This window comes from Kiritimatiella glycovorans, assembly GCF_001017655.1.
Classification (GTDB): Bacteria; Verrucomicrobiota; Kiritimatiellia; order Kiritimatiellales; family Kiritimatiellaceae; genus Kiritimatiella; species Kiritimatiella glycovorans.
In genome coordinates this window covers 573,890-631,560 of the sequence record NZ_CP010904.1, presented here as the reverse complement: position 1 = coordinate 631,560, position 57,671 = coordinate 573,890, and the positions used below count along the sequence as shown (strand labels likewise).

The window sequence follows — 57,671 nt, the reverse complement described above, 5'->3', positions numbered from 1 at the left end:
ACCTTTTTCCTGAATTTCCGGAAAAGGCACGAGAGTTGGAACGCGATCTGAAGCGAGTACGCGCTTTGGAGTAACGGTGTTTTTGAGGTTATTGGGTTATTTTTCCGCCGGGACACCCGGATTCAAAACTCACTTCAATGTTCACCGGGGGGGGTCGAGCGCGTTTTCGGGCAATGTTGAAGTCAGGTCTATCGCCTCCTTCGCAAAACGCCGACCGAGTTCTTCGTACCCCTTTACGGTCAGATGAAGATCGTCGAACACCTCTTCGCCCTTCCGGTTCATCCCGCTGTTGAGATCGTCCGTATTCACCCATGCCGCCCGCAAGTCGGATTCCGCCACCGCAACCTGGGCGGACCGCACAAGGGTCCAATGGGGATAGCGATGATTCTCAAGGTCAAAATCATTAATACGTCCGATTACCGCGTTCATGTCTTCTCTCCCCAAATCGTCGCGGAACTGCTCGATCAGACCGCGCAGACTCGCCTCGTATACATCCCCGTACGCCTCTCGCGCATCCCGTTCGCCCTGCATCCAGACCAGGGTTACCGAAATGATCTCCTCTCCGGCGATTGCCCGCCTGACCTTCGACATCAGGCGGTCGTAGAGGTCGCCGTTTTCTTCCGGAGAATCCCCGTCGGCAGACGCCCAATCCCGGTACCATCGACGGACGGGCTGCCCTCCCATGGCATCCTTGATCACGATCACGCGATCTGCCCCGAACGCTGCCTCCACGGTGGGCGTAAAGGATTTTGCGGGATCAAGTCTCGCCATGTTTGACTGACCCGAGAGGATGAAAAGATGTTTGCCCGCCGGCCCCGGCCCACTCGCCGACACCGCCGAAACCACCATCATGCACGTGATCATACAGAGCCGTTTCATCAGTCAATCCCTCCCTCTTTTGAAGCCGGACCCGGCTGTTTCCTTGCGTTCCGGGTGGAAGAAGCGGAACGCCTGCCTGTCTGGTTGAATAAGCGCCGTCAAGTCGGCGCACTTGACCGTGCGATTCTCGCCCAGGAAACATGGGCGCGGTGCGCAGTTTTCCGAAACGTATCGCACGGAGATCATGCCCCGGGCAGACTTGCGCTGATGCGGTAGCGCCCGGAGCCGACCTCCAGTCTCTGCCGCCCGTTCGCGGGTTTTTCGCGATCGAGAATTCCCGCTTCGCCCTCGGCGACCTTCACGCCGTCCCGGCCGCAGGGCGCGTAGAGGGTGGCCGTAGCATTGGCGGGTACCTCGACGGTCCACTCAAACACCCCTTTGCTGCAGGACCACTCGCTGACGATCCGTCCGCGCGGGGACTCATACGAGCCCCGGGCGGATTCGAGCTGGCGGACCATGTAGGGTTTGAGCGTGAAATGACCGTAGCCGGGTTGCTCCGGATCCGGCCTGATGCCGAGCACGTATTCGTAGAACCACGTGTCGACGGCGGTCCACTGGCAGTGTTCCTGCGGACGATTGGCGCGGATGATATGCTCTGAACCTTCAGGGGTCGCGTTCAAAACCGCCTCGCCCCATGTCTCCCAGGTCGTCTCCGATCCGAACGAGAGCATGTAGCGAAAACCCGGAAAGCCTTCGGCGGTCAGCATTTTCATCGCGGTCTCCTCGTGGCCTCCGACGGTGAGCGCCTTCAGCACGCGATCGGTACCGAGCTGGCCGCTGGTGAAGTGACCGTCGTATTCCGCGATATGTTCCAGGAACCTCCGCATGGTCTGTTCGCGTTTTTCCTTAGGGACCAGGTCATGGTAAAGCGCGTAGCCGTACATGGTCTGGGACTCGTAGGTGTTGCCTTCGGGCGTAGTATACGAGTAGCGGCCGGTCTGCGGGTCAAGGTACGCCCGGTTGAAGGCCGCCTTGAGATCTTCCGCGAGTGCGTCGTATTTTTCCGCATCCTCCGCTTTACCCAGCTCCTCCGCCGTATCACTCAGGGCGCGGGCGGCTAGGTAGAGGTGGACCGTACCGCAGATGCGTCCGGGGGTGTGAACCGGGTACCCGCCGCCGATCCGGCCGAACGTGTCGTCGCGCTCCAGGCCTCGCTCACGGCGCAGACCGATGTTGAGATCCTCCTTCACCGCATCGTGCCAGTCGCCGACCGCGGAGAAAACCAGCCCCTCGATACGGGTTTCAGCGAGCAGATCGACCGTCCCCTTCGCGATCTCGTAATGGTCGCGGATCAGGTTACGGTCGCCGTAGCGCACATAAGTCTCCCACGGGTACATGGCATTGCTGATGCGCTGTTCGGGGATATTGGAGGATCGGCGGCCGGGGGCCATGCCGGGGCCGACGTTCTCCATGATCTCGCCCTTTCGACCCGAATCAAAACGGATCTGGTCCCGGTCGCTGCCCCAGGCGCTCGCATGGCCGCCGATCGGCGCGCGACCGGCGCTGGTGCGCCAGTCGGCGATATACTTATCCCAGTAGGAGTAGGAGTTGAAATTGTCCATAATCGCCCGCGCATTCGGCCAGGTCATCCAGCCGGTCCGTTCGCGCGTGGGGGTGTCGGAGTACATGTGGCGCGTATTGCCCTGCACGGTACGCACCAGCGCATGATGCAACTCGTTGAGCAACGGCTCGGAACACTGGAACCGCCCCGCCTCCGGCATGTCCGTCGAGGTGAATAGTCCGCTGATAGTTTCCAGGTGCGGTTCGCCGATGAGTCCCTCGATCTGCACATAGCGGAAGGCGTTGAAGGTGAAGCGCGGCGTCCAAGTCTCCTCCGCATCCCCGCGGCAGACATACAGGTCCGCGTTGTTCGCCGTAACGGACATATGTCCCGTTCCGTAGACCGTGCCGTCGCGGTCGAGCGACTGGCCGTAGGTCAGCAGGATCGGCGTTCCTGCGGGCTGGTTCTCCACCCTAAGACGCACTACCCCGGTCAGGATGCGGCCGAGATCGACGACCCACACGTCGGGTTTCGGGTGCATGATCGATTTCGTTTCCGTGGTTTCAACCACACGGATCGGCTCGACGTTCTGTGCCTCCAGGCGCGGCGAGAGCGGTTCAACCGTCTTCGCGGCCGTCCAGGCCTCGCCGCCCTCGAAACCCGGCTCGCTCCAGCCGGCCATTTCGCGCCGCGCGTCATGCACTTCGCCGCACCAGATGCCGTTCTTGACCACCGGCCCTTCGAGCGTACAAGTCCACGAATCATCCGTGACCACCCGCTCGCGCGTGCCGTCCTCGTAGATCAGCTCGAGCTGCGCGATCAGGCCCGGATCGCCGTAGCGCGGGGTCTCTTTGAGTGTGGCGTAGGCCAGCGACTGGCCGTACCAGCCCTCGCCGAGGATCGCGCCGATCGCGTTCACGCCCGGAAGGAGCTCGTCGGTGACGTCGTAACTCAGGTAGAGGGCACGCTCGTCGTAATCGGTAAACGCCGGGTCAAACGTAGTGTTCCCGATTTTCGAGCCGTTCACGTAGAACTCGGCCAACCCCAGCCCGCAGTAGTGGAGCACAGCGCGGCGTATTCTTTTGTGAATGCGGAATTCCCTGCGGAACATCGGCGCAGGCTGGATTTCATAGAGCCGGTCGCGCTGGAAATCGGCCTGTTTCTCTTTGGGGATGCGGTGCGAATGGAGTGTGGCCTTTTCGACCCAGGTCTCGATCCAGGGGGCATCGGGAACCCAGGCATGAGCCTTGATCTCCGGTGTATCGAGCAGGCGGTCATACGGGCGGAATCCGGAACGCCCGGCCCATCGATCGTAGGGAGCCCGAATCCAGGACGCTTCCCAGCCTCCGTCAGAGAGCAGGGCCGTGTCGAACGATGCCCAGCCGCTCCAGCCGGACTTCCCGTCGCCGGTCCACGTCCGCACCCGCCAGCGATAGGCCGAAGAGGGTTTGAGAGGCTGGCCCGCGTACTCGATCCAGAGCTGCTCACCGCTCTCGACGCGACCCGAATCCCAGACCGTCCTCCCGTCGTCGTCCGCCTCCACTTGAATGCGATAAGCCGTCTGGCGCACCCCGTAGCCTTCCTCGTCCAGCCGCCATGAAAACCGCGGCTGCGGCGTATCGACACAAACCGCACCCGTCCTGCCCTCCACGCTCATACCGCACGGCGCGGCTGCCGCCGTCATGGAAACGAGCAACGCACACGCCGCTATACAAAACCCGTCTGCAAACTTGTGCTTCATTTCAACCTCCGGGGATCGCAACCGTAACTTATAGAAATATAATGTGAAAACCACCCCTTGTCGAATTCGTTCAGCAGTTCTCATTATGGCCGCATTCCGACCGCGGACGGCGTGGCAGCCGTCCCTCCCGAGTCGATATCCGACGCCTTTTCGGGCATTGGGAGGGTCGGGTGCCACCCCGACCGAAAAGGGTGAAGCCATAATGAGAATCGCTGGAATTCGTTTTTTCTTGTGGCGAGGGCGGGTTACCCGGAATCCGGCGCGCCGAGGACTTTGCGGATTTTGTGGGCGAGGTCGGCCAGGACGAAGGGTTTCTGGATGAGATCGTTTTCGTCGTGAATCATGCCCTGATCCTTGACGTGAAATTCGGAATAGCCCGAGGCGAAGAGGACTCTGATATCGGGGTAACGTTCGCTGACCTTACCCGCGAGTTCGGTGCCGTCCATGCCCGGCATGACGACGTCGGCGAAGAGGAGGTCGACGTGGCCCTTGTAGCGGTCGAGCACCTCGAGCGCCTCTTCCCCGCTGCGGGCCTCGAGTACTTCATAGCCGAGCAGACGGAGCATACGGGTGGCCAGATGGAGCACGGCGGGCTCGTCCTCCGCAATAAGAATCGTCTCCCCGCCGCCGGGAAGATCTCCGGACTGTTCCTGCCGCCCGGCGGTCTCCGTCTTCTCGCGCACCTCGGGCAGGTAGACCTTGAACGTCGTCCCGCTGCCGGGTTCGCTGTAGACTGAAATATGCCCGCCGTGCTGCTTGATAATCCCGTAGGCGGTGGACAGTCCGAGGCCGGTGCCTTTGCCCACCCCTTTCGTGGTGAAGAACGGCTCGAAGATGTGGTGCATGGTGTCGCGGTCCATGCCCACTCCGCTGTCGCTGATCATCAGCAGAACGTAACGCCCCGTGCATTCCTCCTCCCACTCGATGAATTCCTCCGCGTCCTGGCGCGAGAGCTGGGCGTGCCGGGTCTCGATGATCAGCGTCCCGCCGCCGGGCATGGCGTCGCGGGCATTGACCGCCATGTTCACGATCACCTGTTCGATCTGGCCGTGGTCGACACGGCAGAGGCAGGGGTCCTCGGCGACGTTGTAGCGGATGCGGATATTCTCGGGAATGACGCGCTGGAGCATGTTTTCGAGTCCGAGCACGACTTCGTTGAGGTCGAGCTGGCGCGGGGAGAGCACCTGTTTGCGCGAGAAGGCCAGGAGCTGCCGGGTGAGGGTGGCCGCCTGCTTGGCGGCGTCGATCACCGCCGTCAGATCTTCTTCGACTTCCTCCGGGGACTCCTTGCCTTCGAGGGCGAACTGCGCGCTGTTGCGAATGACCATCAGCAGGTTGTTGAAGTCGTGCGCCACGCCGCCGGCGAGCTGACCCACCGCGTTCATCTTCTGGGCCTGACGGAGCTGGGCCTCGAGGTGGAGTTCCTGGGTGACGTCCTTCATGATGCTGGCGTAATTGGTGATCTCCCCTTCCCGGTTCCGGATGGGGAAGATCACCGACTCCGCCTCGAAAAAATGGCCGTTCTTGCCGCGGTTCGTGAACCGTCCGTTCCAGATCTCGCCCTTTTCGAGCGCGGTCCAGATCTTGCGGTAATACGCGTCTTCGTGAGTCCCGCTCTTGAGGATATTCGGCGTGCAGCCCACGGCGTCCTCCGTCGCATATCCCGTGAGCTGCTGGAAGGCGGGATTCACGTACTGAATATTCCCGTCGAGGTCCGTGATCATGATCGCCTCGGCGGCCTGCTCGACCACGGCCGCGAGGCGGCGGTGTTCGCGGTCGATGCGGTGGCGTTCCGTGATGTCGCGGCTCACTTCGATCCAGCCGATCATCTCCTCGTGCGGCCCGTGAAACGGGGTCGTCACACAATCCATCAGACGCGATTCGCCGTCGGGATACGTCACCCACTTGGAGTACCGGCTGGGGGCTTCATCGCGCTCGATTCGTTCGCGCAGTTCCCGGTACTCCTCGGCGCGTGCCCGGTCGAAAAAGTCCGGCGGCCGGGAACCCACGATCTCCGTACGATTCCGCCCGACGTAGCGCGCGAAGGCCCGGTTGCAGCCGAGGCATCGTCCCGACCCGTCGGAGAAATAGATCAGATCGGGGATCGAATCGATCAGCGAACTCAGCAGCGACTGCTGTTCGATGATGCGCTGCCCCACCTGGAGCCGCGCCGCCAGCTCGTCCTGGTCGAAAGGTTTCGAGATAAAGTCGTCGGCGCCCGCCTCGAAGGCCTGGAGCAGGTCCTCCTTTTCGCGGCGGGCGGTAAGCACGATCACGTAGACGGGGTTCATGCTGCCGAGATTCTTGACGCGGCGGCAGACGTCGAGCCCGTCCAGTTCCGGCATCATCCAGTCCATAATCGCCAGCCGCGCCGCATCGGGTGCGGTCAGCCGCTCGAGCGCCTCCGCGCCGTCGCAGGTGATCTCAACCTCGTGACCCAGCCGCTCGAGGACGCGGCGCAACACGGTCCTCGAAACAGGGTCGTCTTCTGCAATAAGAACCTTCATAATAATCCGTTCTGGCGCAGGGCTCCGGAAACTCCTAGAAAACACGACTCCGGCGGGGTTTGCAATGGAATAAGAGGATCACGTATGGTGGGTTTTGAATGGGGGAACGAACGCCGGGTAAAGGTTTGACCGCGCCGGGAGGACGGATGTGAATACGCTGAGGCTGGCCGGTTTCGGCATGCGCGGCTACGTGGGCGGATCGCTCACGCCGAATCTTGCGGCCGATTTCGTCTCGGCCTTCGCCACGCTCACGGAGGGCGGCCGCATCGTCCTCGCACGCGACACCCGCTACTCGAGTCCCATGTTCCACGCCACCGCCGTCTCCGCCCTGACCTGCGCCGGCTGCGAGGTGATCGATCTCGGGGTCGCCCCCACCCCGGCCGTCCAGTTCGCGGTAAAGGAATGCGGCGCGGCGGGGGGGCTGTCGATCTCGGGCGGGCACAACCGCCAGGGGTGGAACACGATCACGCTCATCGGCGCCGACGGCGCCTTCCTGGACCCCTCGGGCGGCGAGGCCGTGCTGGACATCTTCCACGCCTCCGAGTTCCGCAAGGCGGACTGGTGCCGTCTCGGCGCCATCTCGGACCGCCCGGAGGGGATGGACCGCTACATGGACCACCTCGCGGCGCAGGTGGACGCCGAACGCATACGCCGGCGCCGTTTTCGCGTGGTCATCGATCCGGTCGGCGGCGCCGCCTGCCCGCTCCTCCCCCGTTTCAGGGAACTGTTCGGACTCGACCTGATCCCGATCAACGGCCGGCCTTCGGGCTACCTTGCACGCGAACCCGAACCCAGGCCCCGCAGCGCCCTGCCGATGGCGGAAATCATCGGCGCGCTGGGCGCCGATGCCGGATTCGTGCTCAGCAGCGACGCCAAGCGGCTCTCGGTGGTCTCGGAAACGGGGGAGCCGGCGAGCGAGGAGTACACCTTCGCGCTGGTCGCCCAGCACGTACTGGAACAGACGCCCGGACCGGTGGTGACCAATTCGTGCACCACGCGCACGGTGGACGACCTGTGTGCGCGGGCGGGGGCGCCGCTGCTGAAGAGCCGCGTGGGCGAGGCCTGGGTGATCTCGTCCATGCAGGACGAGGAGGCCGTGCTCAGCGGCGAGGGCAGCGGCGGGGCCGCCCGGGCCTCGAACGGAGCGTATTTCGACGGCATCCTCTCCACCCTGCTCATTCTCGAATCGATGGCCGTCCGCGACTGCACCCTGAGCGGACTGCTCGCCGGCATTCCGCGCTACGGAATCGATAAGCGCCGCGTGCGCTGCACGTATTCCCGCGGCACCCAGGCACTCGACGCGCTGCAGCGCCGCTGGAGAGGGGCCGGCGCGGGGACGCTCGACACCACCGACGGCATCCGCCTGGACCTCGAGGACGGGTGGGTCCATGCGCGGCTCTCGCGCACCGAGAACATTATCCGGGTCATTTCCGAGGCCCTCGACCGCGAGACGGCCGAACGCCGGGCCGCCGAAACCGTGAGGGTCCTGCATGAAGAACTCTGATCCCGAACGATTCACGCTCAAGGTGGGCATCTCCGGCGTACGGGGCATCGTCGGCCGCACCATCACGCCCCAGCTCGCCGTCTCGTTCGCCCAGGCCTTCGGCGTATTCGCCGGAGCGGGACCGGTCGTGGTCGCCCGCGATACCCGGACTTCGGGCCGCATGCTCGAGGAGGCCGTGTTCGCGGGCCTGCAGAGCGTCGGCTGCCGCCCCCTGCTGTGCGGGGTCATCCCCACACCCTCCGCCCTTTTTCTCGTCCGGCGCCTCGGGGCCCGCGGCGGCATCGTGATTACCGCCAGCCACAACCCCGCCGAATGGAACGCCCTCAAATTCGTGGACCGCAACGGCTTCTTCCTCAACCGCTCGCGCTCCGGGGAGCTGTTCGACCTGTACCACCAGCGCGATTTTCCGATGGTGAGCGAGGCCGAACTTCCCGCCGCGCGCAAAATCGATCACGCAGCCGCGGCCCATCTCGACGCCGTGGCCGCCTACGTGGACACCGGCCTCATTCGCTCCGCGGGATTCAAGATCGCCGTCGATCCCTGCAACGGAACCGGCGCTCTGTACACCCGGCCCTTTCTCGAGCGACTCGGGTGCGAGGTCGTGGAACTCCACGCGGAGCCGAACGGGGTCTTCGGACGCGACCCGGAACCGGCGCCCGCACATGTGCGGGCGCTCTGCGACCTGGTCCGGAAGGAGCGCTGCGACGCGGGATTCGCCCAGGACCCCGACGGAGACCGTCTGAGCATCGTCGACGAGCACGGGTCGCCCGCGGGCGAAAACCTGAGCGTCGCCTTCGCCGTGCGCCGGGTGCTCGAAGCCCACGCCTCCGGACCGGTGGTCGTCAACCTCTCCACCAGCCGCTGCATCGACGATCTGGCCCGCGAATACGGCGTCGCCGTACACCGCAGCCGGATCGGGGAGATCAACGTGGTCGAAGCGATGCTCCGCCACGGTGCGGCGGTGGGCGGCGAGCATAACGGCGGAGTGATCGTTCCCGCCGTCCACCCCTGCCGGGACAGCTTCATCGGCATGGCCCTGGCGCTGGAGCTGATGGCGGCGGAACAGAAGTCCGTCTCGAAACTGAAGGCGGAGATCCCGGCCTACCACACGGCGACCGCGAAACTGGAGACGCCGGCCGGATCGACGCCCTCCCTGCTGCGGGCGCTCCGGCGGCATTACGCGGACCATCCGGTCGACACCTCGGACGGCGTCTTCGTCTCGCTGCCCCGCGGCTGGCTGCACGTCCGCCGGTCGAACACCGAACCCGTGATCCGCTTCACCGCCGAGGCGGGATCGGCGGACGAGGCCCGGAACCTGGTCGACACCGCACTCAACCTGACCCGCGCCCATCTTCAGGGATAAGCAGGACCCGCGTTCATCCGGCTCCCCATAAAACCTTGAGACGCCGGAGGGAAGTGCAGTATACACGGCTGTTCGCACCCGAAGACTCAACCGGACGGCGGGAGACCCCATGAGAGTTCCGATCTGCTGGCTGAAAGATTACGTGGATTTCGATGATACGCCGGAGCGACTGGCCGAAAAGCTGACGTTCGCGGGGCTGGAAGTCGAGGCGATCGAGCGGATCGGCAGTCCGGTTGAAGGCGTCGTCGCCGGGAAGGTCGTCGAGGTGCGCCCGCATCCGAAGGCGGACCGGCTCGTGCTCTGTAGCGTGGAATACGGAAAGGACGACCCCGCCCCGGTGGTCTGCGGCGCCCCCAACGTGCGGACCGGCGGCGTGTATCCCTTTGCACCCGTGGGCGTCACCCTTCCCGGCGGGATGAAGATCAAAAAGGCGAAACTGCGCGGCGAGACGTCGCTGGGCATGCTCTGCGCCGAGGATGAACTCGGACTCTCCGACCGCCACGAGGGTCTCATGGAGCTGGACGGGACGTGCGAGCCCGGCGCACCGATGCACGAGTGGATGGGGCCGGAGGAGGTGGTCTTTGAACTCGAGATCACGCCCAATCGTCCCGACTGCCTGAGCATCATGGGCCTCGCGCGCGAAGTGGCGGCGCTGTACGGAACCTCGCTCAGGCGCCCGGAGACCGATTGCGGCGAAGCGGGATCGGCCGTGGACGAGCGGGCCGCCGTCGAGGTCGCGGACCCCGGGGGGTGCCCGCGGTACACCGCCCGCGTACTGAGCGGGATAGGGATCGGCCCCTCCCCGGACTGGATGCAGAAGCGGCTCCGGCTGGCCGGGCTCCGGCCCATCAATAATGTGGTCGACATCACGAACTTTGTGCTCTTCGAGAGCGGCCAGCCGCTGCACGCCTTCGACCTCGACCGCCTGGAGGGCGGCCGGGTCGTGGTCCGCCGCGCCGCCCCCGGGGAGACGCTGACGACCCTTGACGGCGTCGAACGCACGCTGGACGAAGACACGCTCGTGATCGCCGACGGTGCGCGTCCGCTGGCGCTTGCGGGCATCATGGGGGGTGCCGACAGCGAGATCGGCGGGGACACGGAAAACGTGCTGCTGGAGTCGGCGGCCTTCGACCCGCCGACCGTCCGGGCCTGCACCAGGCGCCTCGGGCTCCACACCGATTCTTCCTACCGTTTCCAGCGCGGCGTGGATATCGAGGGCGTGGAGTGGGCCAGCCGCCGCGCGGCAGCGCTGCTGTCCTCCATCGCGGGCGGCACGCCCGCACGCGGAGCGATCGATGTACGCGCCCGCGACACCGAATCGCGCACCGTGCGCTGCCGGCCGGAAGCCATCACCCGCCTCACGGGCATTGAAGCCGGGCCGGACGAAGTCCGCTCCGCGCTCGAATCGCTTGAACTCGTCGTACGTCCGGCGGACGACGATCCTGCGGTGTTCGAGGTGGACGTGCCGTCGTTCCGTCTGGACCTGCATCGCGAAGTCGACCTCGCCGAGGAATTTGCGCGGATCCACGGTCTGGACCGCATACCGGAGGCGACCCCGCGCGCCTCGATCGTGGAGGACGCGGATCACGGGCGCGTGCGGGCACTGGACCGCTGCCGTCACGCCCTGACCGGCCTCGGCGCGCGGGAGATCATGAATTATACGCTGGTTTCGAAGGAGCTTCTCGACCGCTTCGCGGAGCCGGAGGACCTGCGAGAGGTGCTCCCCCACCCGATCAGCTCCGATCAGTCGATCCTGCGCACCTCGCTTATCCCCCAGATGGTCGAAACGCTCGGCCGTAACATGGCGCGCCAGGAACACGAGGCCGTGTTTTTCGAGACCGGGAAAGTATTCCGCTGCACCGGGGGCGAACTCGCAGAGTGTGAGCGTATCGCGCTGGGCATGATGGGGCCGGTGGGCCGCGCGCTTCTCGACCGCCAGCGGACCGTCGAACCCGAAGAGATGTTCCTGTGGATGAAAGGACTGATCGGGGAACTGCTCCGGCATCAGAATCTTGAGGGGACCCGGTTTGACCGCGTCGACGCGCCCGCCTTCGAACCCGGCGGCGCACTGGTGCTGAGCGCCTCCGGGCGCGAGATCGGCCGGATGGGACTGCTCCGCGCGAAGCTGGCGCGCGAATACCGCTTCAACGGGCCCGCGGCCGTTGCGGAACTGGATCTCGAACCGTTTCTCAACGAGGCCTTTCGCGTCCGCCGCGTGCGGACGCCGGCGGTGTACCCGGCGGTGGAGCGCGATTTCGCCTTCGTCGTGGACTGCGCCGTGACGCATGCACAGATCGAGGACGAGATCCGCAATGAGGCGCCGGATGAGCTGGAGCGCTGCGAGCTGTTCGATATCTTCAAAGGCCGGGGTATCGGAGAAGACAAAAAGAGCATGGCCTATCGTTTCGTCTACCGCTCAGGCGACCGCACGCTGCGCGACGAGGAAGTGAACCGCTGGCATGACAGCATCGGGGAGGCGGTCTGCGGCGCGCTCGACGCACAAATCCGGGAGGCTTAACGGTGAGACTTCTACCCATTCTGCTGTACGCATCCGCACTCGGTCTTGCCGCGGCACCCGGCGCGGCCGAAACTTTTGTAGAAGAATTTCGCGATCCGCCACGGTCTGCGAGACCCCATACCTGGTGGCACTGGATGAACGGAAACGTCACCCCGGAGGGCATCACCGCCGACCTCGAATCGATGGACCGCGCGGGGCTCGGGGGGTTCCAGGCCTTTCATGTCACCGTCGGCATCCCGCAGGGTCCCGTCGACTATATGAGCGACGAGTGGCTGGATCTTATGCATCACACCCTGCGGGAGGCAGACCGGCTGGATCTCGAAGTCTGCCTGCACAACTGCGCAGGGTGGTCGAGCAGCGGCGGGCCGTGGATCACGCCCGAGTATTCCATGCAGCGCCTGGTCTGGAGCGAGACCACGGTCTCGGGTTCCTCTTCATTCCATGATCGGCTTGCAAAGCCTGAACATAAGCTGGGGTATTACCGCGATATCGCCGTGCTCGCCTTTCCGGCTGCTGCTCCCGGAAACGGAAGCCGAGAACCCTTCAGAATTCGGGACTGGAAAGGCAAGACCGGACTGGAGCGCGACACGGTATGTGCACCCGACGAGCGCACCGCACCGGCCCATGCGCGGATCTCCCGCAGGGACCTCGTGGACCTGACGGCGCAGCTCGATGCCGAAGACAGGCTCAAATGGGAGGTTCCCGAAGGCGACTGGACGATTCTGAGACTTGGACATACCACGACCGGCGTCAGGAATCACCCCGCTCCTCCCGAAGGCCTGGGTCTGGAATGCGACAAGCTCAGCCGCACGGCGGCCGAGCTTCACTGGAACCATGCGGTGCAGCCGGTTATCGATAAGGCGGGACCGCTGAGCGGCCGCGTACTCAACAACGTGCTGATCGACAGTTACGAGGTTCATCAGCAGAACTGGACGCGCGGGCTCGGGGGGGAATTCCGCCGGCGCCGCGGGTACGATCTCTTCCCCTGGCTTCCCTGTCTGACCGGACGGGTGGTCGAAAGCATCGACGTGTCGGAACGCTTTCTCTACGACTTCCGCCGTACGATCGCCGACCTGTTCAACGAGCATTACTTCGGCCATTTCGCCGAGATGGCTCACCGCAACGGCATGCGCCTCTCGATCGAACCCTACAGTCATGTGGGGAATTTCAATCATATTGAGGCAGCCGGGTACGCGGACATACCGATGGGAGAGTGGTGGGTCCACTACCCGATCGAAGGCGACGGGGGGTTCTATAAGTGGACCGTGAAGCTGGCGGCCTCGGCGGCACACACGTACGGCCGCCGGCTGGTGGGGGCCGAAGCCTTTACCGCGCAGCCCGACGATGCGGGATTCGTCAATCACCCGTACCGGTTGAAGCCGTTGGGCGATTTCTTTTTCTGTCGCGGCGTGAACCGCTATATTTTCCATACGTTCGCACACCATCCTTCCACTGAGGCCTGGCCGGGGATGACGATGGGGCGGTGGGGATCGCAATTCCACCGCGGCAACCCGTGGTGGGAACCGGGCCGGGCGTGGATGAAGTACCTCGCGCGCTGCCAGCACATGCTGCAGGAGGGCTCGTTCGTGGCCGACCTGTGCTATTACACGGGGGAACACGCGCCGGACAGCGGAGAACACCGCATCGACATGAAACCCCGCCCTCCCGCGGGTTATGACTTCGATCTCTGCGACACGGAAATCCTGATGCGGATGGAGGCACGCGACGGCCGGATCACGCTCCCTTCCGGGATGAGCTACCGTCTGCTGGTCCTTCCGCACGGCCCGCAACGTCCGGAGGTGCTGAACAAAATCGAGGAACTCGTCCGGGCCGGAGCCGCGGTGACGGGTCCCCGTCCGGTGCGCGCGCCCGGTTTGAGCGGGTATCCCGCATGCGATGACCGGGTGAAGCGGATTGCGGCGGAGCTGTGGAACCCGGAAAATCCTCAGCATGTGCTCGCGCCCACGCCGCTCAAGGACCTTCTCGCCGAGCTGGGCGTCCTCCCCGATTTCGAAGTCGAAGGCCTCACGGTGCGCACGGACGCGCCCTACCCGTCCGTCGACTACATCCACCGGCGCGAGGACGGAAAAGACTGGTATTTCATCGCCAACACCTCGTTCGAACCGCAGACCGTGCGGGCGCGGTTCCGCTGTGCCGCACCCGTAATTGAATTCTGGGACCCCGAACGGGGCGCGATAGAAATCGCAGCCGATTCCGGCGGAACGGGAGACGGGAGGACGCGGCTCACGCTGAATCTCGGCCCTGCAGAGTCGCGGTTTGTGGTATTCCGGCGCACAACGTCTCCCGGAGCCGTGGCCGAAGTGCGCGGGACAGAACGGCATGAGCGCCTCAGACTGGAGGGGCCCTGGACCGTGCGGTTTCCACCCGGCCGCGGCGCACCCGCCCACATCCGGCTCGACGAACTCATCTCCTGGCCCGATCACGAACAGGCGGGCGTGAAGTACTTCTCGGGCACCGCGCAATACGAGCACACCTTCAACCTGTCCGGGGGCGGGCTCCGCGACGGCGGACGGTACGTGCTCGATCTGGGCGACGTCGATGTGATGGCGGAAATCATTTTGAACGGAGAGAATCTCGGCATCCTATGGAAACCGCCGTTCAGCGTAGATATTACGGACGCCCTGCGCGCCGGCAAAAACCGGATCGAAATTCGCGTGACCAATACGGGAGCGAACCGGCTGATCGGCGACGAGCGATATCCTCCGGAAATCGCAGAGTGGCACAAGGACCGGCTGCACGGACTGCGCATCGGGCGTTTCCCCGACTGGTATCCGGACAGCCCACCGCCGGCCGCCCGGGAGCGGGTGACGTTCGTGCCCTTCCGTCATCACGACCGCACCTCGAAGCTTCAGGCCTCTGGACTGCAGGGGCCGATCCGTATCTTCTCCGTGTCCGGCGGGGGCGCTGAATAGCCCCTGCCCGTCTTTGCTTGCCAGCCCCCCTGCGGCTGCGGTAGTTGTTACGGTTTCTCCGCCACGTCATGAGGCGTGGACGCTCTTATACCGCGGACACGGAGAATCGCGTTCATCAATCGGGATGGACGCCACGGCACAGGGCCGGGGGCCGGACCCCCGCGCTCCGGAAAGACACAACGCAACAAACAAGGGACCACTGATGATCAACCTGTTCACATGGCTGGGGCTCGGCCCCAGGCGCGTAGTGGTGGACGGCGACGCCATGCTCAAGGCTTCAGGCTGCCGCGGCAAGGCGGCGCCCCGCGACCAGATCCGCGTGCTGCGCCAGCTCGGCCGCTTCGCACAGAAAGAAAAGATCGACATGATCGTAGTACTCACCGGCAAGCCCCTGCGCAAGGCGCCCGACGATGCCTCGTTCGAAGGCATCCACGTCCGGTACGCCGAAACCTCCACCCGAGCGCAGAAGAAGATATGGAACCTCTTCCGTCGCCGACGCAAAAAGACCACGGTCGTGACCGACGACAGCGAGATGGAGCAGCGGATCATGGAGGCCGGCGGCGCCGCGCTCCGCGCCGGCACCTTCAACAAGGCGGTCAATATCGAAGGCGAAAACGCTTCCGGCGGCGGCTCGCGCAAGAGCGGCGGAGGCCGCCGGCGCGGCGGACGCAAACGCTCTTCCGGCTCTTCACCCAGGTCGGGGAAAAACGAATCCCGGGAATCCTCCGGCGGCGGGGACAACCACGGCGGCAACAAGGGAAGCGGGAAGAAAAACGATTCCGACCGCGGCAGCGAAGAGGATGCCCGCATCCGCGAGATGATCGACCTGGTCTAGTCCTCGAACACCACCCGGGACAGGTGCGGAAGTTCGCGGTGCAGACCGGCGTAGTCCAGCCCGTATCCGACGACGAAAACATCGTCGACCCGGAAACCGGTGAAGTCGGCGCGAATCCCGGTCTGCCGGCGCGAAGGTTTGTCGAGCATGACGCACGTATGCACGGAGGCCGCCCCGCGCGCGGCGAGCAGGCGGCGCGCGCGGGCGAGACTCAGACCCGTATCGAGGATATCGTCGATCAGAAGCAGACGTGCTCCCTCCAGGTCGAGCGAGGTGTCGTACACAAGCTTCACCTCGCCCGCGGACTCCGTACCGTCGCCGTAACTCTCGAGTCCGATAAAGTCGATGCGGGGATGCAGTCCGCGCGCAGCCCCGGCGCGGAGCAGGTCGGCCATGAACATGAAGCTACCGCGGAGAATGCCTACTGCGATGAAATCCTGTCCGCCGAACGCGGCGGCCAGCTCGTCACCCAGCCCGCCTACCCGTTCGCCGATCTGCTCTGCCGTATAGAGGATGTCGTTCACGTGATGAGCGCGCATCCGTCCCTCCTGTGATTTACGGGATGGCCGTATTATGTTATTCGTTATTTTTTGTTCCGCAAACGCGGGAAGACACATCCTACACCCTGTACGCCGGAGAATGCCATGACGGTTCGAACGCGATTTGCGCCCAGCCCCACCGGGAAGGTTCACATCGGAAATATCCGCGCCGCGATCTACAACCAGCTCTTCGCACGCCATGAAGGGGGCGTATTTACGCTGCGGATCGAGGATACCGACCGCGAGCGTTCGACACCCGAGGCCATCGAATACCTGTTCGACGTACTGCAGTGGCTCGGCCTCGACAGCGATGAAACGCCGCTCTACCAGTCGCAGCGGCGCGAGGCGCACCTGGACGCCGCCCGCCGGCTGGAGCAGGACGGGACCGTCTACCGTCACGCCAAAGGCGAAGGCGGCGAGGCCCTGCTTTTCAGGATCCCCTGGCGCGCGGATGAGATCCCGGGCGTAGAGGAACTCGGACCCGCCGAGCGCGCCCTGCACCCGGACCACCCCGTGCGCCTCGATCATACCGGAATCCGTTACTCCGCGGTGAGCCGAAAGGGCAAGCCCGTGGATACTACGGCCTGTCTCGCGGGTTTCGCCGACCTGCGCCTATTCGATGCAAACGGGCAACGCCTCTTTTCCATCGGCGAACATATCGAAGGCATCCTTGAAGGGCGTCATTCTTTCGAGATCGACAACGCCGCGCGCATGACCTTCACCCGCCGCAGCATCGGATTCGACGACGAGGTCAGGGGCCGGCTGACCAAGCCGCTGGACGACCTGAAGGACTTCGTGCTGGTGCGCTCCGACGGATCTCCGGTCTTTCACCTGGCGAACATCTGCGACGATCTCCACCAGCGGATCACGCACATCATCCGCGGCGAAGACCACGTGGAGAACACCTTCCGGCACCTCTTCCTCTATCACGCGCTCGGGGCCCGGCCGCCCGCCTACGCCCACCTCCCGATGATCGTCAACGCTCAGGGGAAACCGTATAGCAAACGCGACGGCGACGCTTTCGTCGGCGATTTCCGCGAAAAGGGCGTGCTTCCCGAAGCACTGTACAACTATCTCGCCCTCCTGGGCTGGTCGCCGGGCGGCGACCGCGAGAAGCTGGACCGCGAGTCCATGGTGAAGGAGTTCTCGCTCGACCGCGTGCAGGCCTCGCCGGCGCGCGTGGATCTGAACAAGCTGGCGTGGCTGAACGGCGAATACCTGCGTGAAAAACCGCACGAGGAGGTCCTGGCCGGATGCCGGTCCGCGCTCACAAAGCGGGGCCTCGAACCCGCGGACCCCGATCGCCTCCGCGACATCGTCATGCTCTTCGGTGACCGCTTCCGCACGGTTGACGAATTCGCGGAACAGGCCGCATTCTTCTTCACGGACGAATTCGAAACCGACGAAAAAGCGGCCCGCAAACACCTCGCCGCCCCGCACGGCCCGGAAGTCCTCGACGCCATTCGCGAGCGCTTCGCGGCCTTGGACCCGTTTGAAGCCTCGCGAATCCAGGACACCCTGCGCCATCTTGCGGAAGAACGCGGCGAAGGATTCGGGAAAATCATGACCCCGCTGCGGGTCGCGATATCGGGGCAGAAAGGCGGACCCGACCTCGCCGAGACGGCCGCTCTGCTGGGGCGGGACACCGTGCTCCGGAGGATCGGCCGCGCGGCCGCGCGCTCCGGGGCCTGAACGGGCTGTTCACTCCTCCACGTCCTCGTCCCCGTCTTCGTCGCCGGACGATTCCTCCAGCGCCCAGGCCATGTCCTCCGCACGCTCCCAGACGCTTGCCTTTACGAAAATCGGGGCGTGCTGCTGGAGCGCCAGCGCCATGGAATCGCTCGGACGGGCATCGATCTCGACCACATTGCGTCCGAGTTCGTTTTCCTGCGTAATGTAGAGTCTGGCGTAATACGTGTCGTTTTTGAGGTCGTTGATCAGCACCTTTTCGAGTCTCGCGTCCAGACCGGCAAAAATGTGCGTAATCAGATCATGCGTGAGCGGGCGCGGCTTTTCCACGCCCTTGAGGAACATCGTGATCGCGGCGGCCACGTGATGGTCCACAAAAATAGCAATGATCTTCCCCCCGTGCTTCCCGTTGCCCAGAAAAACCCCGCAGCCACTCGGCGTCGGCATCAAACCCTTGATCTGCACCTGTAATTCGTCGCTCATCACTCTTTCAACCCTTTTCGCATATTATACCAGCCATAACATAATCGTGCACGAACAGCGCGGGAGCTTTTGGACCTTTACAGATTTTCAGGGCCGTTATCTTCGTATTTCTGATGTTCTTCCTTCCCACGTCCGTCCCTCCTTTTCATACTCCGGCGGATGTTCGGGAAGAACGACATTGTAGAAGTGGAAATCACCGACACCGCCGATCGCGCGCAGACGTTCGCGAGGCTGGAAGACGGGCGTCCGGTGTTCGTACGCGGTCCGGCGGCGGTCGGCGACGTCGTACACGCGCGCCTCATCAAGCTGAAGAAAACCCACGCCCAGGCCGTCCTCACCGAAGTACATCGTCCCTCGGACCGCCGGACCGCGCCGCGCTGCCCTCACTTCGGTATCTGCGGCGGCTGCAAGTGGCAGCATCTCGAATACGCGGAACAGCTTCGGATCAAGCGCAAACAGGTCGTCGACGCCCTCGAACATCTCGGCGGATTTTCCGCCCCCTCCGTGGCGAAAACCCTTCCGGCGCCGCGGATCTACGGCTACCGGAACAAGATCGATCTCTCCTTCACCGACATGCGCTGGGTGGATGACGCGGAACGCAAAGAACTCCGTGATCGGGGCTGGGATATCGAATCGATGTCCTCGCAGCAGGCACGATCCTTCCCGGCGGCGGAATACGGCGCCAGACCGCTCCACTTCGCCCTCGGCTTCCATGCTCCGGGCTGCTACGCGAAGGCGCTCGATCTGGACCGTTGTCACCTGGTATCGGACGAACTGAATACGATTCGCGATTGCGTACGCACGTTCTGTCTGGAGCGCGATCTGCAACCCTACACCACGCGCACCCACGAGGGATTTCTCCGAAACCTCGTCCTGCGGGAGGGATTCCACACCGGCGAACGAATGGTCAACCTCGTGACCTCCGGTTATGAGGCGTCGCTTATGGAAGAACTGGCGGGGCAGCTGCGCGGCCTCGGCCGGGCCGCACCGGAGACTTTTGTGAACAGCGTGACGCGACGGAAGAATACGGTTGCCCTCGGCGAGCGCGAACACGTCATCTACGGCTCCGGATCCATCGGGGACCGTCTGCTCGGCATGCCTTTCCGCATCTCGGCGCATTCGTTTTTCCAGACCAATACCCGGCAGGCCGAGACGCTGTACGGCGAAGTGCACCGGGCGGCGGGGCTGGAAGGCGGCGAGACGGTTTTCGATCTCTACTGCGGCACTGGAACGATCGCGCTGACCCTGGCGGAATGCGCGGGACGGGTCGTAGGATTCGAATCCGTCGGGCCGGCGGTCGCCGACGCCCGCGCCAATGCCGAACGGCTCGGGATTACGCACGCCCGGTTCATCGAAGCCGATCTGAACCACCCCGCGGCCGGGGTCACGGGGGAAAAGCCCGATGTGCTGATCGCCGACCCGCCGCGCGCCGGGATGCACCCCGACACCGTGGCAACCGTGCGGGAATGGCGGCCCGAACGGATCGTCTACGTGAGCTGCAAACCCGCCTCACTCGCCCGCGACGGCGCGGCACTCTGCACGGACGGGGCCTACCGCCTCGAACACGTCACACCGATCGACATGTTCCCGCAGACGGACCACATCGAGAGCGTCGCGCTGTTCCGGAAAACCCCCTGAAGGCGGCTTGATTCCCCGCCGCGTTCCGCTACCCTTGAGACCGAAGGCGAAGAAACGAAAAGGTCTAAAAGGTCCCGACATGTCTCGACTCGCCATTCTCTCCGGACCGTCGTGTGCGGGAAAGAGCCCCCTTCACCGCGCCCTCGCCCGGTTGCGTCCCGATCTTGAAAAAAGACTCAAACCGCTGGTGCTCTACAACAGCCGCCCGCCGCGGCCGGGCGAAAAGGACGGCGTCGACTACCATTTTCGTTCAAGGCCGGTGATCGAAGCGCTGCGCGGGAAAGAAGGCTATGAAGTGCTCGAAGTCCGCGGCGATCTTCAGGCGATCGATCTGGAGGAACTGCACCGGGATCTGGAGCACACCGACGTGCTGTTCGAAGGCAATCCGGCATTCGGCACGCTGCTCCTGTCGTTGGAGGCGCTTGCGAAAGTGCCGCGCACGGGGATTTTTCTCGCGCCTCTCTCGCGCGACGAGATCGTCGAGCTGAAAGACCCCGATCGTCCCGTGGATCTCCCCCAGCTGGTGACCGACATCATGCGCCGCAAACTTCTGCGGCGGATGCGACGGCAGAAGGGCGAGCTTTCCGGGCCGGACCTGGAGAACATCGAGCGGCGGGCGGGCAGTGCGTATGAAGAGCTGAAAACCGCGGCATTGTTCCGGCATGTCATTCCCAATCACGACGGGGAAGACAGCGAACACTGGGACGCCTTCTATTATCCGCTCGGAGACGCGCGCAAGGCGCTGAACGCCGTCATCGACCTCCTCGAAGGCCGTACGCCGGAGATCGCGGAGCGGTGGGAGGACGGCTTGCTCCCCTAGCCTCATCACTCCAGTTTAGGGCTGGCTTTGCTCCACCCGGGCGTCGACCCCGGGCAGACGGGGGGAAGCAGGGAGTCGGCAGAAAGTTGATGTGGACCTGCGCCGTCGCGTGAGGACCGACCCTACACTGCACGACGGGTGGCGCCCCGCTGCCGGTGTACGCGATGGTGCCGAACGGGAGAACTCAGCGGCGGTACTCCGTCCGTTGAAGTGACGGGTTCGAACCTGTTTTTCTCTCGCCAGGCCGCCGGGGTCGCCAGGGATTTTCTTCATTCGGGGAGCACGATTCATTTGCCTATGCGATTCTCATTCCCCTTTGCGATCTTGTGTCTTTGCGAGAGTCATTCCTCGTGTTTTCGAACAGGGGACTGAGCATACCGAACTTCACGAACTGCACCCTCTCACGCACCCTTCGTACCGTCGGGTGCGGCAGAGGATCAGTGCCCCCCGCGAATGCTTTTATTCTTGAGATAGAACGGCCGATCGAACGCGTCGGTCAGGCGGGGATCTTCACCGCGGCGAAGGAGATCCATAAGCCGGCGATTCATGCGCTCGCGCACCGGCGCGTACTCGGGGTCTCCGGCGAGGTTGTGCAGCTGGTCGGGATCGCGGCGCAGGTCGTACAGCTCTTCGCGAGGTCGCTTCTCCAGCCCCATCGCCACGGCCCGTTCCGCCTCCGGGGCCTCGCGGTGGTGCACCAGCCAGCCCTTAGTGGGGGAAGCGTCGATGTCGCCGTATCCGAGAAAGGTATTTCGCGCCCACAGGTCTTCGGGCGGCGGCGGTGATTCCAGGGCACGGTTCGGATCGCCCGCCGGCCAGCGGTCGGGCTTGAAGTTCACGACGTACAGGAATTCGCGCGTGCGCAGCGCTCGGACGGGATAGGGAAGCAGCCCCTCCCGCGCGGTCCCGTCGTGGACCTCACGTCCGATCAGGGCCCATCCGCGCAGAGCGTCCTCATCGCCGCCCCTCCGGAGGACGGGCAGCAGACTTTCGCCGTCGATATCCTCCGGCATCGCCACCCCGGCGGCGTCCGCGAACGTCGGGGCGAGATCGACCAGGGAGACCGGGGTATCGATGACCCGGCCCGGTTCGATCGATCCCGGCCAGCGCATCGCGAGAAGGACGCGCGAACCGAAGTCGTTCACATTCGCCTTCCCGCGCGGGAATCCCGGCGCGCCGTGATCGCCCGAGATGACGAACAGGGTATTCCCCAGTTCGCCGAGCCTTTCCAGTTCTTCGAGGATCACCCCGCAGTAGGCGTCGAACGCCATCGCCTCGCCGAGATAGTCGGCGAAGTCCTCACGCACCTCGGGCACATCGGGCACGTAAGGCGGGAGCCGCCCCTTCAGATTGTCGGGATCCAGCCCCCAGATCGATGACCCGGACCCCCGGACCCACTTCCGGTGGGTATTCATGGGATGCAGGGAGTAGTAGATGGGCTGATTCCGTGCTCGGGTTTCGAGAAAAGCGCGAAAATTACGGCGGATCTGCTCGAGGATTGCGGCTTTGGCCGAAGCCGGATCATCGGCCGGCGCCACGAGCTGCGAGAATCGGTTCATATCGCGGCCCGCGCCGTTGAACTGAACCTCTTTGCCGCCGATCAGGGAATCGCGGACGTGAACTTTGCCGGCGTAACCGACCGCGTACCCGGCCTTCCGAAGCGGGGCGGCGATCCCGATTACCTCGCGAAAAGGATCGGTCTGCGGATCCCCGTCCCAGGGGTGATGGAGCTGGGAGTGCGAACCGTTGCGAAAAAAGTGGCGGCCGGTGTGGAGTGCGGCGCGCGAGGGGGTACAGGAGGGCGCACTGACAAAGGCGTTGTTGAAAAGCGCGCCTTCGCGTGCGATGCGGTCGAAGACCGGGGTATCGATGATGTCGTTCGGTGAGGGATGGTCTGGGTCGGCGTAGGCCCCGGCATAGCGTCCCAGGTCGTCGGCGAAGAGAATGACGACATTCGGCCGCGGCGCCGCCATCGCGGCGCCGGTCATATGCATCGTGAGCAGAATATATTTAAGCCACTGCATTGATCGATGGAACAGGCCGGACCGGTCCGGGATCTATCCGTCTGCGTCCCCCCCGCCGGCCTCGTCCGGAGTGAGAAGATGTTCGGGCGGCTTTTTCAGCAGGCGTATGACTTCGGGAATAACGATCGGCGATTCCACGTCTTCGGCCCGATAGCGCCGGCCTTCGATCTTCATGCGCCAGTACACATATTTCTTCATCTGGCCCTCACGCCCGCGCACGAGCGTGACCAGTTCGCCCTCATCGTCGACCAGCCGGTAGAGAATCGTCGATTCGGTGTCGAGCAGTCGGCCGACGGCCTGCGCTTCGACCCCCTGCTCGGCGTCCTCGTCGAGATCGAAAAACAGCGGCAGCTCCGGCCCGCGTCCGGCTTTACGCAGCCATTCCGCGTGCGGCCCCTTGACGGTGGTGTCCATTTCAGCGGGCGAGGCTTTTTCTTTTATGCCGACGGTCGTTTCGGGCGCCGGCTTTTTCTTTTCGGACGGTTCCTGTGTCACCTCGGCTTCCGGGGATTCGCGGTAGAGATCCCCGCCCTCCGAAGGGAGATCCTCCGGTTTTTTCTCCGCCTTTTCCGGCGGCGGAGGCGGGGTCACCGGCTGAACGAACTTATCGGCAATCCAGACGATTCCGTCGTCCGGGGCGGGGACTTTCAGCCAGTCGCCCTCGGACTGTTCGATATGGATGAGTTCGCCTTCGCCGTACGTGCCGATGACGCCGAAGTTGATACTCGGTCCCGCGCGCACGTTGAGGGTTCCGGCCTGGACGACGCCGTTACTGACGAAGGCGGCGCTCACGTAGCCGCGAAGCCCTTCGGGCGGGTGGACGGGCACCCACACGAAATTCTCCTTTTCGACGGGATCGCCGGCCCTTTCCAGCGTCTGCCCGGCGCCGGTCTGGCCGACGATTTCGCCCGCGGCGAGGGCCGGACGCGAACGCAGGTTCACGCGATCGCCGGTGACCCGCAGCTCGTCAGCGCTGACGCTATGCCACGCGCAGGCGACAAGTAAAAGGATCGGGAGAAGTCGTTTCGAACGATGCGGATTCATGCGTATCTCCTCTCTCTAAGACTGATTCCGGACCGCCGCCTGCATGGCCGGGCGGCCGTGCTGCGCGTACGCAGTGCAGGGATTCATAACAGGCTCATCGCTGAAATGCAAAGCGATGTTATGTTTCCCGCACCCCCGTAAGGATGAGCGCCCCCGCCGTTGCGGGCGGAACGTTTCCGAATGCGCGCGCGTTCTCGACGCCGCGGGCCGCCTCGGCTAGAGTGGCGGCCATGGCTTCGAGCGACAGCGGGGACGGCGGTACGGTACGGGGGCGGAGGTTCGACGTGCATCCTCCGGTATTCTGGCCCTCGCTGATCCTGATCCTGCTGTTCATCGCATTGACGCTGCTGGTCGGGGCGCCGATGGAGAAGATTTTCTCCTCGATCCAGGAAGGCATTGCGATCCGTTTCGGCTGGTTTTTCGTACTGGCGGTCAATTTCTACCTGCTGTTCACCCTGTACCTGGCCTTCAGCCGGTTCGGGACCCTGCGGCTGGGCGGGCCGGATGCGGTCCCCGATTTCGGGCGCACGTCGTGGTTCGCGATGCTCTTCAGCGCCGGCATGGGCATCGGGATCCTCTTCTGGTCGGTGGCGGAGCCGCTCTCGCATTACGTCCATGCGCCGACGGCGGCGGCGGAGACGGAGGCCGCCGCCAGGGCGGCGATGCGGCTGACGTTTCTTCACTGGGGGCTGCACGCCTGGGGGGTTTACGCACTGGTGGGGCTCGCGCTGGCCTTTTTCGCGTTCAACCGCCGCCAGCCGATCTCGATCCGCTCGGTCTTCTATCCGCTGCTGGGCAACCGCGCCTATCGCTGGCCGGGCCATCTGATCGACGTGGTGGCCGTGGCGGCCACGCTCTTCGGACTGGCCACTTCGCTCGGATTCGGCGTACGCCAAATGAGTTCGGGGTTTCATTTCCTGTTCGGCTGGCAGGACTCGCTGACGCTCCAGCTCGTGCTGATCGCTCTGATCACGGCCGCGGCGACGCTTTCGGTCGCTTCCGGCATCGACCACGGGGTGAAGCGGCTGAGCGAGCTGAACATCTACACGGCCGCGGTCCTGATGATCTTTCTGGCCGCGGCGGGCCCCACCCTGTTCATTCTCGACGGCTTCGTACAGAACACGGGCAGTTATCTGCAGCATTTCTTCGAGCTGAGTTTCTGGACCGAGACCTATGCCGGTGACGGATGGCAGCATCGATGGACGATCTTCTACTGGTCGTGGTGGATCTCATGGTCGCCGTTCGTGGGCATGTTCATCGCCCGGATCTCCAGAGGGCGCACGGTACGCGAATTCGTGCTGAGCGTGCTGATTGTCCCGGCGCTGCTGACGTTCTTCTGGATCAGTGTCTTCGGCGGGGCGGGCCTGTATCTCGAGCTGCACGAGGGCGCGGATATTGCCCGGGGCATTTCCAATCATGTGGCGACCTCACTGTATGCCCTGTTTGAGCACTTCCCTTTCACCCTCGCGGCGCAGGCGCTGGCCGTGCTGCTCGTGATGTCGTTTTTCGTCACTTCGGCGGACTCCGGTTCGCTGGTGGTGGACGCGTTTACCTCGGGGGGCAAGCTGGACACCCCGATATTTCAACGCGTGCTCTGGGCCTTGCTGGCGGGGGCCGTCGCCGCGGTACTGCTGGTGGGCGGGGGCATCGGTGCACTGCAGACCGCGGCGGTATCCACGGGCCTGCCCTTCGCCGCCGTGCTGATCGGCATGGGATGGAGCCTGCGGCGCGGGCTGATCGAGGAACGCGAACGCGAGGCCCTGCGCGAACGCGAAGAGGAACGCCGATCGTATGAAGATCTCGTCCGCGACCTGGTGGCCGGCGGCGGCCGGGAGGAGGATACCTCATGAGACGCTTCCGGAACATCCTGGTACTGCTCGATCTGACAGAGATGGACCGGCCGCTGATTCGCTACGCCGCCTTTCTGGCCGACCGACTGCATGCGGAGAAGGTCATCTTCCTGCATGTGGTCCAGGCCTATGACCTGGGCGACGGAGGCCGGGACGCCGGCCGGTCGGTGGAGGACGCCCTGCGCGGGGAACTCGAGGGCCTCATCGGCCGTCACTTCGGGAGCGAGCGGGAGGCGGAACTGGTAACCAAGATCAGCCGCGAAGACGCGGCGCGCGTGATGCTGGCCTACGCGCGCAATGAACACTGCGACCTGATCCTGCTGGGGCAGAAGAAATCGGGACAGCGGCGCGGGCGCTACGGCCGCCGCATCATCGCGGAGGCGCCGGCGCCGGTGGTGCTCGTCCCGCCCGAAGCCCCGCCGCGCCTTGAACATATACTGTGCGCCGTCGACTTCTCACGCGAGTCCGAGCGCGCCTTCCGAACGGCCTGGAAGCTTGCGCGGCGCAGCGGGGCGGAGTTGAGCTGCTATCACCTCTACGACACCACGCGCAGCTATTATCCGTTCGCCTCCTTCCGCGAGCCGGCCGGCAGCCGGCGCAGACGGAAACGCCGCTTCCGCTCGTTCCTCGCCAGGTTCGACCTCCAGAAAAAGACCATCCCCTGCACCTTCGAGCAACAGCGGGACGCGCGGGAGAATGAAGCGGAGCGATTACTGCGCGATGCAGAGAACAAGGCGTGCGATCTGGTCATGGTCGGGGCGAAGGGCCGTCCGGCATCCGTGACTTCGCTGCTGGGCAATGTGACCGAGAACCTGCGCCGGACCGACTTGAACGTGCCCGTGATGATTCTCCCCCACGTCTCGCGCCTCGCCGGACTGGCGGACGCGATATTCGGGAAGAAGTAGGGCCTATTCGAACCGCTCCCGCGCCCTGACCGCGCCGGCGAGCGTGTCGGGGTCGAGATATTCGATGGCGCTGCCCGAGGGGAGCCCGCGGGCAAGGCGGGTGACGGTGATGCCGCGCGATTCCAGCAGCTCGCGCAGGTATCCCGCGGTCGTTTCGCTCTCCGTATCGGTGTCGAGCGCAAGCAGCACTTCCTCCACCCCTTCTTCGGCAATGCGTTTAAGCAGCGGCTCAATGCGCAGCTGCCCCGGTCCCGTTCCACTCCCGGCGGAGAGTTTGCCCATCAGCGCATGATAGCGTCCGTGGAACACCCCGGTGCGCTCGAGGCGGACGATATCGCCGGGATCCTCAACCACGCACAGCAGCCGCGGGTCGCGTTCGGGATCGGTACAGAGGGTGCACGGGTCCTGCGAGCGCGTGGTCGGGTGTCCGCACCGGGCGCAGCTCACGACCTCCTCATCCATCTGCTGCAGGGCCTGCGAAAGACGCCGCGCCAGTGCGCGGTCGCCCTGCGCCAGCGCCAGCGTCATCCGCTCGGCCGAGCGGCGTCCCACGCCGGGCAGTTTCTGCAGCAGCCCGCTGACCGTGTCCAGAATGCGCGGTGGTTTGATGATGGTCTCCAGCCCCTTCTGTTTCCTTTGCGGCCCTCTTGTCTCTTCTGTGCTTCCTGTGCCTTTTCGTGGCTCTTTTTTTCTCTTCTGCGCTTCTTTGTGGCGCCGTGCGGCCTACATCGGCAACCCGCCGCCGAGGCCGCCCGCGATACCGCCGAGTTCGGACTGCATGGTTTCGCGGGCCTTACCCAGCGCGCCGTCGACGGCGGACGTCACCAGATCCTCCAGCATTTCGACATCGTCGGGATCGACCGCCGAGGGGTCGATTTTGATGCTCCTGATCTGCAGGTCGCAGGTGGCGGTCGCCTTTACCGCCCCGCCGCCGCTGCTGAATTCCACTTCCTTCTCCGCCAGTTCCGCCTGTTTTTTCTGCAGATCCTTCTGCATCGAAGCGGCCTGTTTGAGCAGTTTACCCATATTTTTCATCGTGAGGGTCCTCCTTTATCCCATCCCCTTACCTCAAGGATGTGTCCGTTGAACGATTCGAGAATCCTGCGCACCACGGGATCGTTGTTCCACCGTGAGCGGTCCTGCATGAGATCGCGCACCGGTTCGGCGGCGGGCTCTGTTCCGTGACCGGAAGCGTCGGCCACGATTTCCACCCCCACCCCGCGGCCCAGCCGCCGGCTCATGATCTGCACCAGCGTATTGCGCACCGGCGGGGTATTCAAGACCTCGCGCTCCGTGGCGAATTCCTCGTCGATCGCCAGCACGACGCGTTCGGCTTCGACGCGGTATGGTCTGAGGTCGATCAGGGCGTCCCGCGCCCGCGGATCCATGCGCGCCGCCTGTTCCGCAATGTCCGGCCAGGCGGCGCGAAGCTCCGTCAGCTCATCCGCGGCGCTCTTTTTTTTTTCGCCTCCGGGGCGGGCGACGGATCCGGCGACGGATCCGGAGATCCGGAATCCCCGCCCTCCAGCTCGGAGAGCCGGCGGATGAGCTCATCCATGGAGACCACCGTGGCGGCACGCGAGCAGCGGACCAGTCCGGTCTCCAGCAGGGTGCGCGGTGAGAGCGAGGACTTCATCCGGAGATCGGTTTCGACGAGGATATCGGTCATTCTGAGCAGGCGTTCCTCGTCGACCTTCCCGGCCAATGCTTTGAGCGCCTCGACCTGCGCATCGGTCAGGGCTTCGCCGACCTGCTCCTCTCCGGCACAGTTCAGCACCAGCAGGTGCCGCACTCCGTCGAGCAGTTCGCCCACCAGCCGCGGCAGATCGCGGCCCGAACGATCGAATTCGGCGATCCGGTCGAGGATCGTTCCGCGGTCGCCGTCGAGCACCGCCTGGAGCAGGCCGTAGAGCGCGCCCTGCGAGACCAGTCCGAAGACGGCGAGGACATCTTCCTCGTTAATATGCTTCCCGCGGAAAGAGACGAGCTGGTCGAGCGCCGACTCGGCGTCCCGCATACCCCCTTCCGCACCGCGGGCGATCGCGAGCAGCGCCTCTTCGGTGATCTCGATCTCTTCGGCGGCGGCGATTTTCCGCAGCTGGGTCCCGAGGTCCGCGACCGAGATGCGGCGCAGATCGAAGCGCTGACAGCGCGAGAGGATGGTATTGGGTACTTTCCGGGGCTCGGTGGTGGCGAAGAAGAACTTCACGTGAGGAGGCGGTTCCTCGAGCGTCTTCAGGAGCGCATTGAACGCCCCCGTGCTGAGCATGTGCACTTCATCGATGACGTAGATCTTGAACGGCCCCCGGTTCGGGGCGTAGCGGGCGTTATCCCGAAGTTCGCGGACGTCATCGACCCCGTTATTCGATGCACCGTCGATCTCGATCACGTCGAGACTCCGGTCGGCGGTGATCTCCGTGCAGGACTCGCACTCGTTACACGGCTCGCCGTCTCTGCGGTCCGTACAGTTCAGGGCCTTGGCGAAGATCCTCGCGGACGAGGTCTTTCCGATGCCGCGGGGTCCGACGAACAGGTACGCGTGGGCGACGCGTTCCGATTCGATCGCGTTCCGGAGGGTCCGCGTGACGTGTTCCTGCCCGACCACGTCCTCGAAACGCTGAGGGCGCCATTTCCGTGCTAATACTTCGTAGGCCATGCCTGTCCGTTATCCGTGTTCCAGATTCAGCAAAAAGCGCTGTGCACCCTTGTTCGACCGCCGCCGGGCGGGCATCTCCGACCTTCGGACTCGGGCCGGATAGAACCTACGGCGCCCGATCCTTCGGCTTACCGCTGCTACCTTCCGGTCCTGACGGGGTTCACCGCGAACCGTCGCATAGGGTCCGGCCTTCCACGCCCTCCGGTTGAGGGTCCGCCCGCCTGCGTGCGGCCTCACTCGGGGATTCGACCCTGCTGCAGCGGATTGCAGGTCCCCCGCGATCTGCGGGATCAGGGCACCGCTACCTCCCCGTCTAGCACAGCGGTCGGCAGGGTAACGCCGGAGGCGGGGAAATGCAAGCAGGGCCAAGTATCATGCAGCAGTTCTCATTATGGCCGCATTCCGACCGCGGACGGCGTGGCAGCCGTCCCTCCCGAGTCGATATCCGACGCATTTTCGGGCACTGGGAGGGTCGGGTGCCACCCCGACCGAAAAGGGTGAAGCCATAATGAGAATCGCTGAGTATCATGTGCCTCCGATCTCCCGCATTCCACCGTTCCCCCGGACGACCTTCCATAAAAACCTGCGAATAACCATTCATCGCCGCATTCCCGGCAACCCAGCAACTCAACAACCCTCCACCCCTATCCCGACCCGGCCCCGACAAAGCGGGGCCCTGCGGAAGATTTCGTTTAAGCCCTTATTCTTCTGTGTCCCTTTGTGCTCCTTTGCGGCTGTTGTGGACCGTGGCCGCTGTGCTGCGCATGGCTTCCGCCCGCTCGCGCAGTTTGATCACGCGTTCCACCTCTTCGCCGGGGATGCCGGTCCGTCTCGAAATGTCCGCAGGGGACTCGCGGCGGTCGAGGAGTTCGAGAACGGCGTCGAGGCGGGAGTAGGTGATACCGAGGGCGTATTCGTCCGTGATCCCCGGCATCAGGTCGGGTGACGGGGCCATATCGATCACTTCGCGCGGGACCGGCAGTCGGCGGGCGAGTTGCCGCACGCCGGTTTTATACAGGTGAAGCAGGGGCATGACATCCGCCAGGTGGTCGCATCCGTAGCGCACAAAAAAACCGGTCATCCACTCCGTGCGGTTGGCGGCGCCGGCGACGGGGAGTCCGCGACGTTCCGCGTATTCGTAGAGCATCACGGCGCGGACGCGGTGTTTGAGCCGGTAATAAGCCTCGGCGCTCAGGCGCATGCGGCGATAGGGTCCCGGCGTAGAGGGGTTCATGCCCGCTTCATAGGGACTATGCCCCGCCTTTTTCGTATAGTGGCGGTATCCGGCGCGCAGGAGGGGTGCGGCCAGGAAGCGCGGAAGGCGCCGCATCCATGAGCGCCGCCAGTCCTTGAAGGCCAGCAGCACCGGATCGATGGGCTGAAGCACGGGGTCGACGCCGCAAGCGTCTGCGCAGGCGCGAGCGTGGCGCAGGCTTTCGGCAGGCGTCGTGCGGTCGGGGAGCATGAGGGCATGGACATGACCACCGCCCAGCGCTCGGGCTGCGAGGGAGCAAAGGACCGCCGAATCGAGTCCGCCGCTGAGGCCGAGGACCAGGCCCGGTGCGCTGCGCTCGCGCGTGAACTCCCGGATAAAGCTGATGAGCGGGGCCGGATCCGGCTCCGCCGCCGCGTCTTCCGGACGTTCAGTTGGCCGCGGCATCGGAGGTGCTCCGGGCCTCTTCCTCTTGGGCCTGCTCTGCGTACTCGTGGGTCCAGATCGGCTCCGTTTTCTCTTCGAGTTCGCGATCGTAATCGATCATGCCCCGCACATAGTCGGGATCCTCGAGCGCCTCCGCGGCCTCTCTGTTCAGGGGGCGTGCACCCGTCCGGCGCACGGCGTCGCGAAGCACCTCGAAGTGATCGCGCACGATGCACGGACAGAGCCAGTTGCCCACGCTTTCCGCCTCCTGCGCATATCCGTACTCCTTCTGCCAGGCGCGGATCTCCCTGAACAGCGGGGCCTGGAGCGCGTCGGTAATGGTGCCGCCGCGCCTGTAGAGGTCATAGATGTTGTCCACTGCGTACTGGATGAAGACACAGGGGGTGATGTCGCCGTTCCAGTCGATCGCGAAGTAGCCGCCGCGGCGACCGGCACTGATGCAGCCGCTGCTCGCGACGCCGCTGTTCCAGAAGTCCGAGTAGAACACCTTGCGTTCGCGCACCAGTTGCTGAGTACGGCGCAGCATTTCAATGCGCTCATCCGGCGGAACCATGTGATCGAGGGCCGGGCCACGACCGACCGGCATGTACTGGAATGACCAGGCGTAAATGGCGCCCTGCTCTTCGAAGAAAAAGTCGATGAATTCATCGCTCGTAACCCGTCGCCAGTTTTCTTGGCTCAATCCGAATCTCTCAACGGCTTTCTTTAGGGAGGTGACACGGCCATAGGTCGGTCCATACTGTTGGTTGTTGTTCGAAGACGACCAGCAGGAAAGGAGCACGACCTATGACCGGGAACAGAGTAGTCGCGAAGCTGTTGAGATTCAAGGGGCTGCGCGTAGTGGGCTTCGGTTTCGAGGGGAGGAGCAACTTCGTGGTGACGGTGACGCCACACAAGAACGGGTGCCGGTGTCCGGAGTGCGGCCGCCGCGGAACCATTGTTCGGGTGATGCCCGAGCCGCGGCGGTGGCGGGACATCCCCGTCTGCGGGTGGACCGTATGGCTTCAACACTGCCCCCGGGAGATCTGGTGTCCGACCCACGGACGGGTGGTTGAAGCGATCCCCTGGGCGGGGCGGTTCGCGCGTGTCACCTATCGCTTCGAGTACGTGATGCTGAAGTACTGCCAGATCATGACGCAGAAGGCGGCGGCCCAGTTGCTGCGTATCCCCCGTTCCACGCTCTCCGATGTGCTCCACCGGACGATTACCCGTATCCGCGACGGTCACCGGATTCGAGGGCTGAAGACCATCGGCATCGATGAGATCTCCTACGCCAAAGGCCACAAGTACGCCACACTGGTTTACGACCTGGACCGCTCGTGTGTGGTGTGGGTCGGGAGGGGCAAGAAGCGCGAAACCATTGATGTTTTCTTCCATGAAGTGCTCAGCGACTACCAGAAGAAACAGATCCGGTGGGCATGCTGCGACATGAGTGATGCCTTCATGGGGGCCATCAAGGCGCACTGTCCGAATGCCACGCTTGTCCTGGACCGTTTCCATATCGTCAAAGCCCTCAACACGGCCGTCGACGGTGTGCGTAAGGAGCAGTGGCGGCTGGCCGGCGGTGACGAGCGCAAGGCTCTGAAGGGACTGCGCTGGCTTCTCTACCGTCACTCCTCAACGCGATCCAAAGACGACACCCAGACCCTTCGGGCACTTGAGAAGGCCAACAACCGCATCTATAGAGCATGGCGGCTGAAGGACGAGTTCGAGCAGTTCTGGGAATACAAGGCACCCTGGGCTGCCGAACGCTTCCTCAAGAGCTGGACGACCTCCGCCCTTCGAAGCCGTCTGGAACCTCTGCGCAAGTTCGTCACCACGCTGCGCCAGCACTACTTCGGCGTCCTCGCTTTCGTTAACTCACGGCTCACCAATGCCATAGCCGAGGGGCTCAACCGCATCGTCAAAATCGTCAAGAACCGCGCCAGCGGATTCCGCACGCTCGATGCCTTCACTGACATGATATTCCTCACAGTCGGAGACGTAGATATCCCTGCGCAAATCCCAACCCGTTTCCGCACAGTATAGGACAGCCCGATGAACCAGTATCCATCGACATCAAATCGAAATCACCCCGTTGAGAGATTCGGAAATAGCCGTTTTCTTTCGTGGGGGTAATCGAGATTCCGAACGGAACGCCGTGCCGCCGCAGGTTTTCCATGGCCCTGAGGACTTTCCGGAACACCCCCCTGCCGCGACGGTCGTCCGTTTCCGCTTCGAACCCCTCCACCGAGATCGCCGGCGTGATGTTGCCCAGCTCGCTCATGCGCCGCGCCGTTTCGTCGTCGATCCGCGTACCGTTGGTGTAGACGAGGAACAGGTCGCCGCTGTGATCCTCCACGACGTCGAGCAGGTCGCGGTCGCCGTCCTTCCAGAGAAACGGTTCGCCGCCCGAGATCACGGTGAAGTGCGAGTCCCACTCCTCGTTCTTCTCGTTCAGGATGCGCTCGAACGTGGCGGAATCGAGGCTGTTATGGTGGCTGGGGTCGCTGGCCGCGTAACATCCCCGGCAGCGGAGGTTGCATTGGCCCGTCGGGCTGATCACGACAAACAGCGGCGGACTGATTCCCAGCCGCCGGGCGGCCTCCGAGCGGTGTTCATCGCTCACCGCCACGTTATCGAGGAACACATCGACGATCCTCTCCGTCACGGTGGCACTGATCCTTCCTTCGGAGGCCGCGCGGTCGAACCGCGCGAGCAGGGCCATGAGATAGGCATGCTTGTCCTGCTGCACCTTGACCGGCCGGTCATCCGGGTTGCGCTCGACCAGTTCGTCGTAGAGACGCCGGCTGATCGCGTTGAAAAAAGCCTTCCGCGTAATCCGGTGTTCGAACATCAGGCGGAACAACTGCTTGCTCGAAGATCGGGTGATCAGGCGTTGCAGGTTCATGCGCTTCTCCTCTCTCATCATCAAGTGCGCTCGTCAACCGTGTTTCATTTTATACCGGATCGGGTGATTTTGCAATCCCGCCGATTTTATAATTGACCGCCGCGGGCGGCGGGGGCATGATCCGGGACATGAATGACGCGCACCCCATCTTCGGTCGACTTATGAGCCGGAGCCTGCTACGGGCGGGCTGAAGGCCGCGGAGGGGTATATCGAGCGCACATATCAGAGTGGCAGACCTCCGCGGAATCCGCGGGGGTTTTTTTGTGGGAGAGCGAATAAGAGCGTGCAGACCATGAAGGCGGGAAGGCATGAAGGACGAACGAACCACACCCAAATACGGCATACCGGAGGCCATTGATCTGCCCGATCGCATGTGGCCGTCGCAGACCGTCACGGCCAGTCCGGTCTGGTGTTCGGTGGATCTTCGCGACGGGAACCAGGCGCTGCCGGATCCCATGGATCCCGACCAGAAGCTCGAGTATTTCGAGCTGCTCTGCCGGATCGGCTTCAAGCACATCGAAATCGCGTTTCCCTCGGCCAGCGAGGCCGACTTCCGGTTCACGCGGCGTTTGGTTGAAGAAGACCGCATTCCGGATGACGTCTACATCATGGGACTGACCCAGTGCCGCCCGCATCTGATCGACCGGACCTTCGAGGCGTTCCGGGGCCTGAAACGCGGCATCGTGCACGCCTACATCGCGGCCTCCGAGCTGCACCGCCAGCACGTGTTCGGCATGGACCGCGCGAAGACCCTCGAAAAGGCCGTCGAAGCGGCGCGGCAGATACGCGCACGCGCGGAGGCGATGCCTGAAGCGGACATCCGCTTTCAGTTTTCGCCGGAGGAGTTCACCGACACCGATCTCGAGTTCACGCTGGATCTCTGCACGCAGGTGTATGAGGCATGGGGCAAGGCGACGCCGGAGAAGCCGCTGATTCTCAATCTGCCGGCGACGGTGGAACGCCGTCCTCCGAACCATTATGCGGACATGATCGAGTGGTTTGCGAAGAACTTCCCGCACCGCGAGTCGGTCTCGATCTCCGTGCACAGTCATAACGACCAGGGAATGGCGGTCGCGGCGACCGAGCTGACGCTGCTCGCGGGCGCGGACCGCGTGGAGGGGACGCTGTTCGGCCACGGCGAACGCACCGGCAATGTCGACCTGGTGACCGTGGCGAACAACCTGTATGCGCGGGGTATCGAGACGGGGCTGGACTTCTCCGACATCCGCGGGGTGGCGGACGTGGTTGAGCGGTTGACGGGGATGCCGGTCTACTACCGCCAGCCCTATGCCGGTGAGTATGTCTTCACCGCTTTCTCGGGGTCGCACCAGGACGCGATCAACAAGGGCGTCCACCGGCTCGGCGAGGCGCCGGACAAGTTCGGCATGCGGTGGAAGGTGCCCTACCTGCACATCGACCCCGAAGACCTGGGCCGGAAGTTCGAGCGGCTGATCCGGATCAACTCGCAGTCCGGCAAGGGCGGTATCGCGTGGGTGCTGGAGCAGGACTACGACATTGAAGTACCGCAGGATCTCCGCAGCGAGCTGCGCGAGATCGTGCAGGCCTACAGCGACCGGATGGGGCGCGAAGTCGCCAGTTCCGAGGTGTACGATCTCTTCCGGTCCGAATTCCTCGAACCCGAAGGGCCGTACGAGCTGGTCGGCTACTGGCCGCGTCCGGACCGCGAAGATCCCGGGTACATCCACGGCGAGGTCAGGATAAAGGTTCACGGCGAGGAAAAGGCCGGCGAGGCCGACGGCAACGGGCCGGTCTCGGCGTTCGTGAACGCCGTGCGTCCTTTCTGCAGCATCGGGTTCAGCGTGGACGATTATCACGAGCAGGCGGTCGGCAAGGGAGCGGATGCCACGGCGATGGCCTTCGTGCCTCTGAAGCTGGATGACGGCCGGATTGTCTATGGAGCGGGCTCGGACTCGAATATTGACCAGGCGGCCGTCCGCGCTATAGTCGCCGGACTCAACCGGCTGGAAGGGAGTTGAGCGGCAACCCGAACCATGAAGGGCAGACGGGCATGAAGGAAGTCGGCGGTCATACCAGGCCCTTCGCGGTGCTGGGCCACCCCGTGGCGCACAGTCTTTCGCCGTGCATGCACAATGCGTCGTTTGCGGCGCTGGATTTCGACGGCGTGTACCTGGCGCTCGATGTGGCTCCGGACGACCTCGAATCCGTGATCCCCGCACTCGGGGCCGCGGGCTTCGGAGGGCTCAACATCACGGTGCCGCTCAAGGAACGGGCCTTCGCCGCGCTGACACGGCTCGGCGAGAGCGCGCGTACGCTGGGGTCGGTGAACACGGTCGTGTTCACGGAGCGCGGCCCCGAAGGACACAACACGGACGGAGACGGCTTCATTGAGGCGCTCCGCGAGGCGTTCGGGAGGGACGTGGACGGAACGTCCGTTTTTGTTCTGGGCGCGGGGGGCGCGGGCCGGGTGGCGGCGCTGTACGCGGCGGGACAGGGGGCTTCCGCGCTCGTGCTGAGCGACCTGGACAACGGCCGCCTGCGGCGGCTCGAACACGAGATCCGTGAGCGCTTCCCCGGTCTGGAGCTGCACTGCACCGACCATTCCGGCGAGGCGGCGGAAAGGGCCCGCGATTCCGAGCTGCTGGTTCAGGCAACGCCGGTGGGTATGAAGCCGGAGGATTCTTCGCCGCTTCCGGACCGCGCATTCCGCGGGGGTCAGCGAGCCTTCGACCTGATCTACATGTATCCCGAGACGGCCTTTCTCCGCGCGGCCCGCGAAGCGGGCGCCGAAACGGCCAATGGACTGGGCATGCTGCTGCATCAGGGAGCCCGCGCCTTCACGCTCTGGACGGGGCTTGAGCCGGATACGGGAGCGATGCGCGGGGCGCTCAAGCGGGCGGTCTACGGAGAGGGAGGCGCGTAGTGGATGCGTTCTGGCACTTCTATTTCGATCTCATCTTCTTTCTGCTGGGCGCCTGCATCGGAAGCCTGCTCAATGTCTGCATTCACCGCATTCCCCGCGAGGAATCGATCGTCCGGCCGCGGTCACACTGTCCGCATTGCGGCCGGCTGATCGCGTGGTACGATAACATCCCGCTGCTGAGCTGGATGCTCCTGCGGGCGCGCTGCCGCCACTGCGGCGAGCCCATATCCCCGCGCTACGCGCTCGTGGAACTGCTGACGGCCCTGCTCTTTGTCGCCGTGTTCGAGGTTCACGGACTCACGGCGGTCACCCCGGTCTATCTGCTGGCCGTCTTCGGACTGATCCTCGGCTCGTTCGTCGACCTGGAGCACCTGATCATTCCGGACCGGGTCACCATCGGCGGCATGGTCCTGGGGCCGGTACTCAGTCTCCTCGTGCCGCAGCTTCACGGGACGGCGGACCGCTTCTCCTCACTCCTGCAGTCGCTCGCCGGCCTGGCTGCGGGGTACGGCTTCCTCTGGCTTGTGGCGGCGGCGGGACGCCGCGTGTTCAGGAAAGAAGCGATGGGGTACGGAGACGTGAAACTGCTGGGCGCGGTGGGGGGCTGGCTCGGGGCCGCCTCGATCCCGTTTGTCATCATGGTTTCATCGCTCGCCGGTTCCGTGGTGGGGATCGCCCTGATCATCCTCGGCGGAAGAAATCTTCAGAGCCGCATCCCGTACGGCCCCTGGATCGCGCTGGCCGCGCTGCTCTGGATGCTCGGCGGGTCGGATCTGTGGTGGGCCTACGTGGACTGGGTCAGGGGAGGATGAGCGTGACACCCTGAGTGAGAAGCCCACTCAGGTTTCAGGTCTCAGGTCTCTCACTCAGATTCCACTCAGATCTCTCACTCATCCACCCCACCCACCCGGATTCTGCAGAACTTCCGTTTTCCCACCTTCAGCACCGCCCCGTCCTCCGGTTCCAACCGCGCATGCGGATCGTCGATGCGCTCTCCGTTGAGGCGGACGCCACCCTGCTTCACCACGCGCCTGGCCTCGCTTTTACTGGGCAGCAGGCCGGCCGCGGTGATGAGATCGAGGATCCCGACCGCCCCGGCATCGAGCACATGCTCCGGCATATCATCGGGGACATCCCCCCTGGAGAAGACCCGGCTGAATTCCTGCGCCGCGGTTTCCGCGGCTTCGGGCGAATGGAACCAGGCGGTGATCTCGCGCGCCAGCGAGTCTTTCACTGCTCTGGGGTGCACGCGCCCTTCGCCGACATCCGCGCGCGTTTTTTTAAGTTCGTCCTCCGGGCGGCGGAGGATGAGCGAAAAGTAGCGCCACATCAATTCGTCACTTACCGACATCAGTTTGCCGAACATCTCGGCCGGCGCGTCGGTCACGCCCACGTAATTCCCGAGGCTCTTGCTCATCTTCTGCACCCCGTCCAGTCCCTCCAGCAGCGGCAGGGTCAGCGCGACCTGGGGTTCCTGTCCCTCCTCCTTCTGGAGTTCGCGACCGAGGAGCAGGTTGAAGATCTGGTCCGTGCCGCCCAGTTCGACATCGGCCCGGACCATGACCGAATCCCACGCCTGGATCAGCGGATAAAGGAACTCCACCAGGGAGATCGGCTGGTTGCCGGAGTAGCGCTTCGCGAAATCGTCGCGGCTCAGCATCTGGGCCACCGTCACCTTCGCACTCAGGCGCACCACGTCGTCGAACGTCATCGGCCCGAACCACTCCGAATTGAACCGGACTTCGGTCCGTTCGGGATCGAGCACCTTGAACACCTGCTGCTGGTAGGATTTCGCGTTCGCGTTCACCTGCTCGCGGGTGAGCGCGGGGCGCGTGGCCGAGCGCCCGGAAGGATCGCCGATCATGCCCGTGAAGTCGCCTATAATGAAGACGACCGTATGACCGAATTCCTGGAATTCACGGAGCTTATTCAGGCCGACCACATGCCCGAGATGGATATCCGGCGCGGAGGGATCCGCGCCGTACTTGATGCGCAGCGGCCGCTTTTCAGCGGCCGCGCGACGCACCTTACGCTCCAGTTCGCCGGCGGTAACGCAGTCGACGGAGCGGGCCTTCAGCGTTTCGAGCTGACGCCCGCACTCATCCACGGTCCTCGTCTCCGCCGGACTGGTCTGACGGTTCCGGCTCTTCCGAATCGCCGGACTTCTTGTCTCCGGGATGCCATTCCTCAAGCGAGCTTATGGCGTCGTCGAATGCGCCGGCGAGGTCGACCAGATCTTCGCCCGGACGGAGGCCTTCGAGCATCTCATCGTTGACCTCGAAATCCTCGTCCGCCACTTCCGCGGCCTTGATACTGAGACCGATACGCCGCTCCGCGGGATCGATCTTGACGATCCGGGCCTCGACCTCCTGCCCTTTATCCAGCTTGTCGCGGACCTTTTCGACGTGGTCGCTGCTGATCTGGCTGATATGGACAAGACCTTCCACGCCCTCCTCGATTTCGACGAATGCGCCGAAGGATGCGATCTTGGTCACCGTACCCTTCACGATATCGCCCACCGAGAACTTCTTGGCGATCTTCGCCCAGGGATCCTCCTGCGCCTGTTTCAGACCGAGGCTCATGCGCTGGTTTTCCGGATCGACTTCCAGCACCACGCATTCCACTTCCTCGCCTTTTTCGAGCACTTCCGACGGGTGGTTGACCTTACGGGTCCAGGACATGTCGGAGACGTGGATCATGCCGTCGATGCCCTCTTCCACTTCCACGAACGCGCCGTACGAAGTGAAGTTGCGGACCGTCCCCTTCACGCGGGAGCCGATGGGATAGGTTTCCGCGGCGACCTCCCACGGGTTGGCCTCCGTCTGGCGCATACCGAGCGAGATCTTCTGTTCGTCCTTGTTGATGGAGAGCACCACCACATCCACTTCATCGCCCTCGTTGACGACATCCGCAGCCTTGGCGACGCGCTTCGTCCACGACATCTCGGACACGTGCACCAGTCCTTCGACGCCTTCCTCGATTTCGACGAACGCGCCGTAGGGGGCCACTTTCATTACGCGGCCGTGCACCCGGCTGCCGACCGGATAGCGCTCTTCGATATCCTCCCAGGGATTGCGCTGGGTCTGTTTCAGGCCGAGCGAGATGCGTTCTTTCTCGCGGTTCACGTCGAGGACCATCACTTCGAGTTCCTGGCCGACGGAAACCACTTCCGAGGGATGGTTCACGCGACCCCAGCCCATATCCGTGACATGGAGCAGCCCGTCGGCGCCGTTGAGGTCGATAAAAGCGCCGAAATCGGTGATATTCTTGACCCTACCGCTGCGGATCTGGCCGGGTTTGATTTCGGCGAGGAGCTGCTGGCGCGCTTCGCGCCGCGATTCCTCGATGAGTTCGCGGCGGGAGACCACGATGTTTTTGCGTTCCTCGTTGATCTTGAGGATCTTGAATTCGTAGGTCTGTCCGATGCACTCGTCGAGATCGCGCACGGGAACCACATCGACCTGCGATCCCGGCAGGAAAGCCTCGATTCCGTTGATATCGACGATCAGCCCGCCTTTCACGCGGCGCTTGACGTTGCCTTCGATGGTCGAGCCTTCCTCGCAGGTGGCGATGACCTTATTCCAGTTCCGCTGGAGGTCGGCGCGGTGTTTGCTGAGCACGACCATGCCGTGCTCATCTTCGAGGCGGTCGAGGAAGACTTCGATCTCGCGGTCCGCCTCGATTTCCTCTTCGCTGTCAAATTCTTCTCTGGAGACCAGCCCCTCGGATTTATAGCCGATATCGACGAGCACCTCATTGGGGCGGATATCGATAATCTTTCCGGTTACGATCGAGCCCTCCTGGAAATCGCGGAGGGTTTCTTCGTACATTTTCTCCAGGGCGCTGGTGTCGTCCTGAAGCATTTCTTCGGTTATGGTGTTTTGTTCTTCGTTCATTACCCGGTTTCGCTCGCTGTACTTTATGGGGTCCCGCTCACGGCCACCCGGCCGGTAAACTTATCGCGAAAGCCCTCTTCTTCAAAAGATTGCGCAGTCTACCCGATGCCCGTTTGAATGCAAGGGGAAATCGGGTAAGCGCCATGTGCGGAATTCATAATCCCGAATTCGATTCGGATTTCGAGACCCCATCCGAGTCATCGGTAATCCGTGGTCGGCTTCCATCCGAACCCGGTATTTTCTGTGACCTGTGGTGAATCCCGATCCCGATTCTGATTCCTCCTCCCCCGACACCAAAAAAAGGCGCCGGTCGAAAACGACCGGCGCCTGGGCAAAAAAAGCCCGGCAACGTGCTACTCTCCCGAGGTCTGTTCCTCAGTACCATCGCCGCTGGGGAGCTTAACTTCCGTGTTCGGAATGTGAACGGGTGTTTCCTCCCCGCTTTGGTCACCGGACAAAAGAGGGTGGTCCCATGGAGGGACCATGAAAATCGCACAGACGAAAAAACGAGACTCAGCGACGGAAAATGACGTCGGATAGAAAAAAATGCCAAGTCACACGGCTAATTAGTACTGGTCAGCTTCATCCGTTACCGGACTTCCACCTCCAGCCTATCAACGTCCTGGTCTTGAACGTGCCTTCAGTCCCGCCGAAGCGGGGAGGGAAATCTTATCTTGGAGAAGGCTTGGCGCTTAGATGCCTTCAGCGCTTATCCTTTCCGCACATAGCTACCCAGCAGTGCCCCTGGCGGGACAACTGGCACACCAGAGGTGCGTCATTCCCGGTCCTCTCGTACTAGGGAATGCTCTCCTCAAATTTCCTGCGCCCACGGTGGATAAGGACCAAACTGTCTCACGACGTTCTGAACCCAGCTCGCGTACCGCTTTAATGGGCGAACAGCCCAACCCTTGGGACCTTCTCCAGCCCCAGGATGCGATGAGCCGACATCGAGGTGCCAAACCGCCGCGTCGATGTGGACTCTTGGCGGCGATCAGCCTGTTATCCCCGGAGTACCTTTTGTCCGATGAGCGACGGCGCTACCACTAGCTACCGCCGGATCACTTAGGCCTGCTTTCGCACCTGCTCGACCTGTGAGTCTCGCAGTCAAGCACCCTTCTACCTATACGCTCTGCGCACGATTGCTGACCGTGCTGAGGGTACCATCGCGCTCCTCCGTTACGTTTTGGGAGGAAACCGCCCCAGTCAAACTGACCCTCTGACACTGTCCCCCGCCCGGATTCACGGGTCGGAGTTAGAAGCCCAATACATCAAGACCGGTATTTCACCAGCGGCTCCACCTCGCCTGACGACGAAGCTTCGAAGCCTCCCGGCTATCCTACACATGATGTATCAGAATCCAATGACAGATTACAGTAAAGGTTCACGGGGTCTTTCCGTCCTACCGCGGGTATCCGGCATTTTCACCGGAATTTCAATTTCACCGAGATCCACGTTGAGACAGTGTCCGGATCGTTACACGATTCGTGCGGGTCGGAACTTACCCGACAAGGAATTTCGCTACCTTAGGACCGTTATAGTTACGGCCGACATTCACCAGGGCTTCAGGTCGAAGCTTCTCCCGCCGAAGCGGAATAACCTCTCTCCTTAACCTTTTGGCATTGGTCACGTGTCACACTCTATACATCCTCTTGCGAGTTAGCAGAGTGCTGTGTTTTTGGTAAACAGTCGCCCGGACCCTTTCACTGCGCCTCACTCGGGCTTACGGAGCAAGTCCTTCACCCGTGCAAGGACCCCTTCTTCCGAAGATACGGGGCTAATTTGCCGAATTCCTTAACGTGGTTTCTCTCGCGCGCCTTGGAATACTCTTCCTTCCTACCTGTGTCGGTTTGCGGTACGGTCGCCGGCACGACTCGCTAGAAGCTTTTCTTGGCAGTATAGCATCAACCGATCCGTTTCACCCGTGGGTGAACCGTCCCGTCGCCTCTCGGAGTTGCTCCGACGGATTTACCTGTCAGAGCCCCCTACGGGCTTGGACCACCATTTCCGATCGGTGGCCGGTCCAGCTTTCTGCGTCCCTCCATCGCTCAAATGCCGTACTGGCGGTACAGGAATATTTAACCTGTTTCCCATCGCCTACGCCTTTCGGCCTGGGCTTAGGGGCCGACTAACCCTGGGCGGACGAACCTTCCCCAGGAAACCTTGGAATTTCGGCGGACAGGATTCTCACCTGTCTTTTCGTTACTCATGTCCGCATAATCACTTGTATGCGCTCCACGCTCGGTTGCCCTTGCGCTTCTATGCCCATACAACGCTCCTCTACCACTTCCCGCAGAACGGAAAGTCCGCGGCTTCGGCAGATGGTTTGAGTCCCGATCATTTTAGGCGCAAGATCACTCGACTAGTCAGCTATTACGCACTGTTTAAATGATGGCTGCCTCTAAGCCAACATCCTAGCTGTCTTCGCAATCTCACATCCTTTAGCACTTAACCATCTTTAGGGGCCTTAGCCGGCGGTCTGGGCTGTTTCCCTTTCGACAATGAAGCTTATCCCCCACTGTCTGACTCCCGGCGTGACTGCAACGGCATTCGGAGTTTGACAGGCGTCGGTATCCGGGTAAGGACCCTAGTCCAATCAGTGCTCTACCTCCGTTGCGAGCATTCGCCGAGGCTATCCCTCAAGGTATTTCGAGGAGAACCAGCTATCACCGGGTTTGATAAGCCTTTCACTCCGACCCACAGCTCATCCAAGCATTTTTCATCATGCACTGGTGCGGCCCTCCACCCCGTGTTACCGGGGCTTCAGCCTGGCCATGGGTAGCTCACCCGGATTCGGGTCTGCCGCAGACGACTGTGACGCGCTGTTCACACTCGCTTTCGCTTCGGCTCCGTCACGTAATGACTTAACCTCGCCACCTACGGCAACTCGCGGACTCATTATGCAAAAGGCATGCGGCCATCCCGCTTTACAGCAGGACTACCACAGTTTGTAAGCACATGGTTTCAGGTTCTATTTCACTCCCCTAGCAGGGGTTCTTTTCACCTTTCCCTCACGGTACTGGTTCACTATCGGTTACCGGTTAGTATTTAGCCTTAGGAGGTGGGCCCCCTAGATTCAGACGGGGTTTCACGTGTCCCGTCCTACTTGGGATACCGCTGGGCATCGTCAGGATTTCGTTTACAGGCCTTTCACCTTCTGTGGAGCAGCTTTCCATCTGCTTCAACTATCCCTCCGAACTTCCGTATCGCGGTCCCGCAACCCTCCGCTGCAAGCAGCAGAGTTTAGGCTGTTCCCCGTTCGCTCGCCACTACTTAGGGAATCGCTGTCGCTTTCTTTTCCTCCGGGTACTGAGATGTTTCAGTTCCCCGGGTATCGCCCTGAAGCCCTATTTTATTCAGACTCCAGTGACCCCGCATTACCAGGGCCGGGTTTCCCCATTAGGACATCCCCGGATCAGAGCGTCTTTGCCGCTCCCCGAGGCTTTTCGCAGCTTAGCACGTCCTTCATCGCCTTCCGGTACCAAGGCATTCACCATGCGCCCTTTGCAACTTGGCAAAAATATACATATCCGCCGTCACTTTCCAGACGCTGAATCTCGATTTTTCGTCTATGCAATTGTCAAAGAACCGCTCCGGCCTCAGCCGGAGAAAATCCTGGCGATCACAGGGTTATGGTGGTGGGCGTGGCTGGTCTCGAACCAGCGACCTCATCCTTATCAGGGATGCGCTCTAACCAACTGAGCTACACGCCCGTAATCCAGGCGCCGGGGCTGTTCCGCCGTCTCCGGCCTCTTCCCGCTCGTTGGTGGAGGTAGCCGGGCTCGAACCGGCGACATCCAGCTTGCAAAGCTGGCGCTCTTCCAGCTGAGCTATACCCCCGGCGCTGCGGCAACCCTGATCCTGTCGTCGCCGCGAACAAAGCTGTGATTTTCTGCTTCGCCACCGGAACGGTGCGAATTGCGTTTCATTATCCGGCTTCCGCCGTCGCCGACGGAAACGTCCCGCGTGCGGGACGCTACCCTCCCGCCTTTGATTTGCGCTTGCGCGCTCCTCTCCGGCAGGTCTCCTTAGAAAGGAGGTGATCCAGCCACAGGTTCCCCTACGGCTACCTTGTTACGACTTCATCCCAATTATCTGCCACACCTTCGGCGCCTTCCTCCCTGAACGGGTTGGACCGGCGACTTCGGGTGCAGCCGACTCTCATGATGTGACGGGCGGTGTGTACAAGGCCCGGGAACGTATTCAAGGCGCCATTGCTGATACGCCTTTACTAGCGATTCCGACTTCACGGGGTCGAGTTGCAGACCCCGATCCGAACTGGGGCCGGCTTTAAGGATTTGCTCCACTTCGCAGTATTGCATCCCACTAGACCGGCCATTGTAGCACGTGTGCAGCCCTGGGCATAAGGACCATACGGACTTGACGTCATCCCCACCTTCCTCCCCGTTAACCGAGGCAGTCTGTCTAGAGTGCCCGGCCGAACCGATGGCAACTAAACATAGGGGTTGCGCTCGTTGCGGGACTTAACCCAACACCTCACGGCACGAGCTGACGACAGCCATGCAGCACCTGTGCAGCACCCTCGAAGGCGACCCCCTTTCAGGGGCTTGCAGCTGCATGTCAAACCCAGGTAAGGTTCTTCGCGTTGCATCGAATTAAGCCACATGCTCCACCGCTTGTGCGGGCCCCCGTCAATTCCTTTGAGTTTTAGCCTTGCGGCCGTACTCCCCAGGCGGTGCACTTAACGCGTTAGCTTCGTCACGGAAGGGGGTAGTCCTCCCACGACAAGTGCACACCGTTTACAGCCGGGACTACAGGGGTATCTAATCCCTTTCGCTCCCCCGGCTTTCGTCCATGAGCGTCAGTACCGGTCCAGAGAGGCGCTTTCGCCACCGGCGTTCTTCTTGATATCTACGCATTTCACCGCTACACCAAGAATTCCCCTCTCCTCTCCCGGACTCTAGCCCCACAGTTTCGAATGCCGTTCCACGGTTGAGCCGTGAGCTTTCACATCCGACATGCGGGGCCGCCTGCGGACCCTTTACGCCCAGTAAATCCGAACAACGCTAGCCACCTCTGTATTACCGCGGCTGCTGGCACAGAGTTAGCCGTGACTTCCTCTGCAGGTACCATCAAGAGCTGCGGGGTATTAGCCCGTGCCCCTTGTTCCCTGCTGACAGGAGTTTACGACCCTAGGGCCTTCGTCCTCCACGCGGCGTCGCATCGTCACGCTTTCGCGCATTGCGAATGATTCTCGACTGCAGCCTCCCGTAGGAGTCTGGGCAGTGTCTCAGTCCCAGTGTGGCCGATCACCCTCTCAGGCCGGCTACCCGTCATCGCCTTGGTGAGCCGTTACCTCACCAACAAGCTGATAGGACTCGAACCCATCCTTCAGCGACAGGATAAATCCCGTCTTTACACAGTCCTGCATGCGCAGGAGGAACACATCCGGCATTAATCCACCTTTCGGTGGGCTATTCCGGACTGAAGGGCAGGTTGTTCAAGCGTTACTCACCCGTTCGCCGCTCTCACGTCAGGTTTCTCTCCCGAAGGATTGAAGCCTGACGATCCCGCTCGACTTGCATGCCTAATCCACGCCGCCAGCGTTCGTTCTGAGCCAGGATCAAACTCTCAATAAATATAGAGTCTGTCCCGACCTCCTCAAATAAATGAGGGTCGTGACTTCGTAAGTATCATGAGATCCGAATAATGTCTTCGCAATTCACACCGCCCCGGTTTCGAAGCGATGGAATCACAGCTTTATTCACTTTTCAGAGAACCTTGCTCAAAGTCCGATTTCCGCCCTCTCGCAGAGCTGCGGATCGCCCTGAAGCAGTCTGGCAATGTAGCTTGCAGGCCGTGCGGCGTCAACCGCTTTTTTAGACTTTTATTAAGATCGGCGGAATCAGCCTCCTCGCGGCGACCGCTCCGTCTCAAAAGAGAAGGGACAACATACAGGGATGCGCGAATTGCGCAAGGGGAAAAAATGGTTTTTCGTATTTTTTTGTGAAACGACTGGAAGGGTAGCGGCTGGACCGGAAATCCGCGCGCGTCACATCGTACTCGTACTCGTACTCAGCGAAGCGGTACTCGTACTCGAATTCCTGGACTGGAAACAGGATCGCGCCTTCGGCGCGCCGAGTACGCGTTCGAGTACGAGTACGAGTACGAGTGCGAGTGCGAATCATGTTCACCCTTGCCCCCTCAACCTTCATGTCCTTCATGGTGAACTCCATGCTCTCCCCCGTCTTGCGGCGCGGCGGGTGCGGCGCTATGATACCGCTCCGAGATGAACCGCAACCCGCCACGCCGCCTGCCGCGCATCGCCCTCACCCAGGGCGACCCGGCCGGTGTGGGTCCGGAACTGTGCCTGCGCGCGGCGACCTCGGAACAGATGCGCCGCCTCTGCCGCCCGGTGATCTTCGGCGACCGCGCCGTCCTCGAGGGCGTCGCCGCGAAACTGGATCTCCCCGCCCCGAACCATTACTTCGCATTGACCGCGGATCTGCGTGATGAGCCCGGCGAGGGCACGACGGCGGTGGACTGCGCCACGCTCGATCACCTTCCGGCCGCGGGGGTGGTCGACGCCGAGTGCGGCCGCGCGGCCTACGCATCCCTGACCGCCGCCATCGAAGCGGTCCGCGGCGGGGCGTTCGACGCACTGACCACCGCGCCGCTCAGCAAGGCCGCGCTCCACCGCGCCGGCATTCACGAAAACGGACACACGGAAATTCTCGCGAAGAAGACGTTCACCCGGGATTACGCCATGATGCTCTACAGCGAACACCTGGCGCTGAGCTTCGTCACCTGCCACTGCGCCCTGTCGGACGTGCCCGCACTCTGCAGCCGGGAACGCGTCGCCCGCGTGATCACGCTGACCGATGACGCCCTGCACCGCATCCGCGGCCGGCGACCGAGACTGGCCGTACTGGGGTTGAACCCGCACGGCGGCGAACAGGGCGCGTTCGGACGCGAGGAGATCGAGGCCATTGCGCCGGCGATCGACGACGCGCAGGCCGCGGGGATCGACGCCGAAGGCCCGCTTCCCCCGGATGCCGCGTTCATGCCGCACCACCGGGAACGCTATGACGGATGGGTGTGCCAGTACCACGACCAGGGCCACGTCGCGTTCAAGATGGTCGCGCTCCACGAAGGAGTCAATGTGACCCTCGGACTGCCCCTCATCCGTACGTCGGTCGATCACGGCACGGCGTTCGATATCGCGCGCCAGGGCCGCGCGGATCCCGGCAGCCTGTTCGCGGCGCTCCGGCTGGCGGCGGCCCTGGCCGCGGACGAGGGCCGAGAGGGACGATAAGGCCGGCCCATGCGGCGGCGGCTCAGCGTACCAGCAGCACCGGAAGGTGCGTCTCATGGACCATCCGCAGCGAAAGACTCCCGACCAGGTGTTCGGATAACCAGCTGTGGTGTGAAACGCCCAGCGCGAGCATCTGGCACTCCTCGCCGGCCGCGGCCTCGGGAAGCACGGTCTGCGGATCGCCCTTCGCGATACGCCCGCGCGGATGGACGCCGGCCTCCGCGGCCAGGGTTTTGCCCTCCTGCAGCGTCGCGTGAGCCGCGTCCTCCTCTTCGCCGCCGCCCGGTTCCGCCACCGTCACGACCACCATGTCGGCCTCCAGCCCCCGCGCCAGATCGGCGGCCCGCTGCAGCGCATGCCGCGAAGGCCCGCTGCCGTCGTAGGCCGTCATGATGCGCTGCACGGAAACGAAGCTGCGCGGCGTCACCAGGCACGGCCGCGCGGACCGGCGGATCAGCCGCTCGGCCGTAGACCCCGGCAGGTCGGCACTGGCCTCGGCCTGGTCGCCCCGCTGCCCGAAGACCAGCAGATCGGCGTCCTCCTCGCTCCGAAGCAGGGCCCGCACCGGCAAGCCTTCCTCGAGACGCGTCCCGGCCTCGAGCCCCCGTTCGGCCGCGCGATTGCGATAGGCTTCGAGAATCGTCCGCCCGCGCTCCTCGAGAATGTTCCGGATATTCGTCAGTTCGTTTCCGTACGGGAGCGCTCCCACCGATCCCGAGAGATCGGCCAGGAACGGACCCTCCAGCATCCGGCGGTCGACCACGTGCACCGCGGCAAGCGAAGCGTGCAGGCGCTGCGCGAAATCCAGCGCGTACTCGCCGGCCGCGGCGCCGTAGTCCGAGCCGTCGAGTGCGGCCATCACCGCGCGAACCGTACCCTCTTCATTCATGTCTTTTCTCCTTTCCCGTATCCTGCGACAACCCTACCAGATCGACCGCGCACCTGAAACACCGGGGCACGCTCCCCGCCCTCCCCTATTGTCCCGGCCGGCGTCATGGACTATGATGCCCCCGTACACCGTGAAGCCCTTTGAACGAGGAGCAGGACGTGAATCTGAAACAGCTCTCCGTGTTTATCGAAAACCGCCCCGGCGGCGTGTCGCAACCCTGCCGCACCCTCGCGGATGAAGGCATCAACATCATCACCCTCTCGCTCGCCGACACCGAGCAGTTCGGCATCCTGCGACTGGTCGTCCGCGAGTGGGAAAAGGCCCGCGACGCGCTGGAAACGGCGGGCTTCGTGGTGAAAGTCACCGAGGTGCTGGCCACGGAGGTCAGCGACCGGCCCGGGGGGCTGGCGGAAATCCTGGACGCGCTCGAGGAGAAGGGTGTCAATGTCGAATACATGTACGCATTCACACTCAAACGCGGCGGACAGGCCGTGCTGATCTTCCGCTTCGACGACATGGACCGCGCCCTGGAGATCCTGCGGGAACGCGGGTTCAACGTACTGGACGGCGTCGAACTGTACCGCCGGGCGGAGACATAAGCGCGGGGATGCCCCTGAGTCCAATATGGGGACACCCGGGGGAATATCGTACTCGTACTCAGCGAAGCGGTACTCGTACTCGAATTCCTTGAACAGGGGGAGTGGGATCGCGCCTTCGGCGCGCCGAGTACGCGTACGAGTACGAGTAAGAGTACGAAAACGGCGGACGGCCTTCTGCTGTCCAGCAGAATCCCTACCCTCACGCACGGGTTCGGCCTGCGTCTCCCGGGTAGGGCGCGATTCCATATTCAAGGAATTCGACTACGAGTACGATATTCCCCCGGGGGTCCCCATGTGGAACTCAGGAGGACCATCGCCGTCCTGGCGGGAAGGTACACACGGATTTCATGCGGCCCCGCGGATTCCCCCGGGCGGAAGGTCTGATCCGGAGCGATGCGACCCTGACCCCCGAACCGCGACTCGTCCGTGTCGAGCACAGGGCGGCAGAGGTCCGGCCCGGTCTCCACCGGGTAGTCCTCGACAGAGTTCGAGGGGTGAAAATTAAAGAGGAAGCGGTATGCGCCGCGCGCGAAACACAGGATCTTGTCGTCCTCGTGCACCCGCAGGAGCCCGGGCAGGTTCACCGCGAACGATGCACGGTCGCGGTTGTACAACTCCAGCATCGCGCGGTCGAAGTCGCCGAGCTGGTGATACTTGAGGCCGGGATCATCGCGCAGCGACCACTGCCGCCGCGCATACCGGTACGACCAGCCGTTGCCTTCGCGCGGGAAGTCGACCCATTCGGGATGTCCGAATTCGTTGCCGATGAAATTCATGTACGCGTGCTGCGCGCAGCCGAACGTGGCGAGCCGGGCCATCTTATGCAGCGCCATGCCGCGCATGACCGCGAGGTCCGTCGATTCCGCGTGCATCGCCTCGTACATCGCGGCGTCCATCATGGCAAAGATCATGGTCTTGCCGCCGACGATGGCTTGGTCATGGCTCTCGACGTAATGGACGGTACGCTCCTCCGGCCGGCGGTTGGTCAGTTCATGGAACAGTCCGCCCATCGACCAGTCCTCGTCGCGAACCTTCCCGACCAGCCTGAACCAGTGGTCGGGCACGCCCATGGCGAGCCGGTAGTCAAAGCCTACACCATACTCCTCGTGCGGGGCCGCCAGCCCGGGCATGCCGCTGACGTCCTCCGCGATCGTGACGGCATGGGGGTTCAGCTCGTGAATCAGCTTGTTGGAGAGGCTCAGATAGGCCAGCGCGTCGTCGTCGACGTCTCCGCCGAAATACTGTTCATAGGAGGTGAAGGCGGTCCCGAGACCGTGATGGTGGTAGAGCATGCTGGTGATGCCGTCGAAACGGAAGCCGTCGACCCGGTATTCGTCCATCCAGAATCGGCAGTTCGAGAGAAGAAAGTGGAGCACCTCGGGTTTGGCGTAGTCGAAGCAGCGCGAACCCCAGGCGGGGTGTTCGCCGCGCGCGCCGGCATGGAAATACTGGTAGGGGGTCCCGTCGAAGCGGGCGAGACCCTCGACCTCGTTGGCGACGGAGTGCGAGTGGACGAGATCGATAATGACGGTCAGCCCCAGACCGTGCGCGGCGTCGATCAGGGCCTTGAATTCATCCGGCGTCCCGAACCGCGAGGAGGCGGCAAAGAAACTGGAGACGTGGTACCCGAACGATCCGTAGTACGGATGCTCCATCGCGCCCATGAGCTGGATGGTCTGGTAGCCGGCGGCGGCGACCCTCGGCAGGGTGTGCTCCCGGAATTCGTCGAAGGTCCCCACCCCTTCCCGCTCCTGGGCCATACCGACGTGACACTCGTAAATCAGCGGGAAATCCGGCCGCGCGGGCGGGGGGTTCCTCCAGCGATAGGGTTCGTCGGGCGCCCACACCTGGGCGTTGAAAATCCCGGTTTCGGCATCCTGTACCACCCGGCGCGTCCAGGCGGGGATGCGGTCGCCTCCCCCGCCGTCCCAGCGCATCCGGAGCCGGAAGAGATCGCCGTGTCCGATCGCCCCTTCGGGGAGGCGCAGCTCCCAGTCGCCGCGCCCGTTGAGCCGGTTCAGACGGAAGTCGTCTCTTTCCTCCCATCCGCTGAAGGTGCCGATCAGGACGATCTCCGCGGCGTTGGGCGCCCATTCGCGAAAGACCCACCCCTTGCCGTCGCGGTGCAGCCCGAAGTATTCGTGGCCGGAGGCGAAATCGCGGAGCGGGATCGAGCCCCCGGTCAGGCGGCGTTCGACTTCGCCCGCGTAATGAGCCCGGCGCTCCAGTTCCGGAAGCCAGGGATGCAGCCAGGCGTCGTCCTGAAGCCGGGTGCGCACCTTCAGATCTCTTTCCCTTCCATGGACTGCGGGGTTCTCCATCAAAACTGCTCCACCAGGGGTCTCTGCAGCATCTTCTCGTAGATTTCGATATAGCGCCGCGCGACCGCGGCATGGGTGAAGCGCTCGCCGCTCTCGCGCATCACGCGCGAAACCTGGGCGGCGCGCTGCTCCTCCGGAAGCCGGTAGAACGCCATCGCACAGTCGATCGCCCAGCGCAACCCGCCGGAATCGTAGTTCTCGAAGCGGAATCCGTTGCCGGTCCCGGCCCCCGCGTCGAGCGGGACGACCGTGTCGTGCAGCCCGCCGGTGTCGTGGGCGATCGGGAGCGACCCGTAGATCGAACTGATCATCTGCGGAAGTCCGCAGGGTTCGAAGAGCGAGGGGATCAGCATGAAATCGGACGCGGCGTAGCCGAGGTGCGAGAGGGCTTCGTCGAACCCGCACACCGCCACACGCCCGTAGAGATCGTGGAACCGGACGATGTCGTGCAGGTGCGGCTCGTAGGCGCCGCTGGCCACTACGGCGATCTGCATACCCTCCCGGGCATAGGCCGCGACGGTATCGTAGAGGATATCCGTCAGAAGCTGGCAGCCCTTCTGCACGGGATCGAGCCGGGAGGGCCAGAAGAAGAGCGGGGCCCCGCTGTCGCGGTGGAGCCCGACCTTCTCCTGGAAGTGCAGCTTATTCTCCCGCTTGCCTTCGGCGTGGCTCTGCGCTTCGTAGTGCTTCTCGATCATCGGATCCGCGGCCGGGTCATACACCGGGTCGGGGGCGTTGAGAATCCCCGCCGCGCAGCCCGCATCGCGTTTGCAGGCCATCTCGTAGCGCACCGCTTCCGGCACGAAATCATGCCGACCCTCCACCACCTCGGAGAGAAAGGTCGGACTGACGGTATTGATGAAGTGGGCGCCGAAGATCCCGCTCGTGAGCAGGTCGACCGGAACGGTATCGCGGGTCTCCTCGTAACAGCCGGGAGGAACCGTGTAGAAGAGATTGGGCCAGAACTCCGCGGCGTCGATGCCCGCGTCCTCGATCTGCGCGAGCGTGATGCGCTGCGTATGGATGTTATGCACGGTGAACAGGCAGGGGATGTTCTGCCGGCGCGCAGCGCCCGGGATCAGACCGGTCATCCAGTCGTTGCAGTGGATCAGGTCGGGTTTCACCATCGAGATGATGTTGTTGAGCGCCTCGCGCTGGAACGCCAGCGCGACCCGGGTGTCGTCGCCCGCCCCGCGGTACACATTTTCGCGATAGTAAAAAATCCGGTCCTCGGCGAGATGGATCCGCGAGGTCGGCAGCTTGCTTTTGTATACGCGCAGTTCCTCGGCGATCAACCGGCCGACTTCGACGTTGAACATGCGCCGGTAATGGGGAAGGCAGACGTGGATGTCGGCGCCCTTGTTGAACAGCGCGGCGATCAGCGAAGCCGAGACGTCCGCCATTCCCCCGGCCTTGGCGCTCATGCGGTTGGCCATGTTTCCCATGCCTTCGGGGAGATAGGTAATCTCCGGCGTGATGATCAGGATGCGCGGCTTCTTGCGCCGCCTGAGCTGTTTCATCGGCATGGCGCGTTCATCCCTCCCCCGCCCAGGTGATGAATCCCGGCATGATCTTCCTCCACTCGTCGCCCTTCGGAACGGCGCGGGCGGTGAACCCGAACCGGCCGGTGGTGCGGCAGGTCACCTCCTGGCGGTAACGGTGCGCGTTCTCTCTCTCCCCGCCCTCCAGCTCCATCGACCGCACTTCGCTGCGCGTCATCCGGTTGTGGGAGTCCACCGGCCCGAAATAGAGCTGGATATCGACGTCCTCAGGGTCGAGCGAGCCCAGATTCACCCGCGTCGACACCGCGAAGCTGTCGCCCACGTGCACCGACACGATGTTGCGGTCGGCGACCGGGTCTTCCACGGACACCTCGTGCCAGTGTGCTTCAAACCGCCGCCGCTGTTCGACCAGCGTCCGCGCACCCCGCGCACCTTCCTCCGTCAGTCGTTCGAAATCCCGGCAGCCGGGCCTGTAGAAGCGGTCCTGGTACTCGGCGAGCATGCGGTGGCTGGTGAATCGCCCCAGGACCATGTGGATCGACGCCTTCATCATCTTCACCCAGTTTCCGGGGAGATCCCCCAGCGGCCGATCGTAGAAGGCGGGAATGATCTCGTCCTCGAGCAGGTTGTAGAGGGCCTGCGATTCGACACTGTCCTGGTAGTCGAGGTCCTCGTATTCGACGCCGCGCCCGATGGCCCAGCCGTTCTCCCGCGCGTATCCCTCGCACCACCAGCCGTCGAGCGTGCTCACGTTGAGCCCGCCGTTGACGGCCGCCTTCATGCCCGAGGTCCCGCTGGCCTCGAGAGGACGTCGCGGCGTGTTGAGCCAGACATCGACCCCCTGCACGAGCCTGCGGGCCACGTACATGTCGTAGTCCTCCAGAAAAATCATACGCATCCGGATTTCGGCCCGCCGCGCGAAGTCCACGAGTTCCCGGATCAGCCGCTTACCGCCCTCGTCGGCGGGATGCGCCTTGCCGGCGAAGACCAGCTGCACGGGGCGCTCATCATTGCCCAGCAGCCGGAGAAGCCGGTCCGGATCGCGCAACAGGAGCGTGGCCCGCTTGTAGGTTGCAAACCGCCGGGCGAACCCGATGGTCAGGGCGTCGTGATCGAGCACCGACCGGGCCTGGGCGAGTTCGGCCCGGGTGGCGTTGCGGCGCTGGTACTGCTGCGTCATACGCTCGCGGGCCGTGCGTATCAGCCGCGAACGGATGACTTCGTGCGCGCGCCAGAGTTCGTCGTCCGGAATATACTCGATGTGCGCAAGCACCTCGGGATCGCCGGGATGCCAGCGCCACTGCGGCCCCAGATAACGGTCGAAGAGCTGGGCCATCTCCGGCGCCAGCCAGGACTGGATGTGGACCCCGTTGGTGACGTGCGTAATGGGAACTTCGTCCTCCTGCAGCTTCGGCCAGAGAAAGGACCACATCCGCCGGGCCACGCTCCCGTGCAGCTCGCTGACCCCGTTGTTGAAGTGCGACATCCGCAGGCCGAGGATCGTCATGGACAGCTCCGCCGGTTCCGGCTGATGCGGCGGGGATCCCCACGCGATCACCTCGTCGGCCGGGATGCCGATCTGCTCCTCCAGCGCCTCGAGATGGGGGCGCAGCAGGTCGACCCTGAACACCTCGTTACCGGCGGGCACCGGCGTGTGGGTGGTGAATACATTGGTGCGCGACACTACCTCGATCGCCGCCTCGCGCTCCAGGTGCTCTTCCCGGGTCAGATGGGCGAGCCGGGCGAGACTGAGAAAGGCGGCATGGCCTTCATTGATATGGCACACATGCGGACGGTAGCCGGCGGCGAGCAGCGCGCGGTACCCGCCGATGCCGAGGAGCAGCTCCTGGCGGAGGCGCGTCTCGCGTCCTCCGCCGTAAAGCTGGGCGGTAACCTCGCGGTAGGGCGGCGGATTACCGGGAAGGTTCGCATCGAGCAGATACACCGGGATGCGGCCGACCTCGAGCCGCCAGACCACGGCCCGCAACATGCCGTCCGGCAGAGGCAGCTCGATCTCGATCTGATGCCCCGATTCGTCGAACACCTTCTGAACCGGGAGATGCTGAACCTCGTTCTCGGGATAATGCTCCTGCTGCCAGGCCTCGCTGTTGAGATACTGCTCAAAATACCCCTGGCGGTAGAGCAGGCCGACGGCGACCATCGGCAGCCGCATGTCGGAGGCCGCCTTGAGATGATCCCCCGCCAGCACACCCAGCCCGCCGGAGTAGATCTTCATGCTCTCGTGGATGCCGTATTCGAGCGAGAAATAGGCCACGGACCGGCAGGACTCTTCTTCCGCGGGCACAGACTCGACCTCCAGCTCGAACCGCTCCCGCACCTGACGCTGATGCTCGAGGAAGCCTTCATCATCCGCCAGCTTCTCCAGTCTGCGCTGGTCGACACCGCTGAGAAACGCCAGCGGATTGTGACCGGTCTGACGCCAGAGATGCGGGTCGATGCGGCGGAAGAGTTCCTGCGCGTCGGGATGCCACGACCACCAGAGATTGCGCGTCAGCGTCTCCAGAAACCGCACGGGTTCCGGCACCGCCGGTGCCACATTGAAAAGTTGCAGTCCGTTCATAAGTTCCCTTCAGTTCCCTGCACGCGCTTCCGTATATTAACGGTTTTCCCCGATCCTCTCAAGGACGCGGAACAGCTCGGAAACGGACCAGGCCTGTGCGCCGCAGCCGCGCAGGACGTGGGGCGCATCGCCGTCCAGGATCTCGGCGAGCTGCCCGAGGCAACCCTGTTCAAAAATCCAGACCGGCGCCGTGAGCAGCGAGGCGGCCGCGGCGTGTCCTTCCGGTCCCCAGACCGCCTCGAACGCTTCGGCGTACATCGGGTAAAGCCAGGTCCAGGCCGTGCCGTTGTGATAGGCGGGTTTGCGGCGGGTGTCTTCATCCCCCTCGTACCGCCCCCAGTACGGACGCAGGGGGTCGTTCAGCAGTCGTCCGTCGTGCTCCACCGCCAGCGGCCGGGTAACGGAGCGGTCGGCGAGGCTGCGCAGCGCGCCGGGAACGACCAGCTCCTCGCAGTCCCTCAGGATTGAACGGCAGAACGCCGGGTCTTCGAATAATCCCAGCGTCACGGCGAACAGCTGATTCGGCCGGAGGGCATCGTCGGCCTTCGACTGCGCGGCGGGCGTGCCCGGCCGCGCGTGCAGCGTATCGGCGCAGAACGGGCTCGAGTCGCGGCGGTAGAGCCGCTGGGCGCTCGAGCGCACGCGAGCGGCCAGGGATTCCCAGCGGCCGCCGGGATCGAGCTGCGCGAGCCAGCGCAACCCCGCATACCAGAGCGCCTGGATCTCGATCGGGTACCCTTCGCGCGGCGACCCGGCCGGGTGATTGGTGTCCATCCACGTGAAATGCGCAGGGCTGAACACCAGCCCGCTGTCCGCCTCGACCTTCACCCCGACGGGCGTGCCTTCGAGATACCCCCGGGCGATGTCGCGCGCCGTCTCCCCGAGCGTGCGGGGTCCCGCCGGATGGTGGCGCACGGTCTCCAGCCCGATCCGCGCGGCGAGATCGCGGCAGGCGATCAGGAACCAGAGCGGGGCGTCGGAGGTGTCGCGGTTGGAGACGTCCTCTCCGCGGATCATGTTCGGGAGGGTCCCGTTTTCCTCGAAACGGGCGAATTGGGCGAGGATGTCGAGCGCCTCCTCCGTCCAGCCGGCGGCGATCATTCCGCGCAGGAAGATCAGCGTATCCCGCCCCCAGTCGAGGAACCAGGGGTACCCGGCGATCACGGTGCGGGACGAGTCGCGATCGACCACAAAGAGCCGCATCGCCTCGCGGGCCGCCTCGCGCAGACCGGTCGCGGCCCGGATTTTTTCGTCGCCGGACTCCGCCGCCGGCACTCCGGGCCCGGCCGCCTCTTCGTTTACGGCCGCCACGATCGTCGAGGACGCGCCTCCGGCCAGCGCGAGTTCGAAATAACCGGGGCTGAACAGGTCGGTATGGCCGGCGAGTCCCCGCGACGCCTCGACGGGGTGTTCCACCATGTAGGTCCACTCGGGTTCCGGCATGAAGGCGCCCCGCCCCGCTCGAACTTCAAGCCTCCGCCCGGCGGCGGGTTCGAACACGAACCCGTCCGGCCCGGACGCCACGGCCGCGGGCCACGCCTGCTCCGCCCCCTCGAATGCGCGGGTGACGGTGTGATGATCCCGGTCCTCGAGGTCAGGCCTCAGGATCACGCTGACCTCCTCGCGGTCGTCCAGCGCGTCCGGCCCGTCGCCGCCTTCCAGCCGGGTCAGGCTCAGACGCACGCGGTTCGCCGCGCGGTCGAGGGCGAGCACAAAGTCGAGCCACACC

General features: G+C 63.6%; 39 protein-coding genes, 2 tRNA genes, 3 rRNA genes and 1 other RNA gene (2 of these 45 running past the window's edge). 17 read left to right on the top strand and 28 right to left on the bottom strand.

From position 1 onward, the window contains the following. On the top strand, positions 1-74 hold the final stretch of the coding sequence (locus L21SP4_RS02630) for a sulfatase family protein (RefSeq protein ID WP_052881204.1). It extends 1,384 nt beyond the left edge of the window; the window shows 74 of its 1,458 coding nt (coding positions 1,385-1,458); its start codon lies off the left edge, out of view; the stop codon is at positions 72-74. A 67-nt stretch (positions 75-141) separates the two neighbouring features. Here L21SP4_RS02630 and L21SP4_RS02625 read toward each other — a convergent pair whose 3' ends face one another. The 3 genes from L21SP4_RS02625 to L21SP4_RS02615 form a co-directional block, all read right to left on the bottom strand. Continuing rightward, the gene (locus tag L21SP4_RS02625; RefSeq protein ID WP_052881203.1) at positions 142-879 is read right to left on the bottom strand and encodes a sialate O-acetylesterase; all 738 of its coding nucleotides are present in this window, start codon (positions 877-879) and stop codon (positions 142-144) included. Between the two features lie 182 nt (positions 880-1,061). Then, the gene (locus L21SP4_RS02620; RefSeq protein WP_160300644.1) at positions 1,062-4,121 is read right to left on the bottom strand and encodes a family 78 glycoside hydrolase catalytic domain; all 3,060 of its coding nucleotides are present in this window, start codon (positions 4,119-4,121) and stop codon (positions 1,062-1,064) included. A gap of 245 nt (positions 4,122-4,366) precedes the next feature. Continuing rightward, positions 4,367-6,628, bottom strand: coding sequence for a response regulator (locus tag L21SP4_RS02615; RefSeq protein WP_052881201.1), 2,262 nt, complete (start codon positions 6,626-6,628; stop codon positions 4,367-4,369). Positions 6,629-6,776: 148 nt separating this feature from the next. Between L21SP4_RS02615 and L21SP4_RS02610 the strand changes: the two genes are divergently transcribed. From L21SP4_RS02610 to L21SP4_RS02590, 5 genes are all read left to right on the top strand, one after another. After that, entirely contained in the window at positions 6,777-8,132 is a 1,356-nt protein-coding gene (locus L21SP4_RS02610; protein WP_052881200.1) for a phosphohexomutase domain-containing protein, read from the top strand. Continuing rightward, on the top strand, positions 8,119-9,495 hold the full coding sequence (gene glmM, locus L21SP4_RS02605) for a phosphoglucosamine mutase (protein ID WP_052881199.1): 1,377 nt from the start codon (positions 8,119-8,121) through the stop codon (positions 9,493-9,495). Before L21SP4_RS02610 ends, glmM begins: the two co-directional genes overlap by 14 nt. A gap of 109 nt (positions 9,496-9,604) precedes the next feature. Next, entirely contained in the window at positions 9,605-12,013 is a 2,409-nt protein-coding gene (pheT, locus tag L21SP4_RS02600; RefSeq protein WP_052881198.1) for a phenylalanine--tRNA ligase subunit beta, read from the top strand. Between the two features lie 134 nt (positions 12,014-12,147). Next, positions 12,148-14,946, top strand: a complete 2,799-nt coding sequence (locus L21SP4_RS02595; protein WP_052881197.1) for a glycosyl hydrolase — start codon at positions 12,148-12,150, stop codon at positions 14,944-14,946. A gap of 202 nt (positions 14,947-15,148) precedes the next feature. Then, positions 15,149-15,781: an NYN domain-containing protein gene (locus tag L21SP4_RS02590; RefSeq protein WP_052881196.1), complete on the top strand. Its 633-nt coding sequence runs from the start codon at positions 15,149-15,151 to the stop codon at positions 15,779-15,781. On the opposite strand, the gene hpt is transcribed toward L21SP4_RS02590, so the two are convergent. After that, positions 15,778-16,320 (bottom strand): hypoxanthine phosphoribosyltransferase, encoded by a 543-nt coding sequence (gene hpt, locus L21SP4_RS02585; RefSeq protein ID WP_052881195.1) that lies wholly within the window; start codon positions 16,318-16,320, stop codon positions 15,778-15,780. The two genes, L21SP4_RS02590 and hpt, sit on opposite strands and share 4 nt — an antisense overlap. A 105-nt stretch (positions 16,321-16,425) precedes the next feature. On the opposite strand from hpt, the gene gltX reads away from it, so the two are divergent. Continuing rightward, positions 16,426-18,012 carry a glutamate--tRNA ligase gene (gene gltX, locus L21SP4_RS02580; protein WP_052881194.1) on the top strand — a complete coding sequence of 529 codons (1,587 nt, stop codon included), beginning with the start codon at positions 16,426-16,428 and terminating at the stop codon, positions 18,010-18,012. 9 nt (positions 18,013-18,021) lie between these two features. Here the strand turns inward: gltX and L21SP4_RS02575 are convergent, their stop codons facing one another. Continuing rightward, complete coding sequence (locus L21SP4_RS02575; protein WP_074041364.1) at positions 18,022-18,492, bottom strand: bifunctional nuclease family protein; 471 nt, start codon at positions 18,490-18,492, stop codon at positions 18,022-18,024. A 159-nt stretch (positions 18,493-18,651) separates the two neighbouring features. Between L21SP4_RS02575 and rlmD the strand changes: the two genes are divergently transcribed. Together rlmD and L21SP4_RS02565 are read left to right on the top strand one after the other, a co-directional pair. After that, entirely contained in the window at positions 18,652-20,130 is a 1,479-nt protein-coding gene (gene rlmD, locus L21SP4_RS02570) for a 23S rRNA (uracil(1939)-C(5))-methyltransferase RlmD (RefSeq protein ID WP_052881192.1), read from the top strand. A gap of 79 nt (positions 20,131-20,209) precedes the next feature. Continuing rightward, positions 20,210-20,950, top strand: a complete 741-nt coding sequence (locus tag L21SP4_RS02565) for a nucleoside/nucleotide kinase family protein (RefSeq protein ID WP_074041363.1) — start codon at positions 20,210-20,212, stop codon at positions 20,948-20,950. Between the two features lie 437 nt (positions 20,951-21,387). Here L21SP4_RS02565 and L21SP4_RS02560 read toward each other — a convergent pair whose 3' ends face one another. Further along, positions 21,388-22,974, bottom strand: coding sequence for a sulfatase family protein (locus tag L21SP4_RS02560; RefSeq protein ID WP_052881190.1), 1,587 nt, complete (start codon positions 22,972-22,974; stop codon positions 21,388-21,390). 33 nt (positions 22,975-23,007) lie between these two features. Beyond that, positions 23,008-24,018 (bottom strand): SH3 domain-containing protein, encoded by a 1,011-nt coding sequence (locus L21SP4_RS02555; protein ID WP_052881189.1) that lies wholly within the window; start codon positions 24,016-24,018, stop codon positions 23,008-23,010. Positions 24,019-24,248: 230 nt separating this feature from the next. Here L21SP4_RS02555 and L21SP4_RS02550 point away from each other — a divergent pair, with 230 nt between their 5' ends. Beyond that, a complete protein-coding gene (locus L21SP4_RS02550) occupies positions 24,249-25,868 on the top strand; it encodes a BCCT family transporter (protein ID WP_052882942.1) in 1,620 nt (539 codons plus the stop codon). Further along, positions 25,865-26,773, top strand: coding sequence for a universal stress protein (locus L21SP4_RS02545; RefSeq protein WP_052881188.1), 909 nt, complete (start codon positions 25,865-25,867; stop codon positions 26,771-26,773). The genes L21SP4_RS02550 and L21SP4_RS02545 overlap by 4 nt, the downstream gene beginning before the upstream one ends. 3 nt (positions 26,774-26,776) lie before the next feature. Here L21SP4_RS02545 and recR read toward each other — a convergent pair whose 3' ends face one another. The 7 genes from recR to L21SP4_RS02515 all read right to left on the bottom strand — a co-directional run bounded on the left by recR (position 26,777) and on the right by L21SP4_RS02515 (position 31,771). Further along, a complete protein-coding gene (gene recR / locus L21SP4_RS02540; protein WP_256381201.1) occupies positions 26,777-27,346 on the bottom strand; it encodes a recombination mediator RecR in 570 nt (189 codons plus the stop codon). Between the two features lie 150 nt (positions 27,347-27,496). Beyond that, on the bottom strand, positions 27,497-27,808 hold the full coding sequence (locus tag L21SP4_RS02535) for a YbaB/EbfC family nucleoid-associated protein (RefSeq protein WP_052881186.1): 312 nt from the start codon (positions 27,806-27,808) through the stop codon (positions 27,497-27,499). Further along, positions 27,805-28,161 (bottom strand): hypothetical protein, encoded by a 357-nt coding sequence (locus tag L21SP4_RS02530; protein WP_052881185.1) that lies wholly within the window; start codon positions 28,159-28,161, stop codon positions 27,805-27,807. The genes L21SP4_RS02535 and L21SP4_RS02530 overlap by 4 nt, the downstream gene beginning before the upstream one ends. A gap of 47 nt (positions 28,162-28,208) precedes the next feature. Continuing rightward, on the bottom strand, positions 28,209-29,429 hold the full coding sequence (gene dnaX, locus L21SP4_RS02525) for a DNA polymerase III subunit gamma/tau (protein WP_052881184.1): 1,221 nt from the start codon (positions 29,427-29,429) through the stop codon (positions 28,209-28,211). A gap of 39 nt (positions 29,430-29,468) precedes the next feature. Then, an RNA gene (ffs, locus tag L21SP4_RS12255) (signal recognition particle sRNA large type) lies at positions 29,469-29,751 on the bottom strand. A gap of 378 nt (positions 29,752-30,129) precedes the next feature. Continuing rightward, positions 30,130-31,089, bottom strand: coding sequence for an NAD(+) synthase (gene nadE, locus L21SP4_RS02520; RefSeq protein WP_052881183.1), 960 nt, complete (start codon positions 31,087-31,089; stop codon positions 30,130-30,132). Further along, a complete protein-coding gene (locus tag L21SP4_RS02515) occupies positions 31,073-31,771 on the bottom strand; it encodes a radical SAM/SPASM domain-containing protein (RefSeq protein WP_052881182.1) in 699 nt (232 codons plus the stop codon). The genes nadE and L21SP4_RS02515 overlap by 17 nt, the downstream gene beginning before the upstream one ends. A gap of 104 nt (positions 31,772-31,875) precedes the next feature. Between L21SP4_RS02515 and L21SP4_RS02510 the strand changes: the two genes are divergently transcribed. Beyond that, the gene (locus L21SP4_RS02510) at positions 31,876-33,117 is read left to right on the top strand and encodes an ISL3 family transposase (protein WP_052881181.1); all 1,242 of its coding nucleotides are present in this window, start codon (positions 31,876-31,878) and stop codon (positions 33,115-33,117) included. Here the strand turns inward: L21SP4_RS02510 and L21SP4_RS02505 are convergent. Then, positions 33,059-33,979, bottom strand: a complete 921-nt coding sequence (locus L21SP4_RS02505) for a radical SAM protein (RefSeq protein ID WP_160300638.1) — start codon at positions 33,977-33,979, stop codon at positions 33,059-33,061. The genes L21SP4_RS02510 and L21SP4_RS02505 overlap by 59 nt on opposite strands. A gap of 308 nt (positions 33,980-34,287) precedes the next feature. On the opposite strand from L21SP4_RS02505, the gene L21SP4_RS02500 reads away from it, so the two are divergent. The 3 genes from L21SP4_RS02500 to L21SP4_RS02490 are packed head-to-tail and all read left to right on the top strand — an operon-like array spanning position 34,288 to position 37,693. Next, complete coding sequence (locus tag L21SP4_RS02500) at positions 34,288-35,976, top strand: 2-isopropylmalate synthase (protein ID WP_052881179.1); 1,689 nt, start codon at positions 34,288-34,290, stop codon at positions 35,974-35,976. 32 nt (positions 35,977-36,008) lie between these two features. Next, positions 36,009-36,881, top strand: a complete 873-nt coding sequence (aroE, locus tag L21SP4_RS02495) for a shikimate dehydrogenase (protein ID WP_052881178.1) — start codon at positions 36,009-36,011, stop codon at positions 36,879-36,881. Then, positions 36,881-37,693 (top strand): prepilin peptidase, encoded by an 813-nt coding sequence (locus L21SP4_RS02490; RefSeq protein ID WP_052881177.1) that lies wholly within the window; start codon positions 36,881-36,883, stop codon positions 37,691-37,693. The genes aroE and L21SP4_RS02490 overlap by 1 nt, the downstream gene beginning before the upstream one ends. A 74-nt stretch (positions 37,694-37,767) precedes the next feature. On the opposite strand, the gene tyrS is transcribed toward L21SP4_RS02490, so the two are convergent. The 8 genes from tyrS to L21SP4_RS02450 all read right to left on the bottom strand — a co-directional run bounded on the left by tyrS (position 37,768) and on the right by L21SP4_RS02450 (position 46,959). Next, positions 37,768-38,988, bottom strand: a complete 1,221-nt coding sequence (tyrS, locus tag L21SP4_RS02485) for a tyrosine--tRNA ligase (protein WP_052881176.1) — start codon at positions 38,986-38,988, stop codon at positions 37,768-37,770. After that, positions 38,981-40,777 carry a 30S ribosomal protein S1 gene (gene rpsA / locus L21SP4_RS02480; protein ID WP_074041357.1) on the bottom strand — a complete coding sequence of 599 codons (1,797 nt, stop codon included), beginning with the start codon at positions 40,775-40,777 and terminating at the stop codon, positions 38,981-38,983. The genes tyrS and rpsA overlap by 8 nt, the downstream gene beginning before the upstream one ends. A 340-nt stretch (positions 40,778-41,117) precedes the next feature. After that, positions 41,118-41,232: ribosomal RNA gene (gene rrf / locus L21SP4_RS02475) — 5S ribosomal RNA — on the bottom strand. A gap of 90 nt (positions 41,233-41,322) precedes the next feature. Continuing rightward, positions 41,323-44,291 (bottom strand): 23S ribosomal RNA (locus L21SP4_RS02470). A gap of 119 nt (positions 44,292-44,410) precedes the next feature. After that, positions 44,411-44,487 (bottom strand) — tRNA-Ile (locus L21SP4_RS02465). Positions 44,488-44,538: 51 nt separating this feature from the next. Continuing rightward, a tRNA-Ala gene (locus L21SP4_RS02460) sits at positions 44,539-44,614 on the bottom strand. Positions 44,615-44,806: 192 nt separating this feature from the next. After that, positions 44,807-46,374 (bottom strand): 16S ribosomal RNA (locus L21SP4_RS02455). The 16S, 23S and 5S rRNA genes sit together here with 2 tRNA genes alongside, the layout of an rRNA operon. A gap of 294 nt (positions 46,375-46,668) precedes the next feature. After that, positions 46,669-46,959, bottom strand: a complete 291-nt coding sequence (locus tag L21SP4_RS02450) for a hypothetical protein (protein WP_144413727.1) — start codon at positions 46,957-46,959, stop codon at positions 46,669-46,671. A gap of 65 nt (positions 46,960-47,024) precedes the next feature. Between L21SP4_RS02450 and pdxA the strand changes: the two genes are divergently transcribed. Then, complete coding sequence (gene pdxA, locus L21SP4_RS02445) at positions 47,025-48,050, top strand: 4-hydroxythreonine-4-phosphate dehydrogenase PdxA (protein WP_052881174.1); 1,026 nt, start codon at positions 47,025-47,027, stop codon at positions 48,048-48,050. A 22-nt stretch (positions 48,051-48,072) separates the two neighbouring features. Here the strand turns inward: pdxA and L21SP4_RS02440 are convergent, their stop codons facing one another. After that, on the bottom strand, positions 48,073-48,939 hold the full coding sequence (locus L21SP4_RS02440; protein WP_052881173.1) for a universal stress protein: 867 nt from the start codon (positions 48,937-48,939) through the stop codon (positions 48,073-48,075). Between the two features lie 158 nt (positions 48,940-49,097). Here L21SP4_RS02440 and L21SP4_RS02435 point away from each other — a divergent pair, with 158 nt between their 5' ends. Then, positions 49,098-49,538 (top strand): ACT domain-containing protein, encoded by a 441-nt coding sequence (locus L21SP4_RS02435; protein ID WP_052882941.1) that lies wholly within the window; start codon positions 49,098-49,100, stop codon positions 49,536-49,538. A 248-nt stretch (positions 49,539-49,786) separates the two neighbouring features. Here L21SP4_RS02435 and L21SP4_RS02430 read toward each other — a convergent pair whose 3' ends face one another. The 4 genes in view from L21SP4_RS02430 to L21SP4_RS02415 are tightly spaced (at most 36 nt apart) and all read right to left on the bottom strand, a layout consistent with a single transcriptional unit that may run on beyond the window. Then, positions 49,787-51,859, bottom strand: a complete 2,073-nt coding sequence (locus L21SP4_RS02430; protein ID WP_052881172.1) for an alpha-amylase family glycosyl hydrolase — start codon at positions 51,857-51,859, stop codon at positions 49,787-49,789. Continuing rightward, positions 51,859-53,385: a glycogen synthase gene (locus tag L21SP4_RS02425; RefSeq protein ID WP_201774670.1), complete on the bottom strand. Its 1,527-nt coding sequence runs from the start codon at positions 53,383-53,385 to the stop codon at positions 51,859-51,861. The genes L21SP4_RS02430 and L21SP4_RS02425 overlap by 1 nt, the downstream gene beginning before the upstream one ends. Before the next feature lie 7 nt (positions 53,386-53,392). Further along, entirely contained in the window at positions 53,393-55,942 is a 2,550-nt protein-coding gene (glgP, locus tag L21SP4_RS02420; RefSeq protein WP_052881171.1) for an alpha-glucan family phosphorylase, read from the bottom strand. 36 nt (positions 55,943-55,978) lie between these two features. After that, positions 55,979-57,671: the 3' portion of an amylo-alpha-1,6-glucosidase gene (locus L21SP4_RS02415; protein ID WP_052881170.1), read on the bottom strand. Its footprint extends 2,591 nt past the window's final position; only the last 1,693 of its 4,284 coding nucleotides appear in the window; its start codon lies beyond the right edge, outside the window; its stop codon occupies positions 55,979-55,981.

Coding starts and splice junctions, on each gene's coding strand:
- L21SP4_RS02625 (WP_052881203.1), bottom strand. CDS start 879: ATGAAACGGCTCTGTATGATCACGTGCATGATGGTGGTTTCGGCGGTG.
- L21SP4_RS02620 (WP_160300644.1), bottom strand. CDS start 4,121: ATGAAGCACAAGTTTGCAGACGGGTTTTGTATAGCGGCGTGTGCGTTG.
- L21SP4_RS02615 (WP_052881201.1), bottom strand. CDS start 6,628: ATGAAGGTTCTTATTGCAGAAGACGACCCTGTTTCGAGGACCGTGTTG.
- glmM (WP_052881199.1), top strand. CDS start 8,119: ATGAAGAACTCTGATCCCGAACGATTCACGCTCAAGGTGGGCATCTCC.
- pheT (WP_052881198.1), top strand. CDS start 9,605: ATGAGAGTTCCGATCTGCTGGCTGAAAGATTACGTGGATTTCGATGAT.
- L21SP4_RS02595 (WP_052881197.1), top strand. CDS start 12,148: ATGAACGGAAACGTCACCCCGGAGGGCATCACCGCCGACCTCGAATCG.
- L21SP4_RS02590 (WP_052881196.1), top strand. CDS start 15,149: ATGATCAACCTGTTCACATGGCTGGGGCTCGGCCCCAGGCGCGTAGTG.
- hpt (WP_052881195.1), bottom strand. CDS start 16,320: ATGCGCGCTCATCACGTGAACGACATCCTCTATACGGCAGAGCAGATC.
- gltX (WP_052881194.1), top strand. CDS start 16,426: ATGACGGTTCGAACGCGATTTGCGCCCAGCCCCACCGGGAAGGTTCAC.
- L21SP4_RS02575 (WP_074041364.1), bottom strand. CDS start 18,492: ATGAGCGACGAATTACAGGTGCAGATCAAGGGTTTGATGCCGACGCCG.
- rlmD (WP_052881192.1), top strand. CDS start 18,652: ATGTTCGGGAAGAACGACATTGTAGAAGTGGAAATCACCGACACCGCC.
- L21SP4_RS02565 (WP_074041363.1), top strand. CDS start 20,210: ATGTCTCGACTCGCCATTCTCTCCGGACCGTCGTGTGCGGGAAAGAGC.
- L21SP4_RS02560 (WP_052881190.1), bottom strand. CDS start 22,974: ATGCAGTGGCTTAAATATATTCTGCTCACGATGCATATGACCGGCGCC.
- L21SP4_RS02555 (WP_052881189.1), bottom strand. CDS start 24,018: ATGAATCCGCATCGTTCGAAACGACTTCTCCCGATCCTTTTACTTGTC.
- L21SP4_RS02550 (WP_052882942.1), top strand. CDS start 24,249: ATGGCTTCGAGCGACAGCGGGGACGGCGGTACGGTACGGGGGCGGAGG.
- L21SP4_RS02545 (WP_052881188.1), top strand. CDS start 25,865: ATGAGACGCTTCCGGAACATCCTGGTACTGCTCGATCTGACAGAGATG.
- L21SP4_RS02535 (WP_052881186.1), bottom strand. CDS start 27,808: ATGAAAAATATGGGTAAACTGCTCAAACAGGCCGCTTCGATGCAGAAG.
- L21SP4_RS02530 (WP_052881185.1), bottom strand. CDS start 28,161: ATGGATCCGCGGGCGCGGGACGCCCTGATCGACCTCAGACCATACCGC.
- dnaX (WP_052881184.1), bottom strand. CDS start 29,429: ATGGCCTACGAAGTATTAGCACGGAAATGGCGCCCTCAGCGTTTCGAG.
- nadE (WP_052881183.1), bottom strand. CDS start 31,089: ATGCCGCGGCCAACTGAACGTCCGGAAGACGCGGCGGCGGAGCCGGAT.
- L21SP4_RS02510 (WP_052881181.1), top strand. CDS start 31,876: ATGACCGGGAACAGAGTAGTCGCGAAGCTGTTGAGATTCAAGGGGCTG.
- L21SP4_RS02505 (WP_160300638.1), bottom strand. CDS start 33,979: ATGAACCTGCAACGCCTGATCACCCGATCTTCGAGCAAGCAGTTGTTC.
- L21SP4_RS02500 (WP_052881179.1), top strand. CDS start 34,288: ATGAAGGACGAACGAACCACACCCAAATACGGCATACCGGAGGCCATT.
- aroE (WP_052881178.1), top strand. CDS start 36,009: ATGAAGGAAGTCGGCGGTCATACCAGGCCCTTCGCGGTGCTGGGCCAC.
- rpsA (WP_074041357.1), bottom strand. CDS start 40,777: ATGAACGAAGAACAAAACACCATAACCGAAGAAATGCTTCAGGACGAC.
- L21SP4_RS02450 (WP_144413727.1), bottom strand. CDS start 46,959: ATGAAGGACATGAAGGTTGAGGGGGCAAGGGTGAACATGATTCGCACT.
- pdxA (WP_052881174.1), top strand. CDS start 47,025: ATGAACCGCAACCCGCCACGCCGCCTGCCGCGCATCGCCCTCACCCAG.
- L21SP4_RS02440 (WP_052881173.1), bottom strand. CDS start 48,939: ATGAATGAAGAGGGTACGGTTCGCGCGGTGATGGCCGCACTCGACGGC.
- L21SP4_RS02430 (WP_052881172.1), bottom strand. CDS start 51,859: ATGGAGAACCCCGCAGTCCATGGAAGGGAAAGAGATCTGAAGGTGCGC.
- L21SP4_RS02425 (WP_201774670.1), bottom strand. CDS start 53,385: ATGCCGATGAAACAGCTCAGGCGGCGCAAGAAGCCGCGCATCCTGATC.
- glgP (WP_052881171.1), bottom strand. CDS start 55,942: ATGAACGGACTGCAACTTTTCAATGTGGCACCGGCGGTGCCGGAACCC.